Origin of the sequence: Xanthomonas sp. NCPPB 1325 (assembly GCF_041477645.2) — a bacterium.
Lineage (GTDB): Bacteria > Pseudomonadota > Gammaproteobacteria > Xanthomonadales > Xanthomonadaceae > Xanthomonas > Xanthomonas cannabis.
The window spans coordinates 2,802,829-2,860,499 of record NZ_CM192985.1 but is presented as its reverse complement, the minus strand read 5'-3'; the positions used below and the strand labels follow the sequence as shown (position 1 = coordinate 2,860,499).

Below are 57,671 nucleotides of genomic sequence, written 5' to 3'. Positions count from 1 at the left end.
ATTTCTTTGGCCGGCAGATCCAGGCGGGTGTGTTCCTGCCGCTGGACAAAAGCAAGATCCCTAACCTGGCCAACCTCGACCCGGACATCATGCGCCGCATCGCCGCGCAGGATCCGGGCAATGCCTATGGCGTGCCGTACATGATCGGCACCACCGGCATCGGCTACAACGTCGACAAGCTCAAGGCGATCTTCGGCAGCACCGATGTCGCCAACAGCTGGGATCTGGTGTTCAAGCCGGAGAATCTGTCCAGGCTCAAGGACTGCGGGGTGACCATCCTGGACACGCCCTCGGACATGATTCCGATCGCGCTCAATTACCTCGGGCTCGATCCGCACAGCACGGTGCCGGCCGAGATCGAGAAGGCCGCCGCGCTGATCAAGACCATCCGCCCGTACGTGCAGAACTTCCACTCCAGCCAGTACGTCACCTCGCTGGCCAACGGCAATACCTGCCTGGCGGTGGGCTGGTCGGGCGACATCATCCAGGCGCGCGATCGCGCCAGGGAAGCGGGCAACAACGTCAACGTGGCCTACGCCATTCCGAAGGAAGGCGCGCCGCAGTGGTTCGACATGCTGGCCATCCCCAAGGACGCCAAGCATCCTGAAAATGCGTACGCCTTCATCAATTACCTGCTCACGCCCGAGGTGGCCGCGGCCAACAGCAACTTCATCCACTACGCCAACCCGGTGCGCAGCGCCACGCCGCTGGTGGATGCGGCGATCCGCAACGACCCCACCATCTATCCGCCGCCGGAGGTGACCGCCAGGATGTTCACCTACGCGATCAACCCGCCGGAGGTGGACCGCCTGTACACGCGGCTGTGGACCGAGATCAAGACCGGCCGGTGAGGCCGGCGCGCAGGCGCTGACGCGGCGTACGCCGCCGCGCCCTCATGAAGGTCCAATGGTTGCCTGCAACACTGCAGACCTGGTCGCGGGCGCGCACCTCCGCCGCAGGCCGGCATGCCTGGCCGCTGCAACCGGGCGGCCCATGTACCCGGCGGGTCCATTGCCGCGCAGGCTGACCAGGCTCGTCACGCAATCTGTACCGGCGGGTTCAAATAATTGTATGGTTTCGCCGCTTTCGCCGGCGCCGCTGCCGCGGCATGCCGTCGCGCGCCTCGCCCACGACACACAGGACGCCTCCTTTGAGCAACCAAGACCACCAGCCCACTGACGGCCGCGCCCAGGCGGGCGATGCGCAAGGCGCCGAGACGCACCAGGACCAGGAGCCGGCCAAGCCGTCGCCGCTGAAGAACCCCAAGGTCAAGTGGACGCTGATCCTGGTGGGCGTGCTGGTGCTGGTCCTGCTGGTGGTCTGGCTGGCCTACTACCTGATCAAGGGCCGCTACATGCAGGACACCAACAACGCCTACCTGCAGGCCGATTCGGTGGCCGTGGCGCCGCGTGTCAGCGGCTATGTGACCAAGGTGCTGGTGGGCGACAACCAGATCGTGGACGCCGGCCAGCCGTTGCTGCAGATCGACGACCGCACCTACCAGGCCACCCTGCAGCAGGCCGAAGCGGCAATTGCCGCACGCCAGGCCGACATCGTGGCCGCCACCGCCAATGTCGCCGGCCAGGAAGCGGCGCTGCTGCAGGCGCGGACCCAGGTGACCTCGGCCGCGGCCAGTCTCAAGTTCGCCCAGGCCGAGGTGAAGCGTTTCGCACCGCTGGCCGCCTCCGGCGCCGATACCCATGAGCACCAGGAAAGCCTGCAGCACGAGCTGGCGCGCGCACGCGCCCAGTACGATGCGGCCCAGGCGCAGGCCACCGGTGCGCAGAGCCAGATCCAGGCCAGCCGCGCGCAGCTGGAGCAGGCCCAGGCCGGCTTGAAGCAGGCGACCGCGGATGCCGACCAGGCCCGCGTGGCCGTGGAAGACACCCGCCTGACCAGCCGCATCCATGGCCGCGTCGGCGACAAGACCGTGCAGGAGGGCCAGTTCCTGGCCGCCGGTACCCGCACCATGACCATCGTGCCGCAGGAATCGCTGTACCTGGTCGCCAACTTCAAGGAAACCCAGGTCGGCCTGATGCGCCCGGGTCAGCCGGCCGAGATCGAGGTCGATGCGCTGTCCGGGGTGAAGCTGCATGGCAAGGTCGAAAGCCTGTCCCCGGGCACCGGCTCGCAGTTCGCCTTGCTGCCGCCGGAAAACGCCACCGGCAACTTCACCAAGGTGGTGCAGCGCGTGCCGGTGCGCATCCGCGTGCTGGCCGGCGAGGAGGCACGCAAGGTGCTGGTGCCGGGCATGTCGGTGGAGGTCACCGTCGATACGCGCTCGGCCAAGGACGCCAAGGAACGCGCTGAAAAAGAATCCGACCGCGTGCGGGAGCAGGAGCGCGCGCAGTGAGTACAGCGGCCGCCACCGGCCAGGGTGCCGGCGGCGGTGCCAGCCGCGAGAAGGCCGAGCCCGGCGCCTGGTTGGCGGTGCTGGCCGGCACCATCGGCTCGTTCATGGCCACGCTGGACATTTCCATCGTCAATGCCGCGCTGCCCACCATCCAGGGCGAGGTCGGCGCCAGCGGCACCGAGGGCACCTGGATCTCCACCGCGTATCTGGTCGCCGAGATCATCATGATCCCGCTGACCGGCTGGTTCGTGCGCACGCTGGGCCTGCGCAATTTCCTGCTGATCTGCGCGTTGATGTTCACGGCGTTCTCGGTGGTCTGCGGATTGTCGACCTCGTTGACGATGATGATCATCGGCCGCGTGGGGCAGGGGCTGGCCGGCGGCGCGTTGATTCCCACCGCGCTGACCATCGTCGCCACGCGCCTGCCGCCCAGCCAGCAGACCATGGGCACTGCACTGTTCGGCATGACCGTGATCATGGGCCCGGTGATCGGCCCGCTGCTGGGAGGCTGGCTCACCGAAAACGTCAGCTGGCACTACGCGTTCTTCATCAACGTGCCGATCTGCGCGGGCCTGGTGGCGCTATTGCTGCTTGGCCTGAAGCACGAAAAGGCCGACTGGGCCGGCCTGCTCAACGCCGATTGGCTGGGCATCTACGGCCTGACTGCCGGCCTGGGCGGGCTTACCGTGGTGCTGGAAGAAGGCCAGCGCGAGCGCTGGTTCGAATCCAGCGAGATCAACATGCTGAGCCTGATCTCGTTGAGCGGGTTCATCGCGCTGGTGATCGGCCAGTTCCGCAGGCGTGCGCCGGTGATCCGGCTGTCGCTGCTGCTGCATCGCAGTTTCGGTGCGGTGTTCATCATGATCATGGCAGTGGGCATGATCCTGTTCGGTGTGATGTACATGATTCCGCAGTTTCTGGCGGTGATCTCCGGCTACAACACCGAGCAGGCCGGCTACGTGCTGCTGCTGTCCGGCCTGCCCACCGTGCTGCTGATGCCGATGATGCCCAAGCTGCTGGAGGTGGTGGACGTGCGCATCCTGGTGATCGCCGGCCTGATCTGTTTTGCCGCCGCCTGCTTCGTCAATCTGGGGCTGACCGCCGACACGGTGGGCATGCATTTCGTGGCCGGGCAGTTGCTGCAGGGCTGCGGACTGGCGCTGGCGATGATGTCGCTCAACCAGGCGGCCATTTCCTCGGTACCGCCGGAGCTGGCAGGCGATGCGTCGGGCCTGTTCAATGCCGGCCGCAACCTGGGCGGCTCGGTCGGCCTGGCGCTGATCTCCACCTTCCAGGAGCGCCGCATGACCTTCCATACCGAAACCATCGGCAGCGCGATCACCGCCAACGCGCCGCGTGCGCAGGAATTTCTGGCCGGCGTGACTGCGCAGATGCAGGGCAGCGCCGGTGGCGAAGCGGCGATTCGCTCCATCGCCCAATTCGCACGCGTGGTGCAACAGCAGGCGTTGGTGATGACCTACAGCGATCTGTTCTGGATCTTTGGCGTGATCGTGGTCTGCACGATTCCGCTGGCCTTTTTGCTCAAGCCGTTACCCAAGGGGACGCACCTTGCAATGCACTGATTCCCTGCGCGCGATGCGCCTCCCACTGGCTGCGGCGCTGAGTGCCGTGCTGCTCGGCGGCTGCATGCTCGGCCCCAACTACACCAAGGCGCCGGCCGTGGCCGATGCGGCCATGCAGGCGCCCGCGCTGCATCGCGCCAGTGGCGCGCAGGTGGTTGCCGCCGCGCCGCTGAACCACTGGTGGGAGCAATTGAACGACCCGCAGCTGACCCGGTTGGTGACCCAGGCGCTGGCCGACAGCCCCAACCTGCGCGCGGCGCAGGCCAGGTTGCGCGCCAACCGCGCGCTGGCGCGCCAGCGCCGCGCCGAGCGTCTGCCCAAGCTCAACGCCAGCGCCGTGTATGCGTATGCCGAGCCGCCGCAGACCATCGTCGATACGCTGGGCGGGCTGCAGCAAGGCCAGCCCGGGCAGCCGGGACAGGGCGATCAGGCGCTGGATCTGGAAAAGACCCAGATCTACAACGCCGGTTTCGATGCCAGCTGGGAGCTGGATCTCTTCGGCCGCCGCCGCCGCGCCGCCGAAGGCGCACTGGCCCAGGCGCAGGCCTCCGAAGCCGAGCTGGCCGATGCGCAGGTGCAATTGGCTGCCGAAGTGGGGCAGGTCTATCTCAACTACCGCGGGTTGCAGGCGCGGCTGGCCATTGCCGATGCCAATCTGGACAAGATCCGGCAGTCGCTGCAGTTGGTGCAGCAGCGCCGTGACCAGGGCGCCGCCTCCGACCTGCAGGTCGAGCAGATCGCCACCCAGGTGCAGCAACAGCAGGCGCAGCGCCTGCCGCTGGAAATGCAATTGCAGGAAGCGCTGGACCAGTTGGCGCTGATGGTCGGGCGCGAACCCGGCGCACTGGATGCGCAGCTGCGCACGCCGCAGCCGCTGCCGATGCTGCCCAGCGAAGTGCGCGTGGATGATGCGGGGGCGTTGATCCGCCGCCGCCCGGACGTACGCAAGGCCGAGCGCGAGCTGGCCGCGTCCAGCGCGCAGATCGGCGAAGCCTTGAACGGCTACTTCCCGCAGGTGACCTTGCTGGGTGGCCTGAGCTGGGTGGCCGGCTCGCCGAGCGATTTCAATTCCGACGCGTTGACCACCCTGGCGGTGCCGATGCTGCGCTGGTCGATCTTCGATTTCGGCAAGACCCGCGCGCAGGTGGAGCGGGCACGCGCGGGCAATGCCGGGCGCGAGGCGGCGTATGAAGGTGCGGTGCTGGCTGCGTTGCAGGATGCAAATTCGGCGTTGGCGCGCTTCGGTTCGGCACGCAAGCAGCTGGTGGTCGCGCGGCAGGCCGAGGCCTCGGCCACGCGCTCGGCCGGGCTGATGCAGCAACGTCGCGATGCCGGGGCCACCTCGTCGATCGATCTGCTGGACGTGCAGCGCCAGCAGCTGTCGGCGCAGGACGCCGCCGCGCAGGCGCAGGTGCAGTTGCTGGTCAACTACGTCGCGCTGCAGAAGAGCCTGGGCCTGGGCTGGAGCGAGGCACCGCCGGAAACGCGCTGACGGGCAGGGCGGTCGCCCTGCGGCCGCCGCAGCCAGGGCAGCATTGCCTGTCGCAGACCGCAGGCAATGACGCCATTGCCCCTGGCCACGCTCGTCCCAGGTGCGACGGTGAATGCATGAGTCCGTGTCGGCCGCCTTCGTGGTTGTAGGCTGCAGGATCGGCGGGCCGCGCAAACCACTGCGGTGCCGGCGTTACCGCAATCGCAATCCCGGCCCACTGCTGATGCTGCACGCCGCATCCCGGACCGCGCGCACGGCGGTGGACACATGCTTTTGCCATCATGGCGCGCAGGCTCCGCACACGGCGCCTGCGCGTCCCCCCAGCGAGAGGAACCATGTCACTGACCGAGGCCTTGCCGCCCATTACCAGCAGCGCAGATGCCGGCTACCTGTCGATCAGCCAAGTCCGCAAGGAGTTCGATGGATTCGTGGCGGTTGACGATGTCAGCCTGCAGATCCGCAAGGGCGAAATCTTCGCGCTGCTGGGCGGGTCGGGCAGCGGCAAGTCCACCTTGCTGCGTTGCCTGGCCGGCTTCGAGCGGCCGACCAAGGGGCACATCACGCTCGATGGCCAGCCCATCGATGCGCTGCCGCCGTACGAGCGGCCCATCAACATGATGTTCCAGTCGTATGCGTTGTTTCCGCACATGAGCGTGGAGCAGAACATCGCCTTCGGGCTGAAGCAGGAAGGGCTGTCGAAGGCGGCCATCGCCGCCCGCGTCGGCGAGATGCTGGAGCTGGTGCAATTGGGCGCGTTGGCCAGGCGCAAGCCGCATCAGCTCTCCGGTGGTCAGCAGCAGCGGGTGGCGCTGGCACGCTCGCTGGCCAAACAGCCCAAGCTGCTGCTGCTGGACGAACCGATGGGCGCGCTGGATAAAAAGCTGCGCTCGCAGATGCAGCTGGAACTGGTCAACATCATCGAAACCTCCGGCGTCACCTGCGTCATGGTGACCCACGACCAGGAGGAAGCGATGACCATGGCCACGCGAATCGCGTTGATGGACCAGGGCTGGATCCAGCAGGTCGGCACGCCCGATGAAATCTACGAACAACCAGCCAATCGCTTTGCCGCCGAGTTCATCGGTTCGGTCAATCTGCTCGACGCAGTCATCGTCGAAGACCAGCCGCAGTACGTCAGCTTGCAGGCGCCCGCCTTCCCCGCCTACATCCGCATCGGCCACGGCATCACCGGCTTCGAAGGCCAAGCGGTGGCATTTGCGCTGCGCCCGGAAAAGTTGGCCATCGGCAAGGACGAGCCGGCGCAGGCCTGCAACAAGGCGCAGGGGGTGATCGAGGACATCGCCTATTTCGGCAGCCATTCGGTCTACCACGTGCGCCTGCCCAGCGGGGTCAAGCTGATGGCCAACTTCGCCAATCGCCAGCGCTGGGCCAGCGAAGCGCTGACCTGGGGCGATGCGGTGTGGGTGGGCTGGGGCGAGGACGACGGCGTGGTGCTCACCGCATGAGGTCGCGCCTGTTCCGTCGCGGCTTGCCAGGCGCGCGCTGGGGCGTGATTGCCGCCCCGTATGTGTGGCTGCTGGTGTTCTTCGCGATCCCGTTCCTGATCGTGCTGAAGATTTCCTTCGCCGAGCGCGCCACCGCCATGCCGCCGTATACGCCGCTATTCGCCTACGCGGCCGATGGGGCGGTGAGCGTCAGGCTGCATCTGGGCAACTATCTTGCATTGGTGCGCGACAGCCAGTATGTGGCCGCGTACCTGAGCTCGATCAGGATTGCGGCCATTTCCACCGCGCTGGCGCTGTTGATCGGTTACCCGATGGCGTATGTCATCGCGCGCCTGCCGTTGGCTACGCGCAACGTGGCAATGATGCTGGTGGTGCTGCCGTCGTGGACCTCGTTCCTGATCCGCGTGTACGCCTGGATCGGCATCCTCGATGGCAACGGCCTGCTCAATCGGGCACTGCTGGCGCTGGGCGTGATCGAGCAGCCACTGCAACTGCTGTACACGCCGATCGCCGCCTACATCGGCATCGTGTACTGCTATCTGCCGTTCATGGTGTTGCCGCTGTATGCCAACCTGGTCAAGCACGACAACCGCCTGCTGGAAGCGGCCTACGATCTTGGCGCGCGCCCGTGGCACGCGTTTGTGCGCATCACCTTGCCGCTCTCGCGCAACGGCATCGTGGCCGGTTGCATGCTGGTGATGATTCCGGCGGTGGGCGAGTTCGTGATCCCGGAAATGCTCGGCGGGCCGAACACCTTGATGATCGGTCGCGTGCTGTGGGGCGAGTTCTTCAACAACCGCGACTGGCCGGTGGCCGCCGCCGTGGCCACCGTCATGCTGGTGTTGCTGCTGGTGCCGATCGTGATCTTCCACCGCTACCAGCAGCGCGAGCTGGAAGGACGGCTGACGTGATGCGCGCCTCCCGCAGCGCGCGCCTGCTCGGTGGCGCCGGCCTCGCGCTGGGGTTTGGCTTCTTGTATCTGCCGATCCTGTTGCTCATGGCGTACTCGTTCAACGCCTCGCGCCTTGCCACGGTGTGGGGCGGATTTTCGACACGCTGGTATGGCGAGTTGATGCGCGACCGGCAACTGCTGGACGCGGCCTGGGTGAGCCTGGAGGTGGCGTTCTGGACCGCCGGTGCCGCCATGGTGCTTGGCACGATGGCGGCGATGGCGATGGTGCGCATGCGTCGCTTTCCCGGCAAGACCGTGTTCGGCGCATTGATCACTGCGCCACTGGTGATGCCCGAGGTGATCATCGGTTTGTCGATCCTGCTGCTGTTGGTCTCGATGGGCGGCGTGCTCGGCATCGCACCGCGTGGCGCAGTGGCCATCTGGGTGGCGCATGTCACCTTCACCGTGTCGTTCGTGACGGTGGTGATTTCGTCCCGCCTGCAGGAGCTGGATCGGTCGCTGGAAGAAGCGGCGATGGATCTCGGCGCAACGCCGCTGAAGGTGTTCTTCCTGATCACCCTGCCGCTCATCGCCCCGGCCTTGGCATCGGGCTGGCTGCTGGCCTTTACGCTGTCGCTGGACGATGTGGTGATCGCCAGTTTTCTGGCCGGGCCCAGTTCCACCACGCTGCCGATCAAGGTGTTTGCGTCAGTACGGTTGGGCATCAGCCCGAAGATCAACGCGCTGGCCACACTGATGGTGCTGGCGGTATCGGTCGCCGCAGTGATCGGTTGGTGGCTGCTGGCACGCAGCGAAAAGCGCCGCCTGCGCGATCAGCAGCTGGCGTTGCAACACGAGAGCTGACGGCACCGTACACGTATTCGCCATCGCAGTGCGGCCCGTGGGCGCAGGCGGGCGAACACAGCGTTGCGCTATTTTCAGGCCGTTGTGACGCGGCCCGAACCCATCGGCCACTAGCATTGGACATCTTGCTACTGGAGACCGTCATGTCCTACGACACCGTGAACCCGGCCACCGGCCAGGTCGAGCATACCCAGCAGACCCTGGACGCCGCCGGCATTGAAGCGCGTCTGGCCGCTTCCGCCAAGGCGTTTCCGGCGTGGGCCGCGTTGCCGCTGGCGGAGCGGGGTGCCTTGCTGCGCCGCGTCGGCGAGGAGCTGAGCAGGCGACGCGAGGACCTGCAACGCATCATGACCGCCGAAATGGGCAAGCTGCGTGTCGAGGCGCTGGCCGAGATCGACAAGTGCGCGCAGGGCTGCGCCTATTACGCCGAACACGCAGCCGAGTATCTGGCACCGCGCAACATTCCTACCGAAGCGCAATCGAGCTATGTGCGCTACGAGCCGTTGGGCTGCGTCTTTGCGGTGATGCCGTGGAATTTCCCGCTTTGGCAGGCGTTTCGGTTTCTGGCGCCGGGCCTGATGGCCGGCAACGTGGCACTGCTCAAGCACGCCAGCAATGTTCCGCGCTGCGCCGATGCCATGAAGGAGGTGCTGGACGACGCGGGCATCCCGCCGGGCGTGTTCGATGTGCTGCATATCGACAACGACCAGGCCGCCGACGTGCTGCGCGACGACCGCATCGCCGCAGTGACGCTCACCGGTAGCGAACGCGCCGGGCGTTCCCTGGCCGCGAATGCGGGCGACCAGCTGAAGAAATGCGTGATGGAGCTGGGCGGCAGCGATGCCTTCGTGGTGCTGGAAGACGCCGAGTTGGAGCACACCGTGCAATCGGCAGTGCAGTCGCGCTTCGACAACAGCGGGCAGACCTGCATCGCCGCCAAGCGCTTCATCGTGGTGGACGCGATTGCCGATCGATTCATCGCGCGCTTCGTCGCTGCGGCGTCCAAGCGCGTGGTTGGCGACCCGCAACAGGAAAGCACCACATTGGCGCCGATGGCACGTGCCGATCTGCGCGACGAGCTGCACAAGCAGGTGCAGGCCAGCGTCGCCAAGGGCGCCACCGTCTTGCTGGGCGGCGAACCGGTGGCCGGCTCGCATGCGGGCTACCCGGCAACCATCCTCGACAATGTCGCGCCCGGCATGCCTGCTTACGACGAAGAATTCTTCGGCCCGGTCGCGTCGATCATTCGCGTGGCCGACGAGGCAGAAGCGGTGCGCGTGGCCAACGACACCACCTTCGGGCTGGGCGGCAGCGTATGGACGGCAGACGCCAAGCGCGGCGAACGCGTCGCCCAGCAGCTGCAATGCGGCGCGGCATTCGTCAACTCGGTGGTCAAGAGCGACGTGCGCCTGCCGTTCGGCGGCATCAAGCGCTCAGGCTTCGGCCGCGAACTCGCCGATCACGGCATTCACGAGTTCATGAACATCAAGACGATTTATGTGGCTTGAAAGCCGGGATTGGTGATTCGGGATTCGAGATTCGCAAAGGCCAGGGTGCTTCCTTCTCCCGCTGGGAGAAGGTGCCCGAAGGGCGGATGAGGGGCACCGGTAGAGCTTGAGCAGTCTGGGTGAAACGATCAACGCAACAGCAATCGAAACACAACCATCGCTCAAGCTGGACAGCAAGCAGCAAACCCGCTCTAGCGAATCCCCAATCCCGACTCCCCAAGCCGCTACGCGGCTCTAAAGCCACCGAGCGCGCTTGAACAGGCGATACAACACCAGGCACGAGGCGACCACGCCGCCCACCAGTAGCGGGTAGGCGTAGGGTTTGTCGAGCTCGGGCATGTGGGTGAAGTTCATGCCGTACCAGCTGGTGATCAGGGTGGGGGCGGCCAGCAGGGCGGCCCAGGCACCCAAGCGTTTGACGGTCTCGCCTTGCGCCAGCGTCACCATCGACAGATTGACGCTCAGCGCGGTGCCCAGCATTTCGCGCAAGGTGTCGATGGCATCGTTGATGCGCACCGCATGATCGAGCACGTCGCGTAGATAGATGCCGACCTCGTCGTGAATCAGCCCGCCGGGGTTGCGCTTGAGGTGCGAGAGCACATCCTGCAGCGGTGCCACCACCAGGCGCATCTTGTTGAGCTCGCGCTTGAGCTCATACAGGCGCACCACGGTTTCGCGCTTGTAGTTGTCGGCGAAGATGTCCTTTTCCAGGCCTTCCAGCGTGTCGCGGAACTCGTCCATGATCGGCAGGTAGTTGTCGACCACGAAATCCAGCACACCGTACAGGCAGAACGAAGCGCCCATGCGCAGCATTGCCGGTTCGCGTTCGACCCGGTGCCGCACCGGTGCATACGACAGCGACGCGCCGTGGCGCACCGTCAACAGAAAGCGCGCGCCCAGAAACGCATGCGTTTCGCCGTAACGGATGCGTTCGTTGACCAGCTGCGCGGTGTTGACCACCACGAACAACGAGTTGCCGTAGCTTTCCGCCTTGGGGCGCTGATGCGCCTTGAGCGCGTCCTCGATCGCCAGATCGTGCAGGCCAAACTCGTCCTGCAACTTGTGCAGCACCGATTCCTGCGGTTCGTACAGCCCGACCCACACACAGCCGTCGGGGCGCTGCAGCACATCGCTGATCTGCTCCAGGCTGATGTCGTGGCGTGTGCCGTCACCGTCGTAATAGGCGCAGGTGATGACGCAGGACGGATTGTCTGGATGACGGCCGTGGGTGTTCATGGGCGCATCCTGGATCAGCGCGTGTGGACAGGCACATCACGCCGGCGCAGGGCGACCGCGAGCGCAGCGTGGATGGGCAACAGCAGCATCACCCACTGCAGGTTGTCCTGGGCCTGGAAGGAGAGCCAGTGGATCACCAATGCCAGCAGCGCGCCGGCGGCCACCAGCCATGCCAGCACGTTGAACCAGCGGCCCGGCCGATGGCCCAGCTGCAGCCGGATGCCGCCGAACCACAGCAACACGCACAGCGGATTGACCAGCAGCAGGTTGCGGTTGGCCCACGCGGACTGATGCGCGGTGAAGCCCCACAGATACACCAACAGGCCGCCGCCGATGGCGCACACCAGCCAGAACGGCAGTGCCAGCCCGGCCAGCAGACGTTGCCGGCGGCGCAGCGCCAGCACGCCGGCGGCCACCAACGCGCCGGCCAGCAGCCACGGCCACCAATGTCGCTGCTGTTCGGCAGGCTCGGGTGCCACGCGGTGCGGCAGCAGCACCTGGGTGGATTGCACCAACGGCCGGCCGGCGCTGTTGTGCACCTGGGTCAGGCTGTCGGCCAGACGCGTCGGCACGAACGCTTCTTCCCAGCGTGACAGGGGACGATCGGCGTACGGACCCAGGCCCAGGTCGAAGCCCAGCCACATCCACGGCGCAGGGGAGGCCAGGCGTACCGCTTCGCTGCGGTAGGTATTGCCGCGCGAGCGGCCGGCCAGTTGCGACTTGAGCGTGCCGCCCATGGCACGATCCAGCGCATCGCGCACCATGGTGGCGCAATTGGCTTCGAAGTAATCGTAGTGATACCGCGCGTTTTCCGGCCGGCTGCGGACAGCCAGGCCATCGGCAAGCGCGCGTGCCTGCTCGGGCGGCAGATCCAGCCACTGGATGCTGACGCCACGGCCGACGCTGCGGTACTGCGACAGGTCTTCTTCCAGCGGCAGCGCCACCAGGTAGTACATCATTTCGCCACGCGCAAAGCGCGGTACGAAGTCCGGCTCGCTGGGGTCGAAGAAGCCGAAGTTGTAGGAGGTCGCCTGCTGGGTGAGCGGGTCCACCACCACGATGGCGTCATGCCCGAACCGTTCGAAGAACACTTCGCCGGGCTGCATGGTGACCACGCCCACCCGTGGCGCCGGCGCCGGCGGCTGTGCATTCTGAGCGAATGCAAACGGCGCCAGCAGCGACATCAACAGCAGCAGCGCGCAGGCAGCCAGCCATTGCCGGGCGCCACGGCGCGGCGGCGCAGTGGCGGTGCTGCAGGTGGTCGGGTTCAAGCGTCGTCCTGCGGGTCGGGCGGCAGAATGGTGACGTGGAAGGCATGCACGCGGCGCGCATCGGCCTTGGCCACGCGGAACGCAAACCGCCCCAGGGTCAGCTCTTCGCCGGTCTCGGGCAGATGGCCGATCGCATCGGTGACCAGTCCACCGACGGTGTCGTATTCGTCGTCCGGGAACTCGGCGCCGAAGCGCTCGTTGAAGTCCTCGATCGGCGTCAACGCATCGACCACGTAGCGGCCATCGGCCTGGATGGCGATCAGCGAATTCTCCTCCTCGGCGTCGTCGTGCTCGTCGTCGATCTGGCCGACGATCTGCTCCAGCACGTCTTCGATGGTGACCAGGCCGGCAACGCCGCCGTACTCGTCCACCACGATCGCCATGTGGTTGCGCGAGAGGCGGAATTCCTTGAGCAACACGTTGAGCTTCTTGGACTCGGGGATCAGCACCGCCGGGCGCAGCAGTTCGCGCACGTTGCCGGGCCCGTTGTCGGCGACCACGCCGCGCAGCAGGTCCTTGGCCAGCAGGATGCCGAGCACTTCGTCCTTGTTCTCGCCGTGCACCGGGAAGCGCGAATGGCCGGATTCGACCACCTGCTTCATCAGGTCGATGAAGCGCGCTTCCACCGACAGCGAAACCATCTGCGAGCGCGAGATCATCACATCGCCCACGGTGAGCTCGGACACGGAGATCGCGCCTTCCATCATGCGCAAGGTGTCTGCGGCGATGAGACCGTCCTGCTCGGCGGTGCGCAGCAGCGCGACCAGTTCGTCGCGGGTGTGGGGCTCACCGGAGAAGGCCGCGCTCAGGCGTTCGAGCCAGCTGCGGCGTTTTTCGGAGGGTTCTGAGGTGTGGCTACTGTCGTCTTCGGACATCGTGACGGGGAAGGGCACCCGGCAAACCAGGCATTAGCCCTCAGTCTAGCAGGAAGCCGCTAACACGCTGTGGATGCGCGGGCAGGGGCCAGGTCTCAGGGCAGGTCCAGGCTGTATCCGCAGCCGACCACGGTCTTGCCGGGGTGCGATTTGACGTTGGTCACGCTCAGCACCACCGATTCGATCATCGCCTCGCCGGTCTTGGGGTTGGTGGTGTCCTCGCTGACCAGCTCGCGGCCGTACATGACCTTCTCGGCGTTATCCACGCCCAGTTCCAGCTGCAGCTGCCTGGCCAGCGGGCGCGGATCGGGCAGGTCCAGGATCGCCATGATGCTGGCGCCGGAAAAGGCGATGTGGTTCGTGCTGTGGCCAAACACGCGGATCGGCGTGTTGAGGGTGTACTCAGTCATGAACAGGTTGGACTGATCCAGCGGCGTCCAGCCCAGCGCCACCGCCTTGAGCGGGTCGGCCAGCACCGGCGCCAGGGCGTTAAAATCGCCGATGCGCTGGCGGCACTCGATCAATGCCGGCAGGTCGGGACGCACCGGGGCGGCCTGCGCCCAACCCGTCGCCGGACTCAGCAACAGCCCCGCGATGGCAATGGCCGCGCGCATCAACGCTCCCCCGCGTAGGGGTCGTCGATGCCCAGATCGGCGAGGATTTCGCGCTCCAGCTGTTCCATCGCATCGGCCTCCTTCTCGTCTTCGTGATCCCAGCCCAGCAGGTGCAGGGTGCCGTGCACGGTCAGGTGCGCATAGTGTGCAGCCAGCGACTTGCCCTGTTCGGCGGCCTCGCGCGCCACCACCGGCGCGCAGATCACCAGATCGCCTAACAGCGGCATCTTGATGCCCTTGGGCAGGCCCTCGGGCAGCTCGGCCGGAAAGCTCAGTACATTGGTGGCGTAGTCCTTGCCGCGGTAGTGATGATTGAGCGAGCAGCCTTCCTTCTCGTCGACCACGCGCACCGCCAGATCGGCCTCGCGGATGCGGCCCTTCAGCGCAGCAGCCACCCACTTGCGAAAACTCACCGCCGAGGGCAGGCCGGCGCGTGGCAACGCATAACTGACGGCGACGTCGAGGCGGACGGGTCCACGGGTCATGGCGAGCGCTTCCTGGGCAAAGAGATCAACGAGTGCAGGTGATCAGCAGGAGCACCGTGGGCCCATTGGGCACGCGGTAGCTCGAGCTGCCAAGCGGGCCGCGCCCGCAACCGTGATTGTAATCGCGCACCCGCACGCTTGAAACGAACCCGGGCTGATCGTGCAACCAGACCGCCGCAATGCCGTCTTCCAGCAACTTGCCGATCAGCAACTGGCTGGCACGGTGCGCATGCGCGACCGGTGAACTTCGCAACCGCGTGCATCGTTGACGGTTCCAGGCAAATCGAGCAACCAGCGTGCCGAGGGATACCCGGGCGCCATCGCCTGCAGCGTTGCGGTGGGAACACTGATGCTGACAGCTTCGGTAGCCAGGGAAATACAAGGAGGCGTCACCTGGACGGCCGGAATGACATCGCGGTCGACGATCTCCGGCGGTGGCGGCGTCTGGCTGGCGTTGACTGATGCCGGCGTCGCCATTGCAATTGCCAGCATCAGGCCGGCAATTGTCCTGCTCACTCGGGATTGCCCTTGGCAGCGTTTTCCTGTTGATCGCGCTGGTCGTAGGCAGTGACGATGCGTTGCACCAACGGGTGGCGCACCACATCGCGCGCTTCGAAGAAGGTGAAGCTGGCGCCTTCGACGTCGCGCAGCACCTCGATGGCATCGCGAAGGCCGGACTTGACGTGCTTGGGCAGGTCGATCTGGGTCAGGTCGCCGGTGACCACGGCAGTAGAGCCAAAACCCAGGCGGGTCAGGAACATCTTCATCTGCTCGATGGTGGTGTTCTGTGCCTCGTCCAGGATCACGTAGGCATCATTGAGCGTGCGGCCGCGCATGTAGGCCAGCGGCGCGATCTCGATGACGTTCTTCTCTAGCAGCTTGACCACTTTTTCCACGCCAAGCATTTCGTAGAGCGCGTCGTACAGCGGCCGCAGGTACGGGTCCACCTTCTGGCTGAGGTCGCCGGGCAGGAAGCCCAGCTTCTCGCCGGCTTCCACCGCCGGGCGCACCAGAATCAGGCGCTGCACGCGCGACTCGTTCAAGGCTTCCACCGCGCTGGCCACGGCAAGAAAGGTCTTGCCGGTACCGGCCGGGCCGATGCCGAAGTTGATGTCGTGGGTGGCGATCGCATGCAGGTATTTGGCCTGGTTGGCGCCGCGGCCACGCACCGTGCCGCGTTTGACCTTGATGGCTACATCCTGCGGCTGGTACGCGCGTTCGGCCACCTGCTCGACATTGGCATCGTTCAAGCGCAGGTGGATGGCGTGATTGTCGAAGGTGACCGAGGCCGCTTCGTCATACAGCGCGGTCAGCAGCGACTGCGCGGCGGCGATTGCCGGCTCCGGGCCGGTGATGCGGAAGATATTGCCGCGGTTGGCGATCTCCACGCCCAGCTTGAGTTCGATCTGGCGCAGGTGCGCGTCGAAGGGGCCGGCAAGATTGGCCAGGCGCTCGGTATCGTCGGGTTCCAGGGTGAAATCGCGGTAGGCAGGTGAGTTCATGGTCGGATCGGACAGCGCGCGCAGGCGGCGTCGGTAGGACGGTAGACGAGGGTAGCGCGCGGCATGTGATCCCACCAACAAACCGGACGGCGCAGCGTGGCGGCCTGCGGGCGGGGATGTTCTCCACAACCGCTGTGGAGTCACGCATCACTAACCTGTGGATAGAGTGCGGCAGCCCTACTGGCACAAGGCCGGGCGGGTGGGTGGCGAAAAAATCGCCAGTGCGCGGACGGTTGTCCACAAACGATGTGGATCGAATTCGGCAAAGCCTGTGGGTAAGTGCGGCGGCACCTTGTGCAGCAAGGCGCCTCGGATGTGTGGTGAAATTTTGACCAGCGGCCGAAGGCTGCAGCCACGGCACGCGGAGCAGCCAGCCACGCGCGCATGGCGCCGGGCAGGCAAGGTGGCGTGCACGCAATACGTGATCCCGCTGAGAACACTGTGCCGGGGCACGCGCATGCAAACGGCGTGCGCCGCTGCCGATCGCCAGGCTCGCGATCGATGGCGGATGCAGGTCTCTGCGCGCGCCGAAACGCGCGTCAGCTCGCTCGACGGACGCACTGCTGCAGGCGATGCTGCGACCGGCAACGCGGACTGCGCTGCCGGAATCGGATCAAGCCTCGTCGTCTTTCAGATGAAGGCGGCCGCGCAACGAATTGCTCATCGCCTCGGTGATCAGGACATCGACAAACTGCCCGATCAGCCGCGGATGGCCGGGGAAATTCACCGGGCGCATGTTTTCGCTCTTGCCGGTTAGTTCGTTCGGGTCGCGACGCGACGGGCCTTCCACCAGCACGCGCTGCACGCTGCCGACCATGGACTGCGAAATGCTCGCCGCATGCGTGTTGATGTGCGCCTGCAAGCGGGCCAGGCGCGCCTGCTTGACCGCTTCGGGCGTATCGTCCTGCAGGTCCGAGGCCGGCGTGCCCGGCCGACGCGAATACACGAACGAAAAGCTTTGATCGAAGCCCACGTCTTCGATCAACTTCATGGTCTTTTCGAAATCCGCTTCGGTCTCGCCGGGGAAGCCGACGATGAAGTCCGAGCTGATCGAGATATCCGGACGCACCGCGCGTAGCTTGCGGATCTTGGATTTGAATTCCAGCGCGGTGTAACCGCGCTTCATCGCCGACAGGATGCGGTCGCTGCCTGCCTGCACCGGCAGATGCAGGTAGTTGGCCAGCTGCGGCACGTCGCGATAGGCATCCACCAGCGAATCGGAAAATTCCAGCGGATGCGAGGTGGTGAAGCGGATCCGGCCAATGCCCTCGATCTGCGCAATGGTGCGAATCAACAGCCCCAGGTCGGCGTACTGCGCCGCGTCGCCGGCGTCGGCGCCGTAGGCACCGCGGTAGGCATTGACGTTCTGGCCAAGCAGGTTGATCTCGCGCACGCCTTGCGCGGCCAGCTGCGCCACTTCCACCAGCACATCCTCGAACGGCCGGCTGACTTCCTCGCCACGCGTGTAAGGCACCACGCAGAACGAGCAATACTTGGAGCAGCCCTCCATGATCGACACGAACGCCGACGGGCCCTCGGCGCGCGGTTCGGGCAGGCGGTCGAACTTTTCGATCTCCGGGAAGCTGATATCCACCTGCGACTTGCCGGACGCGCGCCGTGCACGGATCAGCTCCGGCAGCCGGTGCAGCGTCTGCGGCCCGAACACCAGGTCCACGTATGGCGCACGCTTGACGATGCCATCGCCTTCCTGCGACGCCACGCACCCGCCCACGCCGATGATCACCGGCGTACCGCCGGCCTTGGCGCGGCTTTCCTTGAGCAGCCGCCAGCGCCCCAACTGGCTGAACACCTTCTCCTGCGCCTTCTCGCGGATGGAGCAGGTGTTGACCAGCACCACGTCGGCTTCTTCGGGGTTGTCGGTCAACTCCAGGCCTTCGGCGGCGGCGAGCACGTCGGCCATCTTGGCCGAGTCGTACTCGTTCATCTGGCAACCGTGGGTCTTGATGTACAGCTTGCCGCGCACCACGGCAGGCGCCGCCGGGCGGGCGACCGGCAACGGCAGCAGGGCAGGGGCGTCCACGGCGGTGGCCGCGGGCAGATCGGAAACGGATGTCCCGGGCATGGCGCTTAATCCAGGCGGGTTGAGTGAGCCGCGCAGTTTACCCGCTTGGGTAGGCAGCGTCCGCACCGCACCGGCCATCGACCGCTGCAGCGCGGGCCACCGCCGGCCGTGCGGCCATCCGGGCGATGTAGGCACGGGTCGGTGCCGGCGGGTCGATCAGGCCGAATTCCACCATCCAGCCCAGTGCGCCACCCCACAGCACATCGGCCGCGCTGCAGCGCGCACCCAGCAGGTAATCGCCCTGCGCCAGCTGTGCATGGACGACCGCCAGCACGGTATCGGCGTCGGCATAGGGCGAGAGCGAGCGCGGTGGCGCCTCGCGCTTGAGCGCAAGATCCATGATCGCCGGCTCGAAGGCCGAGCCGTAGAACGCCAGCCAGCGCAGGTAGGCGCCACGGTCGGCATCGCCTGGCGCCGGCGACAGCCCGGCTTCCGGATACATCTCTGCCAGGTACTGGTAGATGGCGCCCTGTTCGGTGACCACGCTGCTGCCATGGACGATGGTCGGGATCTTGCCCATCGGGTTGATCGCCAGGAACTCCGGCGAGCGCTGCTGCGCGAGTTCCAGATCGACCAAGCGAACATCGTAGCTGGCGCCCAGCTCTTCCAGCAGCACCAGCACACCGCGCGAGCGCGAACGGGGGTTGTGGAATAGGGTGATATGGCGGGCGTCGGACATTGCGGGCTCCTGGAATGTGGCTGGGCAGTGATGGCTGGTATGCCGATCTTAGGGGGCTATTGCGGACAGTTTCCGTCCGCAATACGGTGCTGTCATGGCCTCGACCGCTGCCCGTCTGTTGCGACTGCTCTCCCTGCTGCAAGGTGGCCGGCACTGGTCCGGCACGGCCCTGGCCGAACGGCTGGAAGTCCACCCGCGCAGCCTGCGCCGCGACATCGGGCGGTTGCGCGAGCTGGGTTATCCGTTGCATGCCACTTCCGGCAGCGGCGGCGGCTATTCGTTGGGGCAGGGAGCGGCCGCCTTGCCGCTCCTGTTCGAGGAAGAAGAAGCGCTGACCGTGGCGATCGCACTGCGCGCGGCAGCGCCGGCCATCGCCGGGATGGACACCGCCGCCGCGCGGGTACTGGCCAAACTGGACCCGTTGCTGCCGCGGCGCAGCGGCCAGCGTGCCAGTGCCGCGCATGCGGCCATGGCCAGCATGCCGCTGGCCGAGGCCGGCACCCTGGTGGACGCGGCGATGCTGGCACTCCTGGCCGGCGCGTGCCGCGACCGCGCCACGCTGCGGCTGCACTATCGGCGCCACTCCGGTGCGGCCATCGTGCGCTGTGTCGAGCCCGCGCTGCTGGTCAACTACGGCCGGCGCTGGTACCTGCTGGCCTGGGACTGCGAGCGCCAGGACTGGCGCACCCTGCGCGCCGACCGGATCGACCAAGCCACCGCCACCGGCGCCCGGTTCGCCACGCGTGCGCTGCCGGAGGAGCCGCTGCAGCTGCTGCGCAAGGCCGTCGGCGAGGCGCCGTTCCCGTGCCGCGTCCGAGTCCGCCTGGCCGGATCGCTGGAAATGCTGGCCGCGCAGGTCCCGCCATGGCTGGGCGCGCTGGAAGCCGACGGGGCGGGCCATTGCTGGCTCGGCCTGGGAGCGCCGAGCCTGCCTGCGTTGGCAGCCAACCTGCTGCTGCTCGACTTGCCGTTCGAGGCGATCGCGCCGGCCGAGGTGGGCGCATCGTTGCGCATTGCCCTTGAGGCATTGCAGACGCGACTGGACCGGTTATCGGCCTGAACGCTGACGCCCTTGGCAAGCCCGGGGCAAGCTGGGACACTCCGCCGCATGAAGGGGATGTCAAGAACGCTGGGACTGTTGCTTGTCACGTTGTCGGCCGCGCCGGTCAGCGCCGGCACGCTGTACAAGTGCGTCAGCGGCGACGGCATCACCAGCTACCTGAGCAAGCGCCAGAGCGGGGCGACGTGCAGCGTCATCAGCAGCTACACGCCGGACCGTTCGGCGCGGCGCGTGCCGCCAGTGTCATCGCTGTCGGCCGGGTCCGCGCGGCCAATTGCCAGCATCAACAGCATCGACAGCGGCGCGCCTGCCACGATCATCAGCCCCCCGCCGCCACGGCGCACTGCCGAGACCGCGGCGGTGGCGGTGCCGCGTCCGCCGGCAGAGCGCGCGACATCGCTTATGCCGGTCCCCGCGCCGGCTGCAGCGGTCAATCCGCGCCGGGTGGTCAGCGGGCAGGTCTATTCCTATATGAAAGACGGCGTGCGCCACTACACCAGCGCACGCCCACGCCAGGTGGCCAGCATCGAAGGGCTGCGCACCATCCACTACAGCTTCATCGAGACCTGCTACGCCTGTGGCGCCAAGCCGGGCGTCAACTTCGGCGCGATCCGGCTCAACACGGCCGCCTACCAGCAGGAGATCGCCTCGGCAGCGCGCGAATTCGGGGTCGAAGAAGCGATCGTGCGTGCCATCATCCATGCCGAGTCGGCCTACAACCCGCTGGCACTCAGTCGTGCCGGAGCGCAGGGGCTGATGCAGCTGATGCCTGGCACCGCACGTCGCTTCGGTGTCAGCGATGCCTATGATGCATCGCAAAATATTCGCGGCGGTGTGCAATATCTGTCGTGGTTGCTCAAGCGCTTCAACGGCGATCTGACCCTGGCGGCAGCCGGCTACAACGCTGGCGAAGGCGCGGTGGATCGCTACGGCGGTGTGCCGCCCTATAGCGAGACCCAGCGTTATGTCCAACGCGTCGGCCTGCTGGCCGGCCGTTATCGCGGGCAGAACGCAAGCGCCAACTGAGCGCACGTCGCACGCTCACCCTGCGATGCAGCATGGCACGCTGTCGCGTGCCTGACGATGCTGCGACGCAGTCCGCAGTGTGGTCGGCGCCGTAACCGTGTCGTCATGCAGTGACGGTGCGGCGCACTGGCTTCGCGGTGGGTCGCTTGCATATGTGACAACGCTGCGATGCACCGTGGTCTTGCAAGGGGTGCGCAGGGCGCAGCGCGGCCGTCTGCAGCGGCCATTGCATCGCGCAGGTCCGACTGCGTACATTGCATTGTCTGTGCATTAAGCGTTCCGCTACACTGCGGTGGATTCATCACGGCTGGACCCCCCGCCAGCCGTTGGCAGCCTCACGCTACCTAATCAAGATCGGAGAGCCGGATGGCCAACGATGGGGTTAACGCACCTGCCGATACCGGGCGTCGTCGGTTTTTGACCGCGACAACAGCCGTGGTCGGTGCGGTCGGAGCAGGATTTGTCGCAGTTCCGTTCGTGAAGTCGTGGAACCCCAGTGCACGCGCCAAGTTGGCCGGCGCACCGGTGACCGCCGACATCAGCGCCTTGCAGGAAGGGCAACGGCTGGTCCTGGAATGGCGCGGTCAGCCCATCTGGATCGTCAAACGCTCCAAGGCGATGCTTGACGCATTGCCATCGCTGGACGGCCGGCTCAAGGACCCCAAGTCCGAGAACAAGGACCAGCAGCCGGAGTACGTGCTGAAAAATCCGGAATACCGCTCGATCAAATCCGACATCTCGGTGCTGGTGGGGCTGTGCACGCATCTGGGTTGTTCGCCGGAAATGGTGGCCGAGATCCGCCCCGAGCCCTACGACCCGCAGTGGAAGGGCGGTTACTTCTGCCCCTGCCACAAGTCGCGCTTCGACATGTCCGGCCGCGTCTTCGACGGCGTGCCCGCACCGATCAATCTGCTGGTGCCCCCACACCATTACGTGGACGACAACACCCTGGTGATCGGCGTCGATCCGGACGGTGCCGGTTCGTCGGCGAAAAGCACGGGGGCTGCCTGATGAGCAATATCCTGGTCCGTACTGCCAACGGCGTGTTCGATTGGGTCAACGAACGCGCGCCCGGGCTCATGCCCATGTACCGCAAGCACATCAGCGAGTACTACGCGCCGAAGAACTTCAACCTCTGGTACTACTTCGGCTCGCTGGCCATCGTGGTGCTGGTCAACCAGATCGTCACCGGCATCTTCCTGACGATGCACTACAAGACCAGCGCCGCCGATGCATTCGCCTCGATCGAATACATCATGCGCGACGTGGAGTGGGGCTGGCTGATCCGCTACATGCACAGCACCGGCGCTTCGCTGTTCTTCATCGTGGTGTATCTGCACATGTTCCGCGGGCTGATGTACGGCAGCTACCAGAAGCCGCGTGAGCTGGTGTGGATCCTGGGCATGCTGATCTACCTGGTGCTGATGGCCGAAGCCTTCATGGGCTACGTGTTGCCATGGGGGCAGATGTCGTTCTGGGGCGCCAAGGTCATCATCTCGCTGTTCGGTGCCATTCCAGTCATCGGCAATGGGCTGACCGAATGGATCATGGGCGACTACCTGCCCGGCGATGCCACGCTCAACCGCTTCTTCGCGCTGCACGTGATCGCGCTGCCGCTGGTGCTGTTGCTGCTGATCGTGCTGCATATCGGCGCGCTGCATGAAGTGGGTTCCAACAACCCCGATGGCGTGGATATCAAGAAAGGACCGAAGGGCAATCGCTGGGATGCGCACAAGCCCGCCGACGGCATTCCGTTCCATCCGTACTACACGGTCAAGGATCTGGTTGGGGTCGGGTTCCTGCTGCTCATCGCCGCCTTCATCATCTTCTTCGCGCCGGCCTTCGGCGGCCTGTTCCTGGAACACGACAACTTCACCGAGGCCAACCGGCTGGTGACGCCGGAGCACATCAAGCCGGTGTGGTACTACACGCCCTACTACGCCATGTTGCGCGTGGTGCCCAACAAATTGGGCGGTGTGCTGGTGATGTTCTCGGCGATCGCCATCCTGTTCCTGGTGCCGTGGCTGGACCGCGCCAAGGTGCGCTCGGTGCGCTATCGCGGCTGGATTTCCAAGGTGGCGTTGGGCGTGCTGGTGGTGTGCTTCGTGTGGCTGGGCGTGATCGGCTCCGGTCCCGGCACCGACGCGCATGAGACCTATGTTGGACGGGTGCTGACCTTCCTGTATTTCGCCTTTTTCATCACCATGCCGGTGTGGACGCGGCTGGACAAGACCAAGCCGGTTCCGGAGCGGGTGACCACCCATGACTAATTCCAACGTGAGGTCATGGACGTCGCGCGTGGTCGCGGTGCTGTGCGGTCTGGCGCTGGCGGCGGGTGCGGTCGCCGCCGAGGGTGGCAAGGTGCAGCAGGCCGGCAACGACCTGGGCGACCGCGCGTCGCTGCAGCGCGGTGCGCAGCTGTTCATGAATTACTGCTCCGGCTGCCACTCGTTGAAGTACCTGCGTTATTCGCGCATGGCCAGCGATCTTGGTTTGAGCGAAGCGGAGGTCATGAGCAACCTCAACTTCACCGGTGCCAAGATCGGCGAGCACATCGAGGGCACCATGCCGCACGATGCGGCCGCCAAGTGGTTCGGCAAGGCGCCGCCGGACCTGACCTTGATTGCACGCGTGCGCGGTACCGACTGGGTCTACACCTATCTCAAGTCGTTCTATCTGGATCAGACCCGCCCGCTGGGCTGGAACAACCAGTTGTTCCCCAACGCCTCGATGCCCAATCCGTTGTGGGAGCTGCAAGGTCTGCAGCAGGCGCAGTTCGGCCCGGCCGACAAGGCCACCGGCGACAAACCGGTCGAAGCGCTCAAGCTCGGGCAGCCGGGCCGTCAGACGCCAGTGGAATTCGACCAGACCGTGCGCGATATCGCCAACTTCCTCGAATACGCGGGCGAACCTGCCGCGTTGAAGCGGCAGAGCATGGGCGTGTGGGTGATCCTGTTCCTGGCCCTGCTGACCTTCATCGCCTACCTGCTGAAGAAGGAATACTGGAAAGACGTGCATTGAACGGACCGCACGCGCACTGATCCGGTAGTAAGCAGGCAGCAAGACCAGGCAGCAAAGCCAGGCAGCAAAGCCAGGCAGCAAAGCCAGGCGGCCCCTCTCCCGGCGGGAGAGGGGTTGGGGTGAGGGTACGGCGCGCAAGTGGAGCATGGCGCTCGCGAACAAGCGCACTCAGCCTATCGGTTGCCAGCATCCCTCGAGATGCAAAGCGGCAAACGCCATTAAACACAGCACACGATTGCGCAGGCCTAACGCGCCAATTCGCGCTTGACAGCGCACGCAGCTCCTCCACCAGATCTAGGTCCGCGCTCATCGTGCGTGCAGTTGTTGCAGTTGTTGCAGTTGTTGCAGTCGTTGCAGCCCGATCCGTCGACCGGCCATCGCAGCAGCCGACCCAGCCCCGCATCAACACGCTAGCTGCCACACCGAACGTCCTGATCGCGTCATGTACCGGTCAAACAGCATCGATACACGGCACATCGACATCGATGCCCATCCAGCTGCCAGCCTCCGTGGACACTGGGCGAGGCGCACGTCGCCGACGCTGGGTCGAGCCGTCAGGTCACGCTCTCCATCCCTGACTGGCCCGCAACATCACCTGCTGCCCAGGTGTCAATGCGCCCTAGCACTCTTGGCTTTTGCGTGACGTGATTGCACACTCGATAGACCGTGGTGACGGTCGGCGTTGGGCCGGCCGCGCCGATGCGGCCGGCGGATTCCGGTCGTCGGAGAGCCTTGAATGGCGACGAGTGTGCGTATGCGGAATACCTTGACTTTGTTTTCGTCCAACGACGACGTGTTGTGCCACCGGGTCCGTCTGGTCCTGGCGGCGAAAGGGGTGACCTACGACCTGGTGCCGGTCGACCCGCAAAATCCTCCCGAAGATCTGATCGATCTCAATCCCTATCATTCGGTGCCAACCCTGGTGGAGCGCGATCTGGTGCTGTACGCGGCCTCGGTGGTCAGCGAGTACCTGGATGAGCGTTATCCGCATCCGCCACTGATGCCGGTCGATCCGTTGTCGCGCGCGCGCCTGCGCCTGGCGATGCTGCGCATCGAACACGATTGGGTGCCACAGGTGCAGGCGATCCAGCTCGGCAACAAGACCCAGGCCGAGGCCGGCCGCAAGCGTCTGAAGGAGTTGCTGACCGCGTCGGTGCCGCTGTTCAAGGCCAGCAAGTTCTTCCTCAATCCGGAAATGAGTCTGGCCGATTGCGCGATGGCGCCGATCATCTGGCGACTGGATGCGTTGGAGATCGGCCTGCCCAAGGATGGCAAGGCCATCGAGGACTATGGCAACCGGATCTTCCGCAATCCCGGTTTCATTCGCAGCCTCACCGAGCAGGAAAAGAAGCTGCGCGACCTGCCGGGCTGATGCGACGGCTGTATGCCAACAGACCGACTTGCGATCCGCTCGCCGCCGTTGCGGGTCGTGTCCGGGTAAAATGACGCCATGAGCGAAGATTTCCCCCGCATGACCAGCCACCGCCCGTACCTGTTGCGGGCCTTGGTCGAATGGATCAACGACAACGGCATGACGCCGCACGTTCTGGTGGACGCAGGACTGCCTGGCGTGCAGGTGCCGGCAAGTGCCGTCAAGGACGGCCGGGTCGTGTTGAACATCGCCGAGCGTGCCGTCGTCGGCCTGCAGGTCGACAACGACAGCGTGAGTTTCACTGCGCGCTTTGGCGGCGTCAGCTATCCCGTCATGGTGCCGATGGCCGCGGTATTGGCAGTGTATGCACGCGAAACCGGGCAGGGCATGGCGTTGCCGGACGACATCCCCGGCACCAGCAGCGAGCCGCCGGATCCCGGCACACCGCCGCCGAGCGCACCGGCGCCGGACGAGCCGCCCAGCGGCGGCAAGCGCCCGCATCTGCGCGTGGTCAAGTAGGCTTACCGACGGTCACGTTCCAGTCCCGGTGGAGCGCGTCCGTCACATCGCGCACGATGCAGCGGATGCTTCGGCGCGTGCGGTTGCCCCGACCAATACGTCGTCTAGCGCGTCATTGAAGGCGCGGCGTGTCTGGTTGCGCGCAGCGACACCGACACGCCCGCTGCCGCATGCCTCTTCGGCATCGAGAGCGACGCCATATCGCGCCTGCTGACGCGTGCCTGGCGGGCGATCCGCTGTGCGCATGCGCGCGGACGCATCGACCGCATCTGCGCGGGGACGAGGTAGAGCTGCCCTGATTGAGGGGTGAGTGGAGACGGATACGAGCCACTGCCGGTGAGCTCGCGGCCAATTGGTCGAACCGTTCCGTACGCCGTGCTGGCTGGCGCAATGCGACCGACCGGACCTTGCAGCGCAGCGGGTTCTCTACGCGTCGTCGCGGTGTCAGGTGTCGCTACGTGGAAGGATGCGCGCAGCGGTCACGGCGCATCATTCCAGCCGCTCCTGCTCCGGATGCAGCGCCCGCACGGTGGCGACCTGCGGACCGGTAAAGGCGATCAGCTGGTCGCCGCGCAGCACCAGCTTGCCGCTGTGGCGGTCCGCTCCGTCGTAGGAATAGTCGAAGCGGAAGGTGCGCTCGAAGCCGAGCCATCCATTGGGCATTCTGCAGATGCGGATGTTGGTGGAGTGCACGCTCTGATCCAGCCACTGCACATCGGCGGCGCGGCAGGCATTGCGGCCGAGGATGTCGGCACGTTCGGCAGCGGCGCGCGAGGAGTTCCAGAACGCGAACAGCGCTGCGCCGGCAATCATGAAGAGAATGAGACTGGGCATGGCAGCCAATGTGCCATGGCGGGCGGCTGGACGACAATCCAGCGGTGCTGCCGCGTTGCAGGTGCGAGGACGCGACGACTTGGACGGCGCGTTTGTCCGCGCGTTCGGCATGAGGTCCTGAAACCCTTACGCAAGCGATCGACTGTCGGTGCAGGACACAACCGCACTAAACCGTTCACGCCCTTGCGTGGGTCAGGCTTGCATGCACGGCATCGCACCCCCATCCAGTGCAGTCCCGCCGAGTTGAATCCGATCGCCGCGCGGCCGGTTGCCGTGGTGGCGTCGGGCACTGCCCATGCATCCTGTTCTGCAGCAATTCCATCCCGTTGTCGCTGCGTGGTTTGCGCAGACCTTCGCTGCGCCCACGCCTGCGCAGATCGCCGCATGGCCGGCAATCCAGGCCGGGCGGCATACGCTGGTGGCCGCGCCGACCGGCTCGGGCAAGACGCTCACTGCCTTCTTCGCGGCCATCGATGCATTGATCCGCGACGGACTCGAGCATGGCGGGATGCTGCCCGATGAGACCCGCGTGGTCTATGTGTCGCCGCTGAAGGCGTTGTCCAACGATATCCATCTCAATCTGGAGGCGCCGTTGCAGGGCATCCGCGCGGCGCTGGCCGCCAGTGGCCTGCCGGATGTGCCGGTGCGCACCGCGGTGCGTACCGGTGATACACCGCAACGCGAGCGGGCGCAGGCGCGGCGCGTGCCGCCGCATATCCTGGTGACAACGCCGGAGTCGCTGTACGTACTGTTGGGGTCGGCCTCCGGCCGCAACGCGCTGCGGCATGTGCGGACCGTCATCGTCGATGAAATTCATGCGGTTGCCGCAGACAAGCGCGGCAGTCACCTGAGCGTGACACTGGAGCGGCTGCAGCGGTTGGCCGAGCGGCCGATCACGCGGGTTGGGCTGTCGGCCACCCAAAAGCCGATCGAGACGGTGGCGCAGTTCCTGGTTGGCGTTGGCGAAGACGGCGTGCCGCCGCCCTGCGAGATCGTGGACATCGGCTACACGCGCGCGCGCGATCTGGCGCTGGGGTTGCCGCCGACCCCGCTGAGCGTGGTGATGTCCAACGACCAATGGCTGCAGGTCTATGCCGAAGTAGCTGCGCTGGCGCAGCAGCATCGCACCACGCTGGTGTTCGTCAACACGCGGCGCATGGCCGAGCGTGCGGCGCGGCATCTGGGCGATCTGCTGGGCAAGCAGCGGGTCGCCGCGCATCACGGCAGTCTGTCGCGCGAGACCCGCCTGCTGGCCGAGCAGCGCCTCAAGGCCGGCGATCTCACCGTGCTGGTGGCGACCGCCTCGCTGGAGCTGGGGCTGGATATCGGCGATGTCGATCTGGTGTGTCAGCTCGGCTCGCCACGCTCGATCGCCACGTTCCTGCAGCGTGCGGGCCGCTCCGGGCACAAGGTCGGCGGCACCCCGAAGGCGCGGCTGTTTCCGCAGACCCGCGACGAGCTGGTCGAATGCGCTGCCTTGCTGGACAGCGTGCGCCGCGGCGAACTGGATGCCTTGCGCATTCCGCTGGCACCGGTCGATGTGCTTGCGCAGCAGATCGTGGCCGAAGCGGCATGCGAGGACTGGGACGAGGATGCGCTGTTTGCGCTGATGCGCCGCGCCTGGCCGTTCGCTCGGCTGAGCCGCGCCACCTTCGACAGCGTGGTGCGGATGCTGTGCGAGGGTTTCAGCACCCGGCTGGGCCCGCGCGCCGGCTATCTGCATCGCGACGCGGTGCATCGTCGGCTGCACGCACGTCGCGGCGCGCGCATGACGGCGCTGACCTCCGGCGGCACCATTCCGGAAACCGGCGATTACAGCGTGGTGCTGGAGCCGCAGGCCGAGAAGATCGGCACGGTGAACGAAGATTTCGCAGTGGAAAGCCTCACCGGCGACGTGTTCCAGCTCGGCAATGCCAGCTACCGCATCCTGCGCGTGGATGCAGGCCGTGTGCGGGTGGAGGATGCCCGGGGAGCGCCACCCAATATTCCGTTCTGGTTGGGCGAGGCGCCCGGCCGCAGCGATGAGTTGTCGGCGGCGGTGTCGCGCCTGCGTGGCGAGATCGCCGCGCGGCTGGACAGTGCCCCGCAGCAGCAGCGCGCGCGTGACTGGCTGTGCGAGACCTTGGCACTGTCTGCCGCGGCGGCGCAGCAACTGGTGGACTACCTTGCCCAGGCGTGCACCGCGCTGGGCGCCATGCCCACCCAGGCGTGCCTGGTGATGGAGCGTTTCTTCGATGCCAGCGGCGGCACCCAGTTGGTGATCCATTCGCCGTATGGCAGCCGCATCAACCGCGCCTGGGGCTTGGCACTGCGCAAGCGCTTTTGCCGCACCTTCAACTTCGAGCTGCAGGCCGCAGCGACCGAAGACGCCATCGTGCTGTCGCTGTCCACCAGTCATAGTTTTGCCCTGGAAGAGGTTGCGCGTTACCTGCATTCGTCGTCGGCCGAGCATGTCTTGATCCAGGCACTGCTGGACGCGCCGTTGTTCGGCGTGCGCTGGCGCTGGAACGCCACCAATGCGATGGCGCTGCCGCGGTTCACCGGCGGCAACAAGGTGGCACCGCAGTTGCAACGCATGAAGTCCGAAGACCTGCTGGCCACCGTGTTTCCGGATCAGGTCGCCTGCGCGGAAAACCTGACAGGCGAGCGCGAGGTGCCGGACCACCCGTTGGTGACCCAGACGCTGGAGGACTGCCTGCATCAGGCGATGGATAGCGAGGGGTGGTTGCAGGTACTGCGCGGGCTGGAATCGGGAGCCATCCGCCTGGTGGCGCGCGATCTGGCCGCACCGTCGCCATTGGCGGCGGAAGCGTTGAACGCGCGTCCGTATGCGTTTCTGGACGATGCGCCGCTGGAAGAGCGGCGCACCCAGGCGGTACAGGGCCGGCGCTACACGCCGCAGAGCAGCGACGATCTGGGGCGCCTGGACCCGCAGGCCATCGCATCGGTCCGCGAAGAAGCATGGCCGCAACCGCGCGATGCCGAAGAGATGCACGAGGCGCTGGTCGGGCTGGGCGTGCTGCCGGTGGACGAGGCGACCGACGCGCAATGGCAGGCCTGGTTGGCCGCGCTGGCCGCCGCCGGCCGCGCCAGTTGCCTGACCATCGACGCTGCGCCCGCGCTGTGGATCAGTGCCGAGCGCATCGAGTGGTTCATGCCGCTGTATGCCGGCGCCGTGGCGCAACCGCCATTGCAGGTGCCCGCCGATTGCCGGGTGCCCGACTGGGAACGCGACCGTGCGGTGCGCGAGCTGTTGCGCGGGCGGCTGTCGGCTGTGGGCCCTGCGCAGGTGGGCGGGCTTGCGGGCGCCCTGCGCCTGCCCGAAGCGGAAATCGCCCTGGCGCTGCTGGCCTTGCAGCGCGAAGGCTATGTCATGGCCGGGCAGTTCAGTGCGCAGGCCGCATCGCAGGAGTGGTGCGAGCGCCACCTGCTGGCGCGCATCCACCGCTACACGCTGGGGCGGTTGCGGCGTGAGATCGAGCCGGTCTCGCAGCGCGACTACGCCCGCTTCCTGTTCGAATGGCAGCATCTGGACAGCGCCAGCCGGGTCGCGGGCCCAGATGCGCTGGCGGGCGTGGTGGGGCAACTGGAAGGGTTCGAAGCGCCGGCCGTGCTGTGGGAAGGCGAATTGCTGCCGGCGCGCGTGCGCGACTACCAGCCGGCCTGGCTGGACGAACTGTGCACCGCCGGGCGCACCGTGTGGGCGCGCCTGCGGCCCGGCGGCGGGCGCAGCGGCGCGGCGCTACGGGCCACGCCCATCGTGCTGCTGCCGCGGCGTGAGGCGCAACGCTGGGGCGGGTTGGCACGTGCGGCCGACGACGAGCCGCTGGGTTCGCGCGCGCAGCGGGTGGTGGATGTCCTCCAGCAGCAGGGCGCGCTGTTCTTCGACGAAATTGCCGATGCCGCGCATCTGATGGGCACCGAGCTGGAAGATGCCTTGAGCGAACTGGTGATGCGCGGCCGCGTGCATTGCGACAGTTATGCCGGGCTGCGCGCGCTCCTGGTGCCGGCCTCCAAGCGGCCGTCGGCCCTGTCGCGCCAGCGGCGTCGCGCCAGTGCGCTGGGCATCCGCGATGCCGGCCGTTGGGCGCCGGTCCGTGCGCCTGCGGAGTTGCCGCTGGCCGAGGCCGGCGAGCGGCATCAGGAGATGCTCGAACACGTGGCGCGCACGCTGCTGCGCCGCTACGGCGTGGTCTGCTGGCGGCTGCTCGAGCGCGAGGCGGCGTGGTTGCCGCCGTGGCGCGAATTGCTACGCATGTACCAGCGCCTGGAAGCGCGTGGCGAGATCCGTGGTGGCCGCTTCATTGCCGGCCTGTCCGGCGAACAGTTCGCGTTGCCGGAGGCGATTGCCGCACTGCGCCGCGTGCGGGCGCAGGCGCCGCAGCAGCAGTGGGTCTGCGTGAGCGCCAGCGATCCGGCCAATCTGCTGGGCAGCCTGCTGCCCGGCGAACGCGTCGCGCGGGTACCCGGCAACCGCGTGGCCTCGCTCGATGGCCTGCCGATGGCGGTGTGGGCGGCAGACCGTTTCCAGCCACTGCAGGAACTCACGCCGGAACAGTCCGGGCAGGCCTTGCGCCTGCTGCAACGCGGGCCTGGTGCCGCCGAGCCGACGCCGATGGAGCAGTGGCTGGCTCAGTCGCCCGCCACCGGCGCACGGGTGCCGGTGACGCGTGGCAGCGGGCGCGACAGATAGGCACTGTCCGGGACCACCCAGCGCCAGGGCAGGTCGACCGCCTTGCGGATGCCGATGCGCGGCGTCGCCAACGGCACCGACGGGGGCGGCATGCCGTCATCCTCCACCCACAGGCGTGCCGTGGCAGCGGTCAGGTCCAGCCCGTTGTCCGCCGCGGTTACGCCGAAGGCCTGCGCCAGGCGGCCGGGGCCGGTGGTCAACAGCCTGGCCGCCGCGGTGCCACCACGCGCGGCCTGCATGGCCTCCAGCCCGGCCAGCGGCTGCAGTGCGCGGATCAGCACCGCATGCCCCGGGGCGCCGCCGCACACGGCGTTGATCGCCCAATGCATGCCGTAGATGAAATACACATACAGGTGCCCGGGGGCGCCGTACATCACCTGCGTGCGCGGGGTCATGCCGCGGAACGAGTGCGCGGCCGGGTCTTCGCTGCCGCAATAGGCCTCGACCTCGGTGATGCGGCCGCGCCGGCCGTCTGCACTGACCAGCACCTTGTTGAGCAGGCGAGGGGCGACCTGGCGCGCATCGTGGGCGTAGAACGTGCGGGGTAATGGCGTGGACGACATGCTGCAAGCCTAGCGGCCGCGCCGTGATGTCCCTGCGGACTGTCCTGGACAGTTGGGCGAGCGGGGGTAGGGGTTTTCCGAATGGAGACGCGCAGGAGCGTCTGACCTGTCACAAAAGCGCATATCCAATCGGCTGAATAGGCGCCGCGGCGCCGCTCGCATCTCAAGCGGGTTTTGCCATCGCCGATAGCTATCAACGATTGGTTAGACGCGTCCGCATCCCTGTGATCGGCACGCCCAGCACGGTCGATTGCCATGCACTGCATGTCGCCCACGCATCACTCACGAGAACTCCCCAATGTTAGGCAACTTCAAAATCGGAACCCGGCTGATCGTGGCGTTTCTGATCGTCTCGGCGATCGGCGCATGTATCGGGTGGGTGGGCTATTCCAATTCCGGGCGCATCAGCGACCTGTCGACCTCGCTGTACGAACGCGAGTTGCTTGGCTTGTCCAACGTCAAGGAAGCCAACATCAACCTGATCTATGCCGGCCGCGCACGCGCCAACCTGCTGCTGGCCAGCAGCGCAGAAGAGCGCCAGTCGCACGTGCAGAACATCGACAAGTACACCGCCAAGGTGGTCGATTACATGACCCGTGCACGCGGTAGCTTCCAGACCGAAGAGGGCAAGGCCAAGCTGGCGCAGTTCGACCGCGCGTGGCAAACCTATCTGGATGAGCGCGGCCGCTTTATCGAAGCCGCCAATCGTGAAGCATTGCGCGAGGCCAACCCGGAACTTGCCGCACTGTCGCGTGCGGTACGCGCCAGCTCGGACGAAGTGGATGCCTTGATGACCGACCTGAGCGGCCTGCGCGAACGCAGCGCGGCCTCGGCCAATGCGGAGACCGGCGCCATCCATGCACGCAGTTCCAAGCTGTTGATCGCCATCATCTGCAGCGGCGGATTGCTGGGCGCCGTGCTGGGCGTGGTGATCAGCCGCAGCGTCACCGGCCCGATCCGGCGCGCGGTCACCGTGGCCAACGGCCTGTCCGAAGGCGACCTGACCATGCAGATCGATGTGCACGGCCGCGACGAAACCGCGCAATTGCTCGAAGCGATGCGCACCATGGTGCAGAAGTTGTCGCAGGTGGTGGGCGAGGTGAATACCAGCGCCGAAACCCTGGCCAGCGCCTCCGAAGAAGTCAGCGCCACCGCGCAGTCGTTGTCGCAGGCCGCCAGCGAACAGGCCGCCGGCGTCGAGGAAACCAGCGCGTCGCTGGAGCAGATGACCGCCTCGATCAGCCAGAACACCGAGAACGCCCGCATCACCGACGGCATGGCCACCCAGGCCGCCAAGGAAACCATCGAAGGTGGCGAGGCGGTGGTTGCCACCACCCAGGCGATGAAGCAGATCGCGCAGAAGATCGGCATCATCGACGACATCGCCTACCAGACCAATCTGCTCGCGCTCAATGCCGCGATCGAAGCCGCACGTGCCGGCGAGCATGGCAAGGGCTTTGCGGTGGTCGCCGCCGAAGTGCGCAAGCTGGCCGAACGCAGCCAGGTGGCTGCGCAGGAGATCGGCGAGGTGGCCGGCTCCAGCGTGGAACTGGCCGACCGTGCCGGGCGCCTGCTCGATACCATCGTGCCCAGCATCAAGCGCACCTCCGACCTGGTGCAGGAGATCTCCGCCGCTTCCGAAGAGCAGTCCTCCGGCGTCAGCCAGATCAACTCGGCCGTGGTGCAGTTGAGCCAGACCACCCAGCAAAACGCCAGCGCGTCCGAAGAACTGGCCGCCACGGCCGAAGAGATGAGCGCGCAGGCCGAACAGCTGCAACAGAGCATGGCCTTCTTCCGGTTGGGCGGGCAGGGCACCGCAAGCACGCCGCCCAAGCGCGGCAAGCAGGTGGCTGCACGCCCGGTCCGTGCGCCCGGTACCCGTGGCTGGCGCAGCAGCGCCGCGCCAGCCTATGCGATGTCCGAGGGCCCGGACGAAGGCCAGTTCGCCCGCTTCTGAGAGACCGATCGATGACCGCACAGACTTCCGATGGCATGCCGGGCGACGCCGACGCGGCCGCCCAATACCTCACCTTTCAGCTGGACGGCGAAACCTTCGCCACCAGCATTCTCGGCATCCGCGAAATCATCCAGTACCGCGCGCCCACGCCGGTGCCATCGATGCCGTCTTGCGTGCGCGGGGTGATCAACCTGCGTGGCGCGGTGGTGCCGGTGGTCGATCTGCAGGCGCGGCTGGGGCGTGCCGGCGGTGCCATCAACAAACGCAGTTGCATCGTGATCCTGTCCACCGGGCAGGCGCAGGGCACGCAGGCGATCGGGGTGCTGGTGGATGCGGTCAATGCCGTGATCGAGCTGGCCGACCAGGACATCGAAGCGGCGCCGGCCTTCGGCACGCATATCCGCCGCGATCTGCTGCGCGGCATGGGCAAGGTGGGCGAGCGCTTCGTGGTGCTGCTGGACATGGAGCAGGTGCTGCAGGTGGACGAGATCGCCGGCACTGCCGACGCGCTGGCTGCCTGAGCGGCGCAGATCACCGATACAGGAGCGGGCGCGACGCTCAGTCGTGCAACTGCCATCCGCTGAATCGGTGCGCACGGTTGCGCCCGTCGCGGACCGCACGCTGCAAGGCATGCCGGGCGCGCGCCAGCAGGATGCTGCCGTCCGGCGCCTCGCCCGCTGCCACATCGACCAGCCCGACGCTGATGGTCAACGCGCCGATGGGCCAGGTCGCCGCTTCGATGGCCTTCCGGATGTCGTCGGCGGCCTGTGAGGCGGCCGATGGCGAGGAGCTGGCAAGTGCCACGCAGAAGCGGTCGCCGTCCAGCCGCGCCACGAGCGCGGAGGGCGGCAACCGGGTCTCGATCAGCTGCGCGACCTGGGCCAGGGTCGCGTCGGCCGCGGCCGCACCCGCCTGCAGCTTGCGGCGCTTGAAGCCGTCCAGATCGATCAGCAATAACCCCAGCGCGTGCTGCCCGGTCTCGTCTGCGCGCATGGTCGCAAGCTCCTGCAAGCCGCGCTCCAGCCCGGCGCGGTTCCAGAGCCCGGTGCGTTCGTCGCGCAATGCGTCCAGCTCCACCAGCCTGGCCGCACGCCGCAGCTCGATGGTGTCCACTACCTGCCGGGCCAGTGCGCGCAGCGCGTCGCGCTCGGCACCGGACAGACGCCGCGGCGTTCGGTCGAGCACGCACAGGGTGCCCAACGCAATGCCGTCGGACGTCAGCAGCGGAGCGCCGGCATAGAAGCGGATCTGCGGCTCGCCAGTGACCAGCGCGTTGTCGACGAAGCGCGCATCCAGATGGGTGTCGGACACTTCCATCAGCTGATCGGGTTCGAGAATGGCGTGCGCACAGAACGACAGCGTGCGCGGCGTTTCAGCCGGCTGCATGCCGATACGTGACTTGAACCATTGCCGCTGCGTATCGACCAACGAAATCAGCGCCATCGGCGTGCGGCACACGGCTGCTGCGTCGGCGGTGAGCGCGTCATAGGGCTGCTCGGCAGGGGTATCCAACAGCTGATAGGCGTGCAGCGCCGCCACACGCTCGTCCTCGTTGGCCGGTGCGCGCGCACCCAGCACCGCGCCGACCTCGCCCGGCAACAGGGTCGCGTGGATCAAATGCAACGCGGGCGCGTCTGGAAGCTGCATGCAAGGCCTTTGCAACAAGACGCCATCTAGGCGTGGAAATATCGGCGGCAATGATCGCTGCCGTGGTGCGAGCCGGCCATCCGGCAGTCGCCGACCGCCTGGCGGCCAACGTGTCCGGATCTTGCCATATCCCGGGGCCGCGGCAGGCGGCCTCGATCCCAGTCCGGCCGTGCCACGGGCGATTAAGCTGGACGATTACCCGCCCTGGCCAACGTTGCCCTTAGGGCGACGGCTGTGCTCGTCATGCACCTTGAGGTCTTCCTGGCCTGGGCGTTGCTTGGCCGCTTCGTCCTGCTTGCGCGACTCCTGGCTCTCGGAGACGCCACTGGCGTCGTCGGCGTCGGTGTCGGGTGGGCGCTGTTGGTTGCTCATGGCGTCGGCTCCGGTGTGTTGGTGCGGCGCACGTTAGCGCAGCGGGTGTGATCCCGGTGCCATGGCGGCGGCCGCCCGGCACGCACGCGGGGGTGCCCCCATACGCAAGAGCCCCGGACGCGGATGTCCGAGGCTCCTGGTTTGATGCAGTGGTGGAGCGGAAGGGGATCGAACCCTCGACCTTCGCGATGCGAACGCGACGCTCTCCCAGCTGAGCTACCGCCCCACGTGTCTCGATTCTAACCACATGCCAGGCGGTTCGCCAAGACAACGGGCGATCGACCGCGCGGCAAGGGCGCGATCCTGCGACGCTTACTCGCGTACCAGCGGGAACTTGAGGTCCGGGTTCTTGGCCTTCCATTCCTTGTACGACACCGAGCCTTCCCACGCGGCAAAGGCCTTCGGGGTACGGCCACGGCCGGACCAGGTCTCTCCGGTGTGCGGCAGTTCGTACTTCGGCTTCACTTCGCTGCGGCCGCTCTTGACCACTTCCTTGCGCGCAGCGGTGGTGCCCAGGTAGGCGGCGATGTCGTTGCGTTGCTTGGTGTTGAAGTGGCCGGCGAACTGCTCGAGCAGCGAGACGATGGTGGCATGCGCAGAGGATGCCTCGCTCGCGCGCTCGGTTTTCTCCTGTTCTTCCAGCTTCTGCAGCTCGTCCAGCAACTTGGCTTTGGCTTGCGCGATGGAATCCAGTTTCGAAGAGGTATTGCTCACAGAGGTATGGCCTCGGAATAAAGAGTGGAGACGCTGCCCTAGGGGCGCGCGCCATTATGGCATGCGGCCCGGGGGCGGCCGCTGCGGGTGCGGTTGCTTGCACATGGCGTGAACAGGCCTTTCACGAGATCTGTTCGGCCGCTTTCGCATCGTCGTTGCAGGCGTTGTCCAGCTTACACGCACGCCAGCAAACCCGACCACGACGATACAGGAGCCAGCGATGAGCGACGACAAACACAACACCGGCTCGCCCGACCGCGACCGCATCAATGTCAACGAAGCCTATGAGCTGCAGTACTGGACCAAGGCGCTGGGCGTCAGCGCCGACGAACTGCGCGCTGCCGTAAAACAGGTCGGTCCGGTCGCTGCCAGCGTGCGTGAGCATCTGCGGAAGTAGGCCCGGCAACCCCGATGAGCCTGAGCGAGTATCGCCGCAAGCGCAGCTTCGACAAGACCCGCGAGCCCGAGCCCGGCAAGACCGTGCCCGCCGGGCAGCGCGCGATCTTCGTGGTGCAGCTGCACCACGCCAGCCGGCGTCATTACGACTTCCGCCTGCAGGTGGGCGATGCGCTCAAGAGCTGGGCGGTGCCGAAAGGGCCGAGCTATGACCCCAAGGTCAAGCGCATGGCCGTGGAGGTGGAGGATCACCCGGTCGACTACGCAGAGTTCGAGGGAGAGATTCCCAAGGGCGAGTATGGCGGCGGCCACGTGGCCCAGTTCGACCACGGGGTATGGGCCACTGCTGGCGACCCCGAGGCGCAATTGGCCAAGGGGCATCTGCGGTTTGAGTTGTTCGGCAGCAAGTTGAAGGGCGGCTGGCACCTGGTACGGTCCGGCAAGCCGGCGCGGCAGCCGCAGTGGTTGCTGTTCAAGGAAGACGACGCCTATGCCGGCACGCTGGAGGCCGACGACCTGCTGGCCGATGTCGCTGCCGCGCCAGCCGCCGATGTGCGTCGCGCCGGTGCCGGCAAGGCCGGGCGCAAGGCACTTACGCACGTGCCTGCGCCGGTCGCCGGCAAGCGCCGGGACTGGGCGAAACAGGCGCTCGCCCTCAGCAACGCGCGCCGCGCCGAGCTGGCCGATGCGCCGTTCGAGCCGCAGCTTGCCAAGCTGGGCCAGGCGCCCCCCGATGGCGCGCAGTGGGTACACGAAATCAAGTGGGATGGTTACCGGATCCTTGCGACCGTGAGCGACGGGCAGGTGCGGTTGTGGTCGCGCAATGCGCTGGAGTGGACCGACAAGACGCCCGAAATTCGCGATGCGATCCAGTCGCTGGGTCTGCGCTCGGCGCAACTGGACGGCGAGCTGATTGCCGGGCGCGGCACCAAGCAGGACTTCAATCTGCTGCAGGCGACCTTGTCCGGTGAGCGCCAGATGCCGCTCGCGCTGGCAGTCTTCGATCTGCTGCATGTGGACGGCGTGGACATCAGTCAGGCGCCCCTGATCCAGCGCAAGCAACTGCTGCAGGAGGTGATGGCCGCCGCGCCGACGGCGCACCTGGCGTACAGCTCGCATGTGGAAGGCGACGGACAGCAGGCGTTCCGCGTCGCGGGCGAGCAGCATTTCGAAGGCATCATCTCCAAGCGTGCGGACCGGCCGTATCACGGTGGGCGCAGTGACGACTGGCGCAAGACCAAGCAATTGGCCAGCCAAGAATACGCGGTGGTGGGCTATACCGCGCCCAAGGGCAGCCGCACGGGGTTCGGTTCGCTGCTGCTGGCCACACCCGACCCGGTGCACGGCTGGCTGTACGTCGGCCGGGTGGGATCGGGCTTTTCCGATGCGCTGATGCGCGAGGTGACGCCGCAGCTGGAGGGCGGCACGCGGACACCCACCGCCCATGTGCCGACCGACGATACCGATCTGCGCGGCGCAACCTGGTTTGCGCCGCGGTTCGTGGTGGAGGTGTTCTATCGCGGCATCGGTGGTCAGCAGCTATTGCGGCAGGCCTCATTCAAGGCGCTGCGCCCGGACAAGCGCATTGCCGACCTGGCCGACAGCGATGCGGCTGGCGGTGCGGCGGCCGGTCTGCGCAAGACGCCCTCGCGCCGGTCCGAGGGAGCGCCTACGTCGTCGCCTGCATCGTCTCCGCCGCCCAGCGCGAAAAGCGCGACGTCCGCGTCCACTTCGGCGGTGCCGGCGCTGTCCAGTCCGAGCAAGCTCATCTACCCGGATATCCGTGCGACCAAGGGCGACGTCTGGGACTACTACCAGGCCGTAATGGACCATCTGCTGCCGGAAATCGTCGGCCGCCCGCTCTCGATCATCCGCTGCCCGAACGGGGCAGAGAAGCCGTGCTTCTTTCAGAAACACCACACCGCCGGGCTGGAGCGCGTCAGTTCGGTCAGGTTGAAGGAAGACACCGGCACCAATGCCTATTACCTGGTCGTGGACGATGCGCCCGGGCTGCTGGAGCTGGTGCAATTCAACGCGCTGGAGTTCCATCCCTGGGGCTCGCATGCTGCCCGCCCCGATGTGGCCGACCGGGTGGTGTTCGACCTGGACCCGGGCCCGGACGTACCGTTTGCCGAGGTCAAGCGCGCGGCGACCGATATCCGCAAGCTGCTGGCGCAGCTGGAACTGGAATCGTTCCTGCGCGTGTCCGGCGGCAAGGGGCTGCATGTGGTGGTGCCCCTGAACCCGGGCTGCGACTGGGGCCTGACCAAACGCTTCGCCAAGGGCTTTGCCGATGCGCTGGCGCAGTCGGAACCGGAGCGCTTTGTCGCCACCGCGACCAAGCGGTTTCGCAACAAGCGTATCTTTGTCGATTATCTGCGCAACGGTCGTGGCGCCACGGCGGTGGCATCGTATTCGCTGCGGGGCCGGCCCGGCGCACCGGTGGCCTTGCCGCTACAGTGGTCGGATCTGCCCAAGCTGCACCGTGCCGACGCATTCACGCTACGCGATGTACCGGAGAAACTGCGCCGCCGGCGCAAGGACCCATGGGCAGACATGGATCATATCCAGCAGAACCTGGCACGTTGGGCGGCGCAGGACTGACGCCTGCCAGGGGATCGCAGGTGGGCCGATGCACGCAATGAAAAGCCCGCATTGCTGCGGGCTCTTTGCATGAAGCCGATCTTACTGCGCGGCAGGATCGGCCAGCAGCGGCAGCAGTTGTGCTTCCAGCAGCTGCCGGCGCCATTGGCCCAGGGCGGCGGGCCAAGCGTGTTGCTCGATCAGCGCTTCCAGATGTCGCCGCGAAGCGAGCAGGCCGTCCGGCAGGCCCAGTTCGCGACTGCGCTGCGCCACGGCGTCCTGCAGGCGCTTGAGCACCGCCTTGTTTCCATCGGTGGCCGCCTGCGCCAGCGGGGCGCTGTCTTCGTCCGGCAGCGGCGTGTTGAGCGCCTCCCAGACCGCAGCGGCGAGTTTGCGCGGGGCCTTGGGGAACTTGTCGAACTGGCGCAGCAGCGCGTCCAGGTCCGCGGGCGGAAACCGCGCCAGCTGGCTGGCCAATTCGTTGTCCAGGATCCAGCTGCGCGGACGGTCGCTCTGGCGCGCCTGCAGATCGCGCCAGCGCAACAGCCGCAGCAGCCGACGTTGCGCGGCCGGCTCCAGGAACTGCGCGGTGCGCAGGCTCACATGCGGCCAACGTTCGCCATCGTCGTGCTCGACGGTGGCCAGCAGCCGCTCGGCATCTTCGGCCAGCCAGCCCAGGCGGTGCTGCTCGGTCAGGCGACGGGTCAGCTCATCGTGCAGCGCAAACAGATAACGCACGTCGTCGGCGGCGTATTCCAGCTGCGACGGAGAGAGCGGGCGGCGCATCCAGTCCGAGCGCGTCTCGCCCTTGGTCAGCAAGGTGCCGGTCACTTCCTGCACCAGTTTCTGATAGCCCATGCCGCCGCCGACACCGGCCAGGGCGGCAGCGATCTGGGTGTCGAACAGCGGCCGCGGCAGCACCCCGCACGCGCACTTGAAGGTGACCAGGTCTTCGCTGGCGCTATGCATCACCTTGACGATGTCGGTGGCGGTCAACCACTCCTTGAGCGCCGCGTTCATGCCCGGGATCAGCGGATCGATCAGCAGGATCTCCTCGCCGATGGCCATCTGCACCAGCGCCAGCTGCGGCCAGTAGGTGCGTTCGCGAATGAATTCGGTATCCAGGCCGATGCGCGATGGGCGCGCTGCCTGCAGGCGCTCGGTCAACTCGGAGGGGTGGGTGATCCAATGGGGCACGTGATTTCCGTCGACAGCAAGGGTTTGCGCAGAACGCGCAGAATAGCCTAACGTCGCGATCGCCTGTCGTGCGGCAGAGCACTGGAAGGAGCAGGTGGTGGGCAAGTGCGGTAACCGGATGGCAGCGTGGGCACTGGTGGCGCTCAGCATGTGTGCCTGTTCACGTGCCCCGGCACCGACTCCGGCGCCGGCTGCACAAGCGCCGGCGGCGACGCGGCAGCCAGGCACACCCAATGTCTCCATCGGCGGCGAAGAATCCGCCGAGACCGTTGCACAGTGGCAACCGCCGGCCGTGGATCTGGGCGATGAGCCCCTGGCGCAGGCGCGCAAGCGCGCCGACGCGGCCTTGCAGGACGATCGCCTGTACCGCGACGCCGACGATGCGATCCCGTTGTACCTGGCCATCCAGCAACGCGCCGGCGGCAAGGACACGGCCAGCCGGCGCGGGCTGGAGCAGGCCCGCGCGCGCTTGCTCGAGCGCGGGCAGGCCTTGATTGCCCAGACCGAGCGTCAGGACGATGCGCTGGAACAGGCGCGCGAGCTGGCCATCGTGGCGCTGGCGCTCGCACCGCAGGACCCGAAGGTGCGTGCGCTGCAACGCGAAGTGGAAACCGCCCAGCGCGTGCTCGGGTTCAACCGGGCCGGTGAAGACGATCTGCGTGGTGGCCGGTTGGGCGAAGACGGCAACGGCGCGCTGGTGAACTTTCGCGATGCCGCGCAGCTGGACCCGGACAACCCACGCACGCGCCAGGGCCTGGCCGCAGTGGAAAGCGGACTGCTCGAACGCGCCGAACAGGCCGCCGACGCCGGCGATTTCGTCGGTGCGCGGTACTGGCTGCAGATGGCCGGGCAGGTGCGCGACCGCGCGCCCACCATTGCCGATGCGCGCGCGCGCATCGAGCGCACGCGGCGCGCGCAGATCGCGGCCCTGCACGATGCCGGCCTGCACGACCTGACGTCGCCGCGCGGTCTCAAGGCCGCCGGCGAGAAACTGGCCGAGGTGCTGCGCATCGCCGACCCCGGCGACCCGATGGCGGGCGATCTGCGCCGTCGGCTGGAATTGGCCACCCATTACGGCAGCTTCCGGCCCGGGCAGGTGTTCACCGACGGGCTCAAGCTGGGCGGGCGCGGACCGCAGATGATCGTGGTGCCGCATGGTGCCTTCCAGATGGGTGCCGGCGATGCCGAACCGGGGGCCTCCGACAACGAGCGCCCGGCGCATTACGTGCGCTTCGCACGCGGCTTTGCGTTGTCGATCACCGAGGTGACGGTGGCCGAGTTCCGCCAGTTCGTCGAGGCCACCGGTGCGCGGCCGCGGGCCACCCGGCGCGGGCATTCGGTGGTGTACGACGAGCGCAGCGGCAACTTCATCCGCCGCAGCGGCGTGGACTGGCAGTCCGACTACAACGGCGCACGGGCCGCGCCCAACAGCCCGGTGATGCACGTCAGCATCCGCGACGCCGAGGCGTATGCGTCCTGGCTGTCGGAGCAGACCGGCCGCCATTACCACGTGCCCAGCGAGGCCGAGTTCGAGTACGCGGTGCGCGCCGGCACCACCGGGCGCTATCCGTGGGGGAATGCTGGCTCGCCACCGCGCGACACGGGCAATTTCACCGGCGGCAACGATGTATCGCGCAGCGGCCGGCACTGGAACAACGGCTTCGTCGGCTACGGCGACGGCTTCTGGGGCCCGGCACCGGTAGGCAGTTTCCGCGCCAACGCCTGGGGCTTGCACGACATGGGCGGCAACCTGAGCGAATGGGTGGCCGACTGCTGGCACGCCAGCTATCGCCGGGCACCGGCCGATGGCGCGGCATGGTTCAACCCGGGCTGCCGGCAGCGCATGATCCGCGGCGGCAGCTGGGCCAACTCGCCGCAGCAGACACGCGCGGCGTGGCGGCAATCGCAGGACTCCGATACCACCAGTGCGCGGATCGGTTTCCGGCTGGCGCGCGGGATCTAGAGTGAGGAGATGGATGCTTCGGGATGGCAGTTCGATTCGCCCACCTCCACCAATCCGCTCACCTCCACCAATCCGCTCACCTCCACCAAACAGCGTTTCCTGAGACGAGCGACTACAGCCTGGAATTCTCGATGCAGAGATTTTTCGGCCCTTTGATGCGCATTGCGGAGGCCGGATGCAGACTGCGTAGCGCCGGCCCAGCACCATGCATGACATGTCAGGATCAGTTGGCTTAACCGCAGCGAACACTGCCCGCGCGCGGATGGAACCGGTGATGCGTGCGGCGGTCGAAGCGCCAGCGCTTCTGAAGGACTGCCGCGATGAGCATGGGGATCACGATGTTTCGTTGGGTCATGGCGACCTTGCTGATCGGCGGCAGCGGCTATGCCGTGGCGCGGCACATGCAGGAGGGCAACACCGCCGGGCACTACCACGCAGTGGAGATCGTGCGCCCGGAAGGCACGCCCAAGGCCATGGTGCTGTTGCTGCCCGACAGCGCCCATCCGCAGGACGGCCAGCGCCTGGCCGACATGCTGAGCGATGACGGTGCGCTGGTTGCGGTGGTCGATACCGCCAGCTACCGCGAGCGCCTGCGCTCGCACCACGCGGCCTGCAGCTCGCTGGCCGACGACGCCGAGCGGCTCGGCAAGAAATTGTTGCGCGCCGAACATGTGGATGCCTTCTTGCCGCCGGTGCTGGTGGGGCAGGGCGATGGCGCCGTGCTGGCACGCCAGGCGCTGGCGTCGGCGGCGCCGGACGTGCTGGGCGGTGCGGTGGTCGCCGATGCCGGCACCACCGACACCGGCCTGGCGTGTTCGCGCGACGTGCCCGATGCCAATCAGGGCTTTCTCGATGATCTGGTCGACGGCGCCAGCCCGATGCAGATCGCTGCCGCCACGCGCGGCCACTTCCAGGCAGCCCAGGCGCAGGGCCTGGGCGACCTGCCGCTGGTCGAGCTGCACGCACCCGGCAGCGACCGCCTGGTGGTGATGCTCTCCGGCGATGGCGGTTGGCGCGAGCTGGACAAGGGCATCGCCGCGCAGCTGCAGCAGCAGGGCGTGTCGGTGGTGGGCTGGAACAGCCTGCGGTACTTCTGGGCCAGCCGTACCCCGCAGCAGGTGGGCGCGGACCTGGACCGGGTGATCGCGGCCTATCGCCAGCGTTGGCACATCCAGCATGTCGCGTTGGTGGGGTATTCGTTCGGTGCCGACATCCTGCCGTTCGCCTACCCGGAACTGTCGCCGCAGCAGCGCGCCTCCGTGCAGTTCGTCAGCCTGCTCGGGCTTGGCCACCAGGCCGATTTCAAGGTGCGTGTCGGCGGCTGGCTGGGCTGGCACAACGATGCCGAGCGCGATGTGGAGCCCGCCATCCAGTCGCTGGACGCGCATCGGCTGCAGTGCATCTATGGCAGCGAAGAAAAGGACACGCTGTGCCCGGAGCTGCGCGCGCGGGGCGTCGAGGTGGCGGTGCGGCCCGGCGGCCACCATTTCGATCACGACCCGGTGGTGTTGGCCACGCTGCTGATGCAGGGCTGGCAGCACGCCGCGCAGATGCCTGGCAGCTCTTGACGCCGCTCTGCGTTGAAGAAGCACTAGACAACGTTTTCCGGAGCGTGTGATCGACAACCGACGATCGCAGTCGAGCACGCTCTGCCAGGCACCGGTGCCTGATTCCTGGCGGCGGTGGCCGCAGTGCCCGGGCGCAATGCCGGGTCTGCCCGTCACCCCACGGCTTATTCAAGGTGCGCTGTCAGCGCGCCGACCGATGGCGGCCCGACTTAGCGCGGCACTCTTCGACTGGTCAAGCAGGCGCCGAGCGGCAGCAGTGCTGCAGACATCGCGTCGTCGTGGGCTGCTTGCTTTCAGCCTTCGTCAGATTCCACCCGCACAGCGATGCTGCCATCGGCCAGTTGCGCACGCAGGCGCTCGCCGGTGACCACGTCGGCGGCGCTGCGCACCACGCTGCCATCGGCAGGGCGGGTCACGATGGCATAGCCGCGTGACACGGTGGCAAGCGGGCTCACCGCTTCCAGCGAGCGCGCCAGGCCGCGCAGCCGCAACTGATCGTGCTGCAAGCGCCGTTGCATGGCCGCTTGCGGATGCAGGGCGCGCAGCCGCTGTTGCAAGCTGGCGAGGTTGCGCTGCGGGTTATGCACCTGCAGGTGCGCCTGCCCGCGTTGCACGCGCGTCTGCAGGCGTTCCAGCACCTGGGCCATGCGCGCGCGCAGCTGGCGGCCGGCCTCTTCCTGCCGCCGGTGCAGCAGCTGCAGCCGCGCCTGCGGGCTGTGCGCACGCAGGCGCAGCGCAAGCCGGTCGGCGCGTTGCATTGCGTTCCCCAGGGCATGCTGTTGCAGCTGCGCCATGCGTGCCTGCGCGCGCCTCACCCGCGCCACCAGTTCACGCTGATCGGGCACCAGCAGCTCGGCTGCCACCGACGGCGTGGGCGCACGCACGTCGGCCACGAAATCGCTCAGGCTGAAGTCGGTCTCGTGACCGACCGCCGAGACCACCGGGGTCTGCGCAGCGGCGATCGCGCGCGCCAGACGTTCGTCGTTGAAGGCCCACAGGTCTTCCAGCGAGCCGCCACCGCGGGTGATCAGGATGACGTCGTAACGCCCGGAGGCATCGGCGCGCTGCAGCAGCGAGGTGACCTGTGCCGCAGCGCTGTCGCCTTGCACCAGCGACGGCAACAGGTCCACCTCCAGCAGCGGGAAGCGTCGCGCCAGCACACTGAGCACATCGCGCACCGCCGCACCGCTGGGCGAGGTGATCACCGCCAGGCGGCGTACATGCGCCGGCAGCGGTTGCTTGCGCTCGGCATCGAACAGGCCTTCGGCTGCCAGACGCGTACGCAGTTCGTCGAAGGCACGTCGCAGCGCGCCTTCGCCGGCTTCTTCCATATGGTCGAGCACCAGTTGGTAGTCGCCGCGTGCTTCGTACAGGGTGAGGCGGCCGCGTGCGAGCACGCGCAAGCCTTCGCGCGGCTGGAACTTCAGCCAGGTGCTCTTGGGCTTGAACATCGCGCAACGGATCTGCGCGCGCGTGTCCTTGAGCGTGAAGTACAGATGGCCCGAGGTCGGGCGGGTGACGCTGCTCAGCTCGGCTTCCACCCACACCAGCGGGAAGCTGCCTTCCAGCAGGTCGCGCGCCAGCGTATTGAGCTGGCTGGGAGTGAGGATCTGTTCGTTGCGGTCGGCCATCGCCACATTATCCCGTAGCGGGGAAGCGTGTGGGTGATCGCCTTCCGAACGCCCGGGCGGCCGGTGGCAGAGCGTGGCCGTCGCCTGCTGCGCGCATGCTGCAGATGCCACGGGCTGCATCGGTGCACGCAGCGAATGCCGGTGACTCAGATGCCGTGCTGCGCCAGCGCCCAGCCGGCGTGTTCGCGTACCAGTTCCGAGTCGTGGTGGCGACGCATCTCCAGGGCGGCCAAGACTTCCGGCGTGCCCGGTGCATTGCCCAGGCCCACCGCGATATTGCGCAGCCAGCGTTCGTGGCCGCTGCGGCGGATCGGGCTACCTTCGGTGCGGCGCAGGAATTCGTCTTCGTCCCAGGCAAACAGCTGCGGCAGCGTTGCCACATCCAGCGCATTACGGGCGCGGAAGTCGGGCTCATCGGTGCGCTTGGCGAACTTGTTCCAGGGGCAGATCAGCTGGCAATCGTCGCAGCCGAAGATGCGGTTGCCGATCGGCTTGCGCATCTCTTCCGGAATTGGACCGTCGTGTTCGATGGTGAGGTAGGCAATGCAGCGGCGCGCATCCAGCCGGTACGGCGCGATGATGGCCTGGGTCGGGCAGATGTCGATGCAGCGCGTGCAGGTGCCGCAATGCGCGGTGGCCGGCGTGTCGATCGGCAGCGGCAGATCCAGATAGATCTCGCCCAGGAAGAACCACGAGCCGCCGTTGCGATCGATCAGGCAGGTGTGTTTGCCGATCCAGCCCAGCCCCGCGTTACGCGCCAGTGCGCGCTCCAGCACCGGCGCCGAATCGACGAACACGCGGAAGCCGAAGGCGCCGATCTCGCCCTGGATGCGCTCGGCCAGTTTTTGCAGCCGGTTGCGCATCAGCTTGTGGTAATCGCGCCCCAGCGCATAGCGCGCCACGTACGCACGGTTGCCGTCGTGCAAGGTGTTCCAGGCCTCGGTGTCGTCCTTGCGGCCGTAATCCATGCCTACCGACAACACCCGCAAGGTGCCCGGCACCAGCTCCTGCGGGCGCGAGCGTTTGTCGCCGTGCTGGGCCATCCAGTGCATCGTGCCGTACAGGCCTTCTTCCAGCCAGCTGCGCAGATGCACTTCGTCTTCGCCCAGTTCGATGCTGGCGATACCGCAGCGTTGAAAGCCCGCTTCGCGTGCAAGTGCACGGATGCGCGCGGCGGCATCGGTGGGGTCGGGGCGGGCGAGGACGGCAGACATGACGACAAGTATAGAATTCCCGGCATGTACGCACCGCTCGCTCTTTACGATTCCGCTGCCGCGCGCACGCTCGATGCGCAGGCCACCGCGCTGCTCGGTGGCGATGGCTACCTCCTGATGCAACGTGCCGGGCAAGCCGCCTGGCAATGGTTGCTGGAGCGCTGGCCGCAGGCGCGCCGCATTGTGGTGGTCTGCGGCACCGGCAACAACGGCGGCGATGGCTATGTGCTGGCGCGGTTGGCGCAGCGCGCCGGGCGCCAGGTGCGGGTGGTGCATCTGCCCGAGTGGGGCCCGGCATCGGATCTGGCCCAGCGCGCCTGCACCGACTACCTGGCGGTGGGCGGCGCGATCGAGCTGTTCCCGTATCCGCTGGCGCATGCCGATGTGATCGTGGATGCGCTGTTCGGCATCGGCCTGAACCGCGCGCCCGATGCGCCAACCGCAGCGCTGATCGAGGCGGTCAACGGTTGCGGCGTTCCGGTGCTGGCGCTGGACGTGCCCAGCGGCATCGATGCCGACCATGGCGTGGCGTTCGAGACGGCCGTGCGTGCGCAGGCGACCTTGCAATTCATCGTGCCGCATGTCGGCCTGTACACCGGCGACGCCCTGGAATACGCAGGCGACCGCAGCCTCGCAACGCTGGACGTGCCGGGCTCTGCATTCGACGGGCTTACGCCTGCCGCACATCGCTGGGGCATCGACGCGCTGGCGGCGCAGTTGCGGCCCCGGCGGCGCAACACGCATAAGGGCGAATCGGGCCGGGTGCTGTGCGTGGGCGGCAATCTGGGCAGCGGCGGGGCAATCATGCTGACCGCCGAAGCCGCGCTGCGCAGCGGCGCCGGGCTGGTGCAGGTTGCCACCCGTGCCGAGCACGTGACCCCGTTGCTGGCGCGTTGCCCCGAAGCGATGGTGCGCGCGGTGCAGGCGGGCGACGACATCGCCGGCCTGGCCGATGCCGCCGATGTGGTCGCGCTCGGGCCCGGGCTGGGCCAGGACGCGTGGGCCCAGACGTTGTGGCATGCGGTCCTGGACTCGGGCAGCGCCGTCGTCATCGATGCCGATGGCCTGAACCTGTTGGCGTCGAATCCGGTGCCCACGCGTGGTCCGCGGGTGCTGACCCCGCATCCCGGCGAAGCCGGGCGATTGCTGGGGCTGTCCACCGCGCAGGTGCAGCGCGACCGCCTGACCGCCGCTGCCGCGTTGGCCCAGCGCTTCGACGCGGTGGTGGTGCTCAAGGGCGCCGGCAGCGTGGTGGCGGCCCCGCGCGCGGTGCCGCGGATCATCGACGCCGGCAACCCGGGCATGGCCGTCGGTGGCATGGGTGACCTGTTGACCGGCGTGATCGCCGCCTTGCTGGGCCAGGGCTGGGCGGCCCTGGATGCCGCCAGCCTGGGCGCCTTGCTGCATGCCTGCGCCGGCGACGCGGCAGCGCGCGACGGCGAACGCGGCCTGTTGCCCACCGACCTGCTGCCGCAGCTGCGTCGCCTTGCCAATGCCGGAGCCACCGCATGACGCCTCTTGCTGCCTACCTGATCGATGCCGAAGCCACCGAGACGCTGGGCCGCGCAATGGCGGCAGTCCGGCCCGCCAACGCGATGGTCCAGCTGCATGGCGACCTGGGCGCGGGCAAGTCCACGCTGGCGCGCGCGCTGCTGCGGGCGCTCGGTGTCAGCGGGCCGATCCGCAGCCCCACCTATACCCTGATCGAGCGCTATCCGCTGGGCCCCGGCGACGAAGCCTGGCACCTGGACCTGTACCGCATCGGGCAGGCCGGCGAGCTGGATTTCCTTGGCCTGGACGAAGGCAGCGCCAGCCTATGGCTGGTGGAATGGCCGGAGCGGGGCGCAGGTGCCTTGCCGGCGGTGGACCTGGATGTGGAACTGGCTGTCGATGGCGATGGCCGACGTGTTCGTCTGCTGGGCCGCAGCCAGACCGGGCGCGACTGGCTGGCGCGCCTCGCCGATCAGGCCGAGTTGCAGGCGCTTTTTGTCAGCCCACAGGAAGAATGAACGCCAGGTTACGGATTATTAAGGGAAATCACCTTGCAATTCACCCGCTTGGGTGATTGAATCCAGCGCCATGACACCGGGGATCCGCCAGTTCAGTCGTGCCGCCTTGACCGCCAGCCTCAGCCTGGCGGTTTTTGCTGCGTGGGCCGGCGAAATCAAGGGCGTCGGCGTCAGCACTGGCGCCACCGGCACCCGTGCAGAGATCCAGTTGGCCGGCAGCGGCGGCTTCAAGACCTTGTCGCTGGCCAACCCCAATCGGTTGGTGGTGGACTTCCCGGATTCGGCCGCGGCGCGTGGGCTCAAGCTGCCGCCGGCCGCCGGCCTGGTGACCTCCGTGCGCACCGGGCAACCGGTGCCGGGCACGTTCCGGGTGGTGTTCGAGCTGTCCAGCGCGGTCACTGCGCTGAAACCGCAAATGCAGACGCTCGGCAGTGCCTCGACCCTGGTGATCGAATGGCCCGGCGATCCAGCACCCCCCTCCGCCGTTGCCAGCGCACCGGTACCTGCCGCGGCACCGCCGCCACGCGTCGTCGATGTACAGGCCGAAGCGGCGCGTGCCACCGCAGCGTTGGCCGCATCCGCGCAGCGTGCATCTGCGGCGCCACCTCCGCCGCCGGCCCCGGTCGTGGTGCCTGCTTCGGCGATGCCGACCGTCACGCAGGCAGCAGTGCCGACGACTGTCGCCACTGGGGTGCCGACGCCGCGTCCCGGAACCGCTGCTGCGGCCGCGCCGACGACGGCCGCTAGCGCCCAACCCAATCGCGTCGTTGCGGGCCCGGGCGCGCCGGTGCCAGGTGCGCCCACAACGGCCGGTGCCTCCGCGGCCGCCATTCTCAATGGTGGCGGCGCGCCGATGGCTGCTGCGGGCGCAGGTCCAGCCGCGGCAATGCCGGGCGCGGCCACCAACGACGACCTGCCGCCGCGTCCGGTGCTGCCCAGTGAGGCCGCGCGGGTCAAGATGGCGCCCGGCATGCGGCCGTTGATCGTCGCCATCGACCCCGGCCACGGCGGCCAGGATCCCGGCGCCATGGGCCCCACCGGCAAGCGCGAGAAAGACGTGACCCTGGCGGTCGGCCGCGAGCTGGCCCGCCAGATCAACGCCACGCCCGGCATGAAGGCGTACCTGACCCGCGACACCGATGTGTTCATCCCGCTGCCGATGCGCGCGCAGAAGGCACGCGCCGCCAAGGCCGACATCTTCATTTCGATCCACGCCGATGCGGCCGAAAACCGCAGCGCCACCGGATCGTCGGTGTACGTGTTGTCCACCAAGGGCGCTTCCTCACAGCGCGCGCGCTGGCTGGCCGACAAGGAAAATGCCGCCGACCTGGTCGGTGGCGTGCGTCTGCAGCAGACCGAAAGCACGCTGGCCAACGTATTGCTGGACCTGGCCCAGAGCGGGCACATGAAAGCCTCCGAAGACGCCGCCGGGCACGTGCTCGGTGGGCTCAAGCGCATCGGCAACAATCACAAGCCGCAGCTGGAGCGCGCCAATTTCGCGGTGCTGCGCACCTCGGATATGCCGGCCATGCTGGTGGAAACCGCGTTCATCTCCAATCCGGACGAAGAGCGTCGCCTGATCGACCCGGCCTACCAGCGCAAGATCGCCGCTGCGGTGCTGGACGGTATCGATACGTTCTTTACGCGCCAGCCGCCGCCGGGCACCTTGTTCGCTGCGCGCGCGCAGGCCGAAGCCGATGCCGTCGGCACCGTGGCCGGCGGCAGCCGCTGACCCGCTCGGCTATCATTCGGCCCTGAGTCCCGAGATGTCGGCGCCTGTGCGCCGCCGGGTCGCCGTGCCGAGGTCTGTCTTGTCCGTGTCACCCCCGCTGTACTGCATGCCGCGCGTCCTGCGCCGGAGTGCGCGCTGATGGCGATCCGCCAGCTGCCCGAGATCCTGATCAACCAGATCGCCGCCGGCGAGGTCGTCGAGCGGCCCGCTTCCGTGGTCAAGGAGCTGGTCGAGAACGCGCTCGACGCCGGCGCCACCCGGGTGGACATCGAGCTGGAAGAAGGCGGCGTGCGCCTGATCCGCATCCGCGACAACGGCGGCGGCATCACGCCCGACGAGCTGCCGCTGGCAGTCTCGCGGCATGCCACCAGCAAGATCGCCTCGCTCGACGATCTCGAAACCGTGGCCACGCTCGGTTTTCGCGGCGAAGCCTTGCCCTCGATCGCCTCGGTCAGCCGCTTCACCCTGATCTCGCGTCGTGCCGATGCCGAGCACGGCTCGGCGCTGCAGATCGACGGCGGCCGGCTGGGCGAGGTGACCCCGCACGCACACGCGCCCGGCACCACGGTCGAGGTGCGCGAACTGTTCTTCAACGTGCCGGCACGCCGCAAGTTCCTGCGTGCTGAACGTACCGAGCTCGGGCACATCGAAGAGTGGCTGCGCTCGTTGGCGCTGGCGCGCCCGGATGTGGAATTGCGCGTGTCGCACAACGGCAAGCCGTCGCGTCGCTACAAGCCGGGTGACCTGTATTCGGACGCGCGCCTTGGCGAAACGCTGGGCGAGGATTTTGCGCGCCAGGCGCTGCGCGTGGATCACAGCGGCGCCGGCCTGCGCCTGCATGGTTGGGTGGCGCAACCGCATTACTCGCGTGCCAGCACCGACCAGCAGTATCTCTACGTTAATGGCCGCTCGGTGCGCGATCGCAGCGTGGCGCACGCGGTCAAGATGGCCTATGGCGATGTGCTGTTCCACGGCCGCCAGCCCGCCTACGTGCTGTTCCTGGAACTGGACCCGGCGCGGGTGGACGTCAACGTGCATCCGGCCAAGCACGAGGTGCGCTTCCGCGAAGCGCGGCTGATCCACGACTTCGTCTACCGCACCTTGCAGGATGCCTTGGCGCAGACGCGTGCCGGTACCGCGCCCAACAGCATCGGCAGCGACGCTCCTGCGGCGGACGCCGCGGGTGTGATGGGAGCGGGTTTCAGTGGCGGCGCCAGCTACGGCAGCACCGCCAGCGGTGGCGGCGGCTCCGGAAGTTATGCCAACTGGACGCCCTCGCAGACGCCGTTGGGCTTGCGTGTGGACGAGGCGCGCGCGGCCTACAGTGCGCTGTACGCGCCGCCGCCCGGCAGTGCGCAGCATGCTGCACAGCTGCCACAGCTCTCCGGCACCGGCCTGCCGGTCACCGCCGAAGACAGCGGGGTGCCGCCGCTTGGCTACGCGGTGGCGCAGTTGCACGGCATCTACATCCTGTCCGAAAACGCCGAAGGCCTGATCGTGGTGGATATGCACGCCGCGCACGAGCGCATTGGCTACGAGCGGCTCAAGAACGCGCACGACAGCATCGGCCTGCATGCGCAGCCGCTGCTGGTGCCCATCACGCTGGCGGTGGGCGAGCGCGAGGCCGATACCGCCGAGCGCGAAGCCGATACCCTGGCCAGCCTGGGCTTTGAGATCACCCGTGCCGGCCCGCAATCGCTGCATGTACGCAGCATTCCCGCGTTGCTCGCCAACGCCGAGCCGGAGGCGCTGCTGCGCGATGTGCTCGGCGATCTGCGCGAACATGGGCAAAGCCGGCGCATCGCCAGTGCGCGCGATGAACTGCTCTCCACCATGGCCTGCCACGGCGCCGTGCGCGCCAATCGGCGCCTCACCGTGCCAGAAATGAACGCATTGCTGCGCGATATGGAAGCCACCGAGCGCTCGGGTCAATGCAACCATGGCCGACCCACCTGGGCTCGGTTTACGCTGAGCGATATCGATCGTTGGTTTCTCAGGGGACGTTGATGGCAGTGCACGGGGGGAGGGGCTGGCTGCTCGGCATGCTGGTGGTCGCAACGCTAGCCGGCTGTGGGCGCGACAGCGCGCCGCCGCAGGCGCCGGTGGCGCTGGACAAGACGTTTCTGGCCGATACCGCCGCCTGGCGCGAAGCGCGGCTGAAAGAACTGCGCGCTCCCGATGGCTGGACCAGCCTGGTCGGCCTGCACTGGCTCTCGCTGAAGGCGCACTACATCGGCAGCAGCGCAGACAGTGGGATCAAACTCGCGGTCGGCCCGCCGAAGATGGGCATGGTGTCTAGCGAGGGAGGTGTGGTGTGGTTCGTGCCCGAGCGCGGCGCGGCCCTCAGCGTGGACGGCAAGCCGCTGACCGGCAGGATCCGCTTCCAGTCCGATCGCGATGCGCGGCCGACGCTGATCCAGTTCGACGAGGGCAAGGGCGTGCTCGGCCTGATCCATCGCGGCGACCGCTATGCATTGCGCGTCAAGCATGCCGACGCGCCCTCGCGCATCCACTTCGCCGGGCTGGACTACTGGCCGGTGGATCCGGCATGGCGCATCGCCGCGCGCTACGTACCCAACGATGTCGGCAAGACCATCCCCATCGTGGACATCGTCGGCATCAGCAGCGAACAGCCCAATGCAGGGGCGATCGAGTTCGAGCGCGACGGCAAGACCTATCGTCTGGAAACGATCGGCGAGCCGGGGCGACCCATGTTCGTGGTGTTCGCCGACCGCACCAGCGGCCACGGCAGCTATCCGGCCGGGCGTTTTCTGGACCTGGACGTGCCCGACGCCTCCGGGCACGTGGTGGTCGACTTCAATCGCGCCTACAACCCGCCGTGCGCGTTTACCCCGTTCGCCACCTGTCCCTTGCCGCCACCGGAAAACCGGATCGACCTGGCGGTGTCGGCCGGCGAAAAGGCCTACAAGGTGCCGCACTGACGTGATGAGGGGGAATCGGTGATGGTCAACGCAATGAAAGTGCGGCTGGCTGCCTGGGGCCGCAGCGCGATGCTCGGCCTGGCACTGTGGAGCGGGGCGGTTGCGCCGGTCTGCGCAGGTGCGGCCAACGAGGTGCCCGCCAACCCGCCGGTGCCGCTGCTATGGAAGGTCGATGGCAAGGGCGGCACGCTCTATCTGCTGGGCTCTTTCCATGTGCTCAAGCCCAGCGATTACCCGCTGTCGCCGGACGTGATGCAGGCATTTGCCAAGGCCGACCGGCTGGTCTTCGAGTTGCCGCCATCGGACGCGCAATCGCCGCAGCTGGCCAGCCGCATGTTGCAGGTGGCGCGCCGCAGCGACGGCCGGACCCTGCAGGACGTGCTGGATGCCAGGACCTGGCAGGCGCTCAGCAGCTACGCACGCACGCACGGCATGTCGGTCGACGCATTGCAGCCGCTCAAGCCCTGGTTTGTCGCGCTCTCGATCAGCATGGCCGAGATGGCCCGCCAGGGCATGGACCCGAATGCCGGCCTGGACCATTACCTGATGCAGCAGGCGCAAGCCAGGGGCAAGCCGGCCGAAGGGCTGGAGCGCGCCGAAGAGCAGATCGCGTTGCTCGACGCGATGTCGCCAACCGAGCAGCATCAGTTGCTGGAAGAATCGCTAGACGAAGCCGCGACCACCGATCAGCTACGCCAGCTGCACGCGGCCTGGCGCAGGGGGGATGTGCAGACGCTGTCCACCCAGATGGCCGAAGACCTGCGCCGCCAGTATCCGGCGCTCTATCAGGACATCAATGTCGAGCGCAATGCGCGCTGGGTGCCACGGCTGGAAAAACAGCTGGGCAAGGGCAGCGGCACCACGCTGGTGGTGGTCGGTGCGTTGCACCTGCTCGGTAACGACGGGGTCGTGGAGCGCCTGCGCGCGCGCGGCTATCGCGTGGAGCGGATCTGTTCGGCCTGTGCGCAACCGTCGGGTCGCTGACGGATCGTGTCCGGCGCAGACGCGCGCGGGCCCGATGGGTGCGACACCAAGCGTCAGTCAGTGGCGAACACTGCTGGAACACTCGGTGCGTCCAGGGTGCAGAGAGCTCGGACCAGCGGCCATGCCTGCCTGAGAATGGAGCAGCAGGTGGATTCGCCGCTGCTCCCGGATGCCACCGTGCGCGTCAACCGCGGTTGCGGGCCTTGCCGGTGGTGCCGGTATGGCTGCCGGAGGTGCCGTGCGTGCCGGTGCCCATCGGGCCGCTGCCCATGCTGCCGGCGCCGGGCGGGGTCGGCGGGGTGCCCGGGCCGCCGGGGCGGCCGAAGCCGGCGCCGAAGTTGCGCTGGAACTCCTGCCACAACTCCAGGTTGCGCTCGGTCAGCTGGTTCATCATCGCCCAGGGGGTCTGCCCGAGCAGGTTGCCCATCTGCTGGCGGAACTGCTGCTGCTGGTCCAGGAACACCTGCATGCTGCGCTCCAGGTAGTTGCCCATGAAGCCCTGCAGCGAATCCCCGTAGAAGCGGATGATCTGGCTCAGCAACTGGGTGGAGAGCATCGGCTCGCCATCCTGTTCCTGGTCGGCAATGATCTGCAGCAGGACGGCACGACTCAAATCTTCGCCGCTCTTGGCATCGCGGACTTCGAACTCCTCGCCGTCGATGATCAACTGGCGCACATCTTCGATGGTGATGTAGCTGGAAATTTCCGTGTCGTAGAGACGGCGATTGGGATACTTCTTGATGATGCGAAGTCCGGCCATGGAACGTTCACTCACACTGATAGTGCGCGCAGGATGGCGCAGCGCAGCAGCGGTTGCAACAGCCAAACAGCCTTATTTGCTTAAGCGGACACATTAAAAATGTTGCGCAGCATGGTTTTTGAAGTAAATCCATGCTGCACCGCAAAGTTGCAGCAAACGTTACCAGCCCATGTGGTGGCCGCCGTTGATGTCCAGATTGGACCCGGTGATCCAGGCAGCCTCTTCGGCCACCAGGAACGCCACTGCATAGGCAATCTCTTCCGGGCGCCCCAGCCGGCCGGTGGGGATATCGGCCACGATCTTGGCGCGCACTTCCTCCGGAACCGCCATCACCATGTCGGTGGCCACATAGCCGGGCGAGACCGTGTTGACGGTCACCCCGAAGGCGGCGTTCTCGCGCGCCAGCGAGATGGTGAAGCCGTGCATGCCGGCCTTGGCCGCAGCGTAATTGGCCTGCCCGTACTGGCCCTTGAGCCCGTTGATGGAGCTGATCTGGATCACCCGCCCCCAGCCGCGCTTGCGCATGCCCTCGATCACCGGGCGGGTGACGTTGAACACCGAGTTGAGGTTGGTGTTGATGACGTCGTGCCATTGCTCGGCGGTCATGCGGTGGAAGGTGGTATCGCGGGTGATGCCGGCGTTGTTGACCAGCACCTCGATGGGCCCCAGTGACGCTTCGACGTCTTCGACCAGCGCGCGTGCATGTTCGGACGAGGCGACGTCGCCGCGGAACAAGGCCACCGCGTAGCCCTGCGCCTGCATGCGTTGCTGCCAGTCGCGCGCCTTGTCCTCGTTACGGAAGTTGCTGGCGACCCGGTGACCCTGGTCGGCCAGGCGCTTGCAGATGGCGGTACCGATACCGCCGGTGCCGCCGGTGACCAATGCGACGCGAGATGTCATGACGACTCCAATGAGCAGGTGAGGCCGAGGCGATCAGGGCGCAGGTGCCCGGTGCCGGTACTGGGTCGCAATTCTAGTCACGCGCGGGCTGCGATGCGCGCCCATCGGTGCCCAGGGTCGCGCTCTGCGGCAGTCGCTCCGGCGAAAAATGCTGCACGGCATGCTGCAGCACCGTGGCGACGCTGCCGTGCTGCGGCAGCGCGGCCGGCAGCTGGCCCAGCGCGCGCCAGGCCGCATGCAGGGCCGGCAGCGGGTCGGTGTCGTCCAGTGCGGGCGCGGCGTGCGATTTGGACAGCTTGCGGCCGTCGGCGTCCAGGATCAGCGGCAGATGCAGGTAGCGCGGTTGCGGCAGGCCCAGGGCGCGCTGCAGCAGGATCTGGCGGGGTGTGGAATCGAGCAGGTCGGCGCCGCGTACGACATCGGTCACGGCCTGCGCGGCGTCGTCCACCACCACGGCCAACTGGTAGGCCCAATAGCCATCGGCGCGGCGCAGCACCACATCGCCGACTTCGGCATAGACGTCCTGCACCACGCGGCCCTGCAGTCCGTCGTCGAAGCCGACCGGCGGCTGCGCCGGCACCCGCAGACGCACCGCGCGGCGCGCGCCCAGCGGGGCGACGCACGCATGGTGGAGACCGCCCATGGCGGCCAGATCGGCGCGGCTGCAGCTGCACTCGAAGGCCAGCCCGGCCTGCAGCAGCGCACTCAGCGCAGCGGTGTAGTGTGCATCGCGCGCGGATTGCCGGATCACCGGCAGGTCCGACACCAGGCCGAAGGCGCTCAACGTGCGCAATTGCCGCTCGGACGCGCCCGGCTCGGCGCGCGGCGGGTCGATGTCCTCGATGCGCACGCACCACTGGCCGCCGGCATGGCGGGCAAGCAGCCAGCTGCCGAAGGCTGCCAGCAGGGAGCCGAAATGCAGCGGGCCGGTCGGGGAGGGCGCAAAACGGCCGCGATAGGGAAGTGGGCGCATGGGAGGCTGAATCGTCGGTCAGGAGCTTGCTTGATTTCAAGCCGCAGCGTCCGCAGATCCGCAGCAGTTCACCCCGCATGAGTGGAGCCATCGCGCCATGTTCAACCGCATTTTCCTGTTCCTGCTGACCAACTTTGC

Annotated in this window: 49 protein-coding genes and 1 tRNA gene (2 of these 50 only partly in view); 29 read left to right on the top strand and 21 right to left on the bottom strand. The window is 67.2% G+C overall.

The genetic code is table 11. The annotated features are described in order from the left end of the window. The 8 genes from ACCQ10_RS12255 to ACCQ10_RS12220 all read left to right on the top strand — a co-directional run. A protein-coding gene (locus ACCQ10_RS12255; RefSeq protein WP_039407856.1) for a polyamine ABC transporter substrate-binding protein crosses the window boundary here: on the top strand, nt 1-851 show its 3' portion. 265 nt of this gene lie to the left of the window's left edge; 851 of the gene's 1,116 nt are visible here — the last part of the coding sequence; the start codon falls outside the window, past its left edge; the stop codon is at nt 849-851. A 299-nt stretch (nt 852-1,150) separates the two neighbouring features. Beyond that, nucleotides 1,151-2,353 (top strand): HlyD family secretion protein, encoded by a 1,203-nt coding sequence (locus ACCQ10_RS12250; RefSeq protein WP_372360797.1) that lies wholly within the window; start codon nt 1,151-1,153, stop codon nt 2,351-2,353. Further along, nucleotides 2,350-3,936, top strand: a complete 1,587-nt coding sequence (locus ACCQ10_RS12245) for an MDR family MFS transporter (protein ID WP_039407852.1) — start codon at nt 2,350-2,352, stop codon at nt 3,934-3,936. The genes ACCQ10_RS12250 and ACCQ10_RS12245 overlap by 4 nt, the downstream gene beginning before the upstream one ends. A gap of 4 nt (nt 3,937-3,940) precedes the next feature. After that, entirely contained in the window at nt 3,941-5,428 is a 1,488-nt protein-coding gene (locus ACCQ10_RS12240) for an efflux transporter outer membrane subunit (protein ID WP_372363114.1), read from the top strand. 335 nt (nt 5,429-5,763) lie between these two features. After that, nucleotides 5,764-6,894, top strand: a complete 1,131-nt coding sequence (locus tag ACCQ10_RS12235) for an ABC transporter ATP-binding protein (RefSeq protein WP_372360796.1) — start codon at nt 5,764-5,766, stop codon at nt 6,892-6,894. Next, entirely contained in the window at nt 6,891-7,805 is a 915-nt protein-coding gene (locus ACCQ10_RS12230) for an ABC transporter permease subunit (RefSeq protein WP_372360795.1), read from the top strand. Before ACCQ10_RS12235 ends, ACCQ10_RS12230 begins: the two co-directional genes overlap by 4 nt. Continuing rightward, on the top strand, nt 7,802-8,650 hold the full coding sequence (locus ACCQ10_RS12225) for an ABC transporter permease subunit (protein ID WP_372360794.1): 849 nt from the start codon (nt 7,802-7,804) through the stop codon (nt 8,648-8,650). The genes ACCQ10_RS12230 and ACCQ10_RS12225 overlap by 4 nt, the downstream gene beginning before the upstream one ends. A 143-nt stretch (nt 8,651-8,793) precedes the next feature. Next, on the top strand, nt 8,794-10,158 hold the full coding sequence (locus ACCQ10_RS12220; protein WP_372360793.1) for an NAD-dependent succinate-semialdehyde dehydrogenase: 1,365 nt from the start codon (nt 8,794-8,796) through the stop codon (nt 10,156-10,158). A 234-nt stretch (nt 10,159-10,392) separates the two neighbouring features. Here ACCQ10_RS12220 and ACCQ10_RS12215 read toward each other — a convergent pair whose 3' ends face one another. The 9 genes from ACCQ10_RS12215 to ACCQ10_RS12175 all read right to left on the bottom strand — a co-directional run bounded on the left by ACCQ10_RS12215 (nt 10,393) and on the right by ACCQ10_RS12175 (nt 18,903). Beyond that, nucleotides 10,393-11,394 (bottom strand): magnesium and cobalt transport protein CorA, encoded by a 1,002-nt coding sequence (locus ACCQ10_RS12215; RefSeq protein ID WP_039407843.1) that lies wholly within the window; start codon nt 11,392-11,394, stop codon nt 10,393-10,395. A 14-nt stretch (nt 11,395-11,408) separates the two neighbouring features. Further along, nucleotides 11,409-12,665, bottom strand: coding sequence for a lipoprotein N-acyltransferase Lnb domain-containing protein (locus ACCQ10_RS12210; protein ID WP_372360792.1), 1,257 nt, complete (start codon nt 12,663-12,665; stop codon nt 11,409-11,411). Further along, a complete protein-coding gene (locus ACCQ10_RS12205; protein WP_372363113.1) occupies nt 12,662-13,540 on the bottom strand; it encodes a CorC family transporter in 879 nt (292 codons plus the stop codon). The genes ACCQ10_RS12210 and ACCQ10_RS12205 overlap by 4 nt, the downstream gene beginning before the upstream one ends. Nucleotides 13,541-13,635: 95 nt before the next feature. Next, on the bottom strand, nt 13,636-14,154 hold the full coding sequence (locus tag ACCQ10_RS12200; protein ID WP_179453895.1) for a hypothetical protein: 519 nt from the start codon (nt 14,152-14,154) through the stop codon (nt 13,636-13,638). Then, entirely contained in the window at nt 14,154-14,639 is a 486-nt protein-coding gene (gene ybeY / locus ACCQ10_RS12195) for an rRNA maturation RNase YbeY (protein ID WP_047697745.1), read from the bottom strand. Before ybeY ends, ACCQ10_RS12200 begins: the two co-directional genes overlap by 1 nt. A 204-nt stretch (nt 14,640-14,843) precedes the next feature. Next, nucleotides 14,844-15,155: a hypothetical protein gene (locus ACCQ10_RS12190; RefSeq protein ID WP_372360791.1), complete on the bottom strand. Its 312-nt coding sequence runs from the start codon at nt 15,153-15,155 to the stop codon at nt 14,844-14,846. Continuing rightward, entirely contained in the window at nt 15,152-16,141 is a 990-nt protein-coding gene (locus ACCQ10_RS12185; RefSeq protein ID WP_372360790.1) for a PhoH family protein, read from the bottom strand. The genes ACCQ10_RS12190 and ACCQ10_RS12185 overlap by 4 nt, the downstream gene beginning before the upstream one ends. Before the next feature lie 613 nt (nt 16,142-16,754). Further along, on the bottom strand, nt 16,755-18,224 hold the full coding sequence (gene miaB / locus ACCQ10_RS12180; RefSeq protein WP_047697749.1) for a tRNA (N6-isopentenyl adenosine(37)-C2)-methylthiotransferase MiaB: 1,470 nt from the start codon (nt 18,222-18,224) through the stop codon (nt 16,755-16,757). Between the two features lie 37 nt (nt 18,225-18,261). Further along, a complete protein-coding gene (locus ACCQ10_RS12175; protein WP_372360789.1) occupies nt 18,262-18,903 on the bottom strand; it encodes a glutathione S-transferase family protein in 642 nt (213 codons plus the stop codon). 94 nt (nt 18,904-18,997) lie between these two features. Between ACCQ10_RS12175 and ACCQ10_RS12170 the strand changes: the two genes are divergently transcribed. The 7 genes from ACCQ10_RS12170 (at nt 18,998) to ACCQ10_RS12140 (ending at nt 25,901) form a co-directional block, all read left to right on the top strand. Beyond that, nucleotides 18,998-19,963: a helix-turn-helix transcriptional regulator gene (locus ACCQ10_RS12170; RefSeq protein ID WP_372360788.1), complete on the top strand. Its 966-nt coding sequence runs from the start codon at nt 18,998-19,000 to the stop codon at nt 19,961-19,963. 48 nt (nt 19,964-20,011) lie between these two features. Beyond that, nucleotides 20,012-20,989, top strand: coding sequence for a lytic transglycosylase domain-containing protein (locus ACCQ10_RS12165; protein ID WP_372360787.1), 978 nt, complete (start codon nt 20,012-20,014; stop codon nt 20,987-20,989). 366 nt (nt 20,990-21,355) lie between these two features. Continuing rightward, on the top strand, nt 21,356-22,000 hold the full coding sequence (petA, locus tag ACCQ10_RS12160) for a ubiquinol-cytochrome c reductase iron-sulfur subunit (RefSeq protein WP_039407822.1): 645 nt from the start codon (nt 21,356-21,358) through the stop codon (nt 21,998-22,000). Beyond that, entirely contained in the window at nt 22,000-23,259 is a 1,260-nt protein-coding gene (locus ACCQ10_RS12155) for a cytochrome b (RefSeq protein WP_104579611.1), read from the top strand. The genes petA and ACCQ10_RS12155 overlap by 1 nt, the downstream gene beginning before the upstream one ends. Further along, a complete protein-coding gene (locus ACCQ10_RS12150) occupies nt 23,252-24,010 on the top strand; it encodes a cytochrome c1 (protein WP_372360786.1) in 759 nt (252 codons plus the stop codon). The genes ACCQ10_RS12155 and ACCQ10_RS12150 overlap by 8 nt, the downstream gene beginning before the upstream one ends. Nucleotides 24,011-24,746: 736 nt before the next feature. Then, complete coding sequence (locus ACCQ10_RS12145; protein WP_039407816.1) at nt 24,747-25,382, top strand: glutathione S-transferase N-terminal domain-containing protein; 636 nt, start codon at nt 24,747-24,749, stop codon at nt 25,380-25,382. A gap of 78 nt (nt 25,383-25,460) precedes the next feature. Further along, complete coding sequence (locus tag ACCQ10_RS12140) at nt 25,461-25,901, top strand: ClpXP protease specificity-enhancing factor (protein ID WP_039407814.1); 441 nt, start codon at nt 25,461-25,463, stop codon at nt 25,899-25,901. Nucleotides 25,902-26,390: 489 nt separating this feature from the next. On the opposite strand, the gene ACCQ10_RS12135 is transcribed toward ACCQ10_RS12140, so the two are convergent. Beyond that, nucleotides 26,391-26,735, bottom strand: a complete 345-nt coding sequence (locus tag ACCQ10_RS12135) for a DUF3301 domain-containing protein (RefSeq protein WP_372360785.1) — start codon at nt 26,733-26,735, stop codon at nt 26,391-26,393. 295 nt (nt 26,736-27,030) lie between these two features. Here ACCQ10_RS12135 and ACCQ10_RS12130 point away from each other — a divergent pair, with 295 nt between their 5' ends. Continuing rightward, entirely contained in the window at nt 27,031-31,428 is a 4,398-nt protein-coding gene (locus ACCQ10_RS12130; protein WP_372360784.1) for a DEAD/DEAH box helicase, read from the top strand. Here the strand turns inward: ACCQ10_RS12130 and ACCQ10_RS12125 are convergent. Further along, nucleotides 31,368-31,991, bottom strand: coding sequence for a DNA-3-methyladenine glycosylase (locus ACCQ10_RS12125; protein ID WP_372360783.1), 624 nt, complete (start codon nt 31,989-31,991; stop codon nt 31,368-31,370). The two genes, ACCQ10_RS12130 and ACCQ10_RS12125, sit on opposite strands and share 61 nt — an antisense overlap. A 298-nt stretch (nt 31,992-32,289) precedes the next feature. On the opposite strand from ACCQ10_RS12125, the gene ACCQ10_RS12120 reads away from it, so the two are divergent. Next, a complete protein-coding gene (locus tag ACCQ10_RS12120) occupies nt 32,290-33,948 on the top strand; it encodes a methyl-accepting chemotaxis protein (protein ID WP_372360782.1) in 1,659 nt (552 codons plus the stop codon). Nucleotides 33,949-33,959: 11 nt separating this feature from the next. Then, nucleotides 33,960-34,469, top strand: coding sequence for a chemotaxis protein CheW (locus ACCQ10_RS12115; protein ID WP_372360781.1), 510 nt, complete (start codon nt 33,960-33,962; stop codon nt 34,467-34,469). A gap of 37 nt (nt 34,470-34,506) precedes the next feature. Here the strand turns inward: ACCQ10_RS12115 and ACCQ10_RS12110 are convergent, their stop codons facing one another. From ACCQ10_RS12110 to ACCQ10_RS12095, 4 genes are all read right to left on the bottom strand, one after another. Next, complete coding sequence (locus ACCQ10_RS12110; RefSeq protein ID WP_372360780.1) at nt 34,507-35,595, bottom strand: GGDEF domain-containing protein; 1,089 nt, start codon at nt 35,593-35,595, stop codon at nt 34,507-34,509. Between the two features lie 195 nt (nt 35,596-35,790). After that, nucleotides 35,791-35,967, bottom strand: a complete 177-nt coding sequence (locus ACCQ10_RS12105; protein WP_355603607.1) for a hypothetical protein — start codon at nt 35,965-35,967, stop codon at nt 35,791-35,793. A gap of 150 nt (nt 35,968-36,117) precedes the next feature. After that, nucleotides 36,118-36,193: transfer RNA gene (locus ACCQ10_RS12100), tRNA-Ala, on the bottom strand. Nucleotides 36,194-36,279: 86 nt separating this feature from the next. After that, nucleotides 36,280-36,681, bottom strand: coding sequence for an H-NS histone family protein (locus tag ACCQ10_RS12095; RefSeq protein WP_003485983.1), 402 nt, complete (start codon nt 36,679-36,681; stop codon nt 36,280-36,282). 220 nt (nt 36,682-36,901) lie between these two features. On the opposite strand from ACCQ10_RS12095, the gene ACCQ10_RS12090 reads away from it, so the two are divergent. Together ACCQ10_RS12090 and ligD are read left to right on the top strand one after the other, a co-directional pair. Further along, the gene (locus tag ACCQ10_RS12090; RefSeq protein WP_068835655.1) at nt 36,902-37,078 is read left to right on the top strand and encodes a DUF3606 domain-containing protein; all 177 of its coding nucleotides are present in this window, start codon (nt 36,902-36,904) and stop codon (nt 37,076-37,078) included. Between the two features lie 14 nt (nt 37,079-37,092). Further along, nucleotides 37,093-39,681 carry a DNA ligase D gene (gene ligD, locus ACCQ10_RS12085; protein WP_372360779.1) on the top strand — a complete coding sequence of 863 codons (2,589 nt, stop codon included), beginning with the start codon at nt 37,093-37,095 and terminating at the stop codon, nt 39,679-39,681. Nucleotides 39,682-39,762: 81 nt separating this feature from the next. On the opposite strand, the gene rnd is transcribed toward ligD, so the two are convergent. After that, nucleotides 39,763-40,857, bottom strand: coding sequence for a ribonuclease D (rnd, locus tag ACCQ10_RS12080; protein WP_372360778.1), 1,095 nt, complete (start codon nt 40,855-40,857; stop codon nt 39,763-39,765). A 118-nt stretch (nt 40,858-40,975) separates the two neighbouring features. Here rnd and ACCQ10_RS12075 point away from each other — a divergent pair, with 118 nt between their 5' ends. Beyond that, the gene (locus ACCQ10_RS12075; protein ID WP_506191955.1) at nt 40,976-42,820 is read left to right on the top strand and encodes a formylglycine-generating enzyme family protein; all 1,845 of its coding nucleotides are present in this window, start codon (nt 40,976-40,978) and stop codon (nt 42,818-42,820) included. A 320-nt stretch (nt 42,821-43,140) separates the two neighbouring features. Then, nucleotides 43,141-44,388, top strand: coding sequence for a virulence factor family protein (locus tag ACCQ10_RS12070; RefSeq protein WP_372360776.1), 1,248 nt, complete (start codon nt 43,141-43,143; stop codon nt 44,386-44,388). Between the two features lie 293 nt (nt 44,389-44,681). Here the strand turns inward: ACCQ10_RS12070 and xseA are convergent, their stop codons facing one another. Next, nucleotides 44,682-46,019, bottom strand: coding sequence for an exodeoxyribonuclease VII large subunit (gene xseA / locus ACCQ10_RS12065; RefSeq protein WP_372360775.1), 1,338 nt, complete (start codon nt 46,017-46,019; stop codon nt 44,682-44,684). A gap of 146 nt (nt 46,020-46,165) precedes the next feature. Then, a complete protein-coding gene (gene queG / locus ACCQ10_RS12060) occupies nt 46,166-47,233 on the bottom strand; it encodes a tRNA epoxyqueuosine(34) reductase QueG (protein ID WP_372360774.1) in 1,068 nt (355 codons plus the stop codon). Between the two features lie 24 nt (nt 47,234-47,257). On the opposite strand from queG, the gene ACCQ10_RS12055 reads away from it, so the two are divergent. The 6 genes from ACCQ10_RS12055 (at nt 47,258) to ACCQ10_RS12030 (ending at nt 54,900) form a co-directional block, all read left to right on the top strand. Beyond that, on the top strand, nt 47,258-48,745 hold the full coding sequence (locus tag ACCQ10_RS12055; protein ID WP_372360773.1) for an NAD(P)H-hydrate dehydratase: 1,488 nt from the start codon (nt 47,258-47,260) through the stop codon (nt 48,743-48,745). Beyond that, the gene (gene tsaE / locus ACCQ10_RS12050) at nt 48,742-49,242 is read left to right on the top strand and encodes a tRNA (adenosine(37)-N6)-threonylcarbamoyltransferase complex ATPase subunit type 1 TsaE (protein ID WP_166744440.1); all 501 of its coding nucleotides are present in this window, start codon (nt 48,742-48,744) and stop codon (nt 49,240-49,242) included. Before ACCQ10_RS12055 ends, tsaE begins: the two co-directional genes overlap by 4 nt. Nucleotides 49,243-49,312: 70 nt before the next feature. After that, nucleotides 49,313-50,974: an N-acetylmuramoyl-L-alanine amidase gene (locus tag ACCQ10_RS12045; RefSeq protein WP_372360772.1), complete on the top strand. Its 1,662-nt coding sequence runs from the start codon at nt 49,313-49,315 to the stop codon at nt 50,972-50,974. Between the two features lie 138 nt (nt 50,975-51,112). Beyond that, nucleotides 51,113-52,981 (top strand): DNA mismatch repair endonuclease MutL, encoded by a 1,869-nt coding sequence (mutL, locus tag ACCQ10_RS12040; protein ID WP_372360771.1) that lies wholly within the window; start codon nt 51,113-51,115, stop codon nt 52,979-52,981. Continuing rightward, nucleotides 52,981-53,916, top strand: coding sequence for a DUF1684 domain-containing protein (locus ACCQ10_RS12035; RefSeq protein WP_372360770.1), 936 nt, complete (start codon nt 52,981-52,983; stop codon nt 53,914-53,916). The genes mutL and ACCQ10_RS12035 overlap by 1 nt, the downstream gene beginning before the upstream one ends. A 21-nt stretch (nt 53,917-53,937) precedes the next feature. Continuing rightward, nucleotides 53,938-54,900, top strand: a complete 963-nt coding sequence (locus ACCQ10_RS12030; protein WP_506191954.1) for a TraB/GumN family protein — start codon at nt 53,938-53,940, stop codon at nt 54,898-54,900. 184 nt (nt 54,901-55,084) lie between these two features. Here the strand turns inward: ACCQ10_RS12030 and phaR are convergent, their stop codons facing one another. From phaR to gluQRS, 3 genes are all read right to left on the bottom strand, one after another. Next, entirely contained in the window at nt 55,085-55,660 is a 576-nt protein-coding gene (phaR, locus tag ACCQ10_RS12025; RefSeq protein ID WP_039410688.1) for a polyhydroxyalkanoate synthesis repressor PhaR, read from the bottom strand. Between the two features lie 159 nt (nt 55,661-55,819). Continuing rightward, nucleotides 55,820-56,560 (bottom strand): beta-ketoacyl-ACP reductase, encoded by a 741-nt coding sequence (locus tag ACCQ10_RS12020; protein WP_039410690.1) that lies wholly within the window; start codon nt 56,558-56,560, stop codon nt 55,820-55,822. 73 nt (nt 56,561-56,633) lie between these two features. Next, nucleotides 56,634-57,533 carry a tRNA glutamyl-Q(34) synthetase GluQRS gene (gluQRS, locus tag ACCQ10_RS12015; RefSeq protein ID WP_372360768.1) on the bottom strand — a complete coding sequence of 300 codons (900 nt, stop codon included), beginning with the start codon at nt 57,531-57,533 and terminating at the stop codon, nt 56,634-56,636. 97 nt (nt 57,534-57,630) lie between these two features. On the opposite strand from gluQRS, the gene htpX reads away from it, so the two are divergent. Then, nucleotides 57,631-57,671, top strand: the 5' end (the start) of a protein-coding gene (gene htpX, locus ACCQ10_RS12010; RefSeq protein ID WP_228889653.1) for a protease HtpX. The gene runs 838 nt beyond the window's last position; 41 of the gene's 879 nt are visible here — the first part of the coding sequence; the start codon lies at nt 57,631-57,633; its stop codon lies off the right edge, out of view.

Coding starts and splice junctions, on each gene's coding strand:
- ACCQ10_RS12215 (WP_039407843.1), bottom strand. CDS start 11,394: ATGAACACCCACGGCCGTCATCCAGACAATCCGTCCTGCGTCATCACC.
- ACCQ10_RS12035 (WP_372360770.1), top strand. CDS start 52,981: ATGGCAGTGCACGGGGGGAGGGGCTGGCTGCTCGGCATGCTGGTGGTC.
- ACCQ10_RS12030 (WP_506191954.1), top strand. CDS start 53,938: ATGGTCAACGCAATGAAAGTGCGGCTGGCTGCCTGGGGCCGCAGCGCG.
- ACCQ10_RS12155 (WP_104579611.1), top strand. CDS start 22,000: ATGAGCAATATCCTGGTCCGTACTGCCAACGGCGTGTTCGATTGGGTC.
- queG (WP_372360774.1), bottom strand. CDS start 47,233: ATGTCTGCCGTCCTCGCCCGCCCCGACCCCACCGATGCCGCCGCGCGC.
- ACCQ10_RS12120 (WP_372360782.1), top strand. CDS start 32,290: ATGTTAGGCAACTTCAAAATCGGAACCCGGCTGATCGTGGCGTTTCTG.
- ACCQ10_RS12115 (WP_372360781.1), top strand. CDS start 33,960: ATGACCGCACAGACTTCCGATGGCATGCCGGGCGACGCCGACGCGGCC.
- ACCQ10_RS12045 (WP_372360772.1), top strand. CDS start 49,313: ATGACACCGGGGATCCGCCAGTTCAGTCGTGCCGCCTTGACCGCCAGC.
- ligD (WP_372360779.1), top strand. CDS start 37,093: ATGAGCCTGAGCGAGTATCGCCGCAAGCGCAGCTTCGACAAGACCCGC.
- ACCQ10_RS12220 (WP_372360793.1), top strand. CDS start 8,794: ATGTCCTACGACACCGTGAACCCGGCCACCGGCCAGGTCGAGCATACC.
- xseA (WP_372360775.1), bottom strand. CDS start 46,019: ATGGCCGACCGCAACGAACAGATCCTCACTCCCAGCCAGCTCAATACG.
- ACCQ10_RS12110 (WP_372360780.1), bottom strand. CDS start 35,595: ATGCAGCTTCCAGACGCGCCCGCGTTGCATTTGATCCACGCGACCCTG.
- ACCQ10_RS12230 (WP_372360795.1), top strand. CDS start 6,891: ATGAGGTCGCGCCTGTTCCGTCGCGGCTTGCCAGGCGCGCGCTGGGGC.
- ACCQ10_RS12130 (WP_372360784.1), top strand. CDS start 27,031: ATGCATCCTGTTCTGCAGCAATTCCATCCCGTTGTCGCTGCGTGGTTT.
- ACCQ10_RS12090 (WP_068835655.1), top strand. CDS start 36,902: ATGAGCGACGACAAACACAACACCGGCTCGCCCGACCGCGACCGCATC.
- mutL (WP_372360771.1), top strand. CDS start 51,113: ATGGCGATCCGCCAGCTGCCCGAGATCCTGATCAACCAGATCGCCGCC.
- tsaE (WP_166744440.1), top strand. CDS start 48,742: ATGACGCCTCTTGCTGCCTACCTGATCGATGCCGAAGCCACCGAGACG.
- phaR (WP_039410688.1), bottom strand. CDS start 55,660: ATGGCCGGACTTCGCATCATCAAGAAGTATCCCAATCGCCGTCTCTAC.
- ACCQ10_RS12125 (WP_372360783.1), bottom strand. CDS start 31,991: ATGTCGTCCACGCCATTACCCCGCACGTTCTACGCCCACGATGCGCGC.
- ACCQ10_RS12105 (WP_355603607.1), bottom strand. CDS start 35,967: ATGAGCAACCAACAGCGCCCACCCGACACCGACGCCGACGACGCCAGT.
- ACCQ10_RS12075 (WP_506191955.1), top strand. CDS start 40,976: ATGGCAGCGTGGGCACTGGTGGCGCTCAGCATGTGTGCCTGTTCACGT.
- ACCQ10_RS12020 (WP_039410690.1), bottom strand. CDS start 56,560: ATGACATCTCGCGTCGCATTGGTCACCGGCGGCACCGGCGGTATCGGT.
- ACCQ10_RS12165 (WP_372360787.1), top strand. CDS start 20,012: ATGAAGGGGATGTCAAGAACGCTGGGACTGTTGCTTGTCACGTTGTCG.
- miaB (WP_047697749.1), bottom strand. CDS start 18,224: ATGCCCGGGACATCCGTTTCCGATCTGCCCGCGGCCACCGCCGTGGAC.
- ACCQ10_RS12185 (WP_372360790.1), bottom strand. CDS start 16,141: ATGAACTCACCTGCCTACCGCGATTTCACCCTGGAACCCGACGATACC.
- gluQRS (WP_372360768.1), bottom strand. CDS start 57,533: ATGCGCCCACTTCCCTATCGCGGCCGTTTTGCGCCCTCCCCGACCGGC.
- ybeY (WP_047697745.1), bottom strand. CDS start 14,639: ATGACCCGTGGACCCGTCCGCCTCGACGTCGCCGTCAGTTATGCGTTG.
- ACCQ10_RS12145 (WP_039407816.1), top strand. CDS start 24,747: ATGGCGACGAGTGTGCGTATGCGGAATACCTTGACTTTGTTTTCGTCC.
- petA (WP_039407822.1), top strand. CDS start 21,356: ATGGCCAACGATGGGGTTAACGCACCTGCCGATACCGGGCGTCGTCGG.
- ACCQ10_RS12175 (WP_372360789.1), bottom strand. CDS start 18,903: ATGTCCGACGCCCGCCATATCACCCTATTCCACAACCCCCGTTCGCGC.
- ACCQ10_RS12205 (WP_372363113.1), bottom strand. CDS start 13,540: ATGTCCGAAGACGACAGTAGCCACACCTCAGAACCCTCCGAAAAACGC.
- ACCQ10_RS12135 (WP_372360785.1), bottom strand. CDS start 26,735: ATGCCCAGTCTCATTCTCTTCATGATTGCCGGCGCAGCGCTGTTCGCG.
- ACCQ10_RS12070 (WP_372360776.1), top strand. CDS start 43,141: ATGAGCATGGGGATCACGATGTTTCGTTGGGTCATGGCGACCTTGCTG.
- ACCQ10_RS12150 (WP_372360786.1), top strand. CDS start 23,252: ATGACTAATTCCAACGTGAGGTCATGGACGTCGCGCGTGGTCGCGGTG.
- ACCQ10_RS12170 (WP_372360788.1), top strand. CDS start 18,998: ATGGCCTCGACCGCTGCCCGTCTGTTGCGACTGCTCTCCCTGCTGCAA.
- ACCQ10_RS12235 (WP_372360796.1), top strand. CDS start 5,764: ATGTCACTGACCGAGGCCTTGCCGCCCATTACCAGCAGCGCAGATGCC.
- ACCQ10_RS12055 (WP_372360773.1), top strand. CDS start 47,258: ATGTACGCACCGCTCGCTCTTTACGATTCCGCTGCCGCGCGCACGCTC.
- ACCQ10_RS12200 (WP_179453895.1), bottom strand. CDS start 14,154: ATGCGCGCGGCCATTGCCATCGCGGGGCTGTTGCTGAGTCCGGCGACG.
- ACCQ10_RS12140 (WP_039407814.1), top strand. CDS start 25,461: ATGAGCGAAGATTTCCCCCGCATGACCAGCCACCGCCCGTACCTGTTG.